Genomic DNA, 57,671 nt, shown 5'->3' on the forward strand with positions numbered 1-57,671 from the left:
GGCGGACTCATGGTTCATGGCCTCGTGCTCCATGGCGCCAGCTTGCTTGGCGTCGTGGCCACCATGGGACATGCCGCCCATGAACTTGTTGATCACATTGACGAACAGCTTGGGATCGGCGCTGGCGAAGTACTCAACCGGGTGGTTTTCGCTCTTCTTGGCCAGAACATCGAACTCACCCATGGTGTTCAGTGCCTTGGAGGAGGCTTTCACCTTGGCGACCCAGGCGTCGAAACCGGCCTGATCTTGCGTCGCGATGGCGTTGAACTTCATGCCGGAGAAACCCGCGCCGCTGTAGCCGCCGGAGATACCCTTGTACTGGCCTGCCTCGTTGGCGATCAGGTGCAGCTTGGTCTGCATGCCCGCCATGGCGTAGATCTGGCCACCCAGCTGGGGAATGAAGAAGGAGTTCATCACGGTGTCTGAGGTCACGCGGAAGTTGACCGGGGTGTTGACCGGGAAGGCCAGCTCGTTGACCGAGGCAATGCCCAGTTCCGGATAGACAAACAACCATTTCCAGTCGAGGGAGATGACATCGACCTGGATCGGTTTCACATCAGACTCCAGCGGCTTGTAGGGGTCGAGCGAGTGGGACGTTTTCCAGGTAATCACCGCCAGGATGGCGACAATGATGACGGGTACGGTCCAGACAACCGCTTCAATCTTGTTGGAGTGGGCCCAGTCCGGCGCGTAGGTGGCTTTGGTGTTGGACGCTCGGTATTTATAAGCGAACGCCACCGCCATGATAATCACGGGCACCACCACAATCAGCATCAAGCCGAGTGCGGTCAATATCAGTGATTTCTGCTCCAGACCGACTTGCCCCTTGGGGCTCATCAGAGCCATGTCGCAACCGCTCAGCAAACCAGCAGTCGCGATCAACAGCAAAGCGCCCAAGCCCCTCTTCACATCAAAAGGTCTCATGCAATGTCCTCATCTTCCCAAGGCTTATTGGTATAATTAAAAAATGCAGCATTTTATTGCATCAGACAGGCATGTGAACAACATGAAAAATTAATCCCAAAATTGTTTTCAAGCTGATACAAACACACAGTGGATGTTAATTACTTGACATCGACCAATTAACTCGGATCCCCGCCCAGCAATTCATCTCCCGTTAATTTTCTACACGGCCAAAAACGCTCACTAATTAAACAAAAACATCATTCATCCTTATATTTCCAATGGATAAACGGAAATCAGGGCCTCATATCGCTCCCTCACATCCGGCATTCTCATTACCAGTTCCTTGATCTGGCGCCATGAAACTATCACAAAAATATAAATTAATTAATCAAACGATCGTATGATTAACTTCTTGCATTCAAAAAAGAACCCATTTCCTCCGCAACCCCCTCCTTTTTTAGCCCCTCAAGGCGAAAAAAACGGGCCCCCTGCGGGGACCCGTCATCAGCACATTCTGCCGCCATTTCTCGTTAACACGACATTAACAAATGACATCTGATGTCAGTCGTGGGCATGCTCCATCCGGGTCGCGACCGCAACCCGATTCCAGGCGTTGATGGTGATGATCTGCATCAGACACTGGGCCAGCAGGGTCTCTCCGAGCAGGATCAGCCCCCGCTGATAGCTCTCCTCGCTGAGACCCTGTTCGGCGATCAGAGTCACCTCGTCGGTCAGGGCCAGCACGGCGCGCTCCCGCTCGTCGAACAGCGGGGATTCCCGCCAGGCAGCCAGCGCCAGCAGCCGCTGAGGGCTCTCCTGCTGCTTCAGTGCCACCGCCCCGTGCATCTCGATGCAGTAGGCGCAGCCGTTGATCATGGAGGCTCGCATCTTGATGAGCTCCTTGAGGGCGGGGGGGATCCCGGTAGTGCCGAGATAGGTTTCCAATCCTCGCATGGCCTGGATGGCGACGGGGATCTGGGTGGCAAGCTGGATACGGTGGGACATGACAAGATTCCTTCGATGAGCACCCCCATGGGCGATGAGGGCATTGTCCACTCTCATTCAGATGAATAGAATATGGCCGTAATCGGCAACAGTTTTGCGTTAAACGCAAAGGATGAGTCATGCTGGATCGCATCCGTATCCTGGCCCAGGTGGTGGAGTCAGGCAGCTTCTCCCGCGCCGCCCGCGCCCTCAATCTGGCCCCCTCCTCGGTCACCCGCACCATCGACGGTCTGGAGCAGCAGCTCGGTGTGCCGCTGTTCAAGCGCAGCACCCGCCAGCTGGTGTTGACCGATCAGGGGGAATACTTTCTCACCCGCTCCCTCCCCCTGCTGGAGGAGGCGGATCAGCTGGTGCAGTCCCTCCAGCCCCTGTCCGGTGCGCCGCAAGGGGGGCTGCGGGTGTCCGTGTTCGAGAGCTTCGGTGCCGCCTGGCTGGCCCCCCGGCTGCCCGCCTTCCTCGCCCGCTATCCCGGCGTGCGCCTCGAGATAGAGCTCGACAACCGGCTGGTGGATCTCGACGCCGAGAACGTGGATCTGGCCGTGCGCATCGGACGTCCTCTCGACAGCGGCCTGCACGCCCGCCGCCTGCTGGCGAATCGTACCCTGCTGGTCGCCTCCCCCGACTACCTGGCAACCCATGGGGAACCGACCCACCCCGGCGACATTGCCAATCACAACTGCCTCATCCGCGGTCAGGGTCGGCAACGACAGCACTGGCACTTTCAGCAGGGGGCCGAGCGTCAGCGGGTCGCGGTGCAGGGCAATCTCACCTCCATCGGCGGTACCCCGCTGCTGTGCGCAGCCAAGGCGGGCTGCGGCCTGCTGCTGCTGTCGAGCTGGATGGTGCAGCAAGGACTGGACGAGGGGTCCCTGCTGCCCGTCCTGCCCGACTGGCAGGCATCTCCCTACGAGGATCGTCACGACGAGATCTATGCGGTGTTTCGCGGCGGACGCTTCTTGAAACCCCAGACCCGCGCCTTCATCGACTTCCTGATAGAGGTGATGAAGCCCCTGCAGGGGCCCCGTTGAGGGTGAAACGCCAACCCGCCAACAAGCAAACGCCGGGCAGCGGCCCGGCGTAGTCAGCATTTGAAAGAGTGAGTGGCGGCAGCCGGGCTCAGTGGGACTTGCGCCCATCCGGACTCGGCACCGGACCGCGATAATCACCATAGGGGAAGATGTTGCGCAGCCGCTGGGCCACGGGCTCAGGAATGGAGCGGGAGAAGACGAGGCGTACCCCGTTGCCATCCCGCTGCCCCAGTATGCGACCGCGCACCGGGTCATGCTGCAGCACCTGTTTGGCCTGCGTCAGGAAACGCGGCGGCACGGAGCCCCGCTTCACCACCACCTTGCCGGGGGCGAGCCGGATCTCGAACAGGGCGCCGCGCCCCAGCTTCATCAACCACCAGATCAGGGCTATCGCCACCACCAAAGACAACCAGGCCATCCGTGCTTCTCCTTGCATCCCATTGATGGCCTCAGTATAGGCCTCGCCGGCGGCCGATTATCGGGGGAGCATCACGCTTTGCCCATCACCGCTGGCCGCCCTGGCGACCCTTGCCCCAGGCCACCAGCGTCTCCCGATAGAGTGACAGCAGCGCCTGATCCCGCACCGCCACCCCGACCCGCTGGGCAGGACAGGCGGCCCACTCGTCGTGGGGATGGGCCTTGCCATCGAATTTTTGCAGGGTGTGGCCGATGGCCGGCCCCTCACTGATGACCCGCACCGGCCCTTCCCGCAGGGTGAACAGGGCAGGATCGATGACATAGGCGATGGCGGAGGGATCGTGCACGTGACAACCATCCAGGCCGATGCGCTCGGAATAGAAGCGCAGGTAGAAGCGGCTCACATCCCACAGGAAGCGGCCCGGCTCCCCGGCTTCGCTGCGCAGGGCGTCCAGATAGGCGCTGCTGAAGAAGCTCTGCTGGGTCACGTCCAGCCCGATGATCACCACGGGCCAATCGGCGGTGAACACCCGATCCGCCGCCTCGGGATCGTCGTGAATATTGGCCTCCGCATAGGGGGTCACATTGCCACGATGGCCGTTGACGCCAAAGGCGCCGCCCATCACGACCACTTCTTTCACCAGCCCGGTGATCTCGGGGGCCGCTTCGAGCGCCAGCGCCAGGTTGGTCAGCGGCCCAATGGTCACCAGGGTGATCTCGCCGGGCGCCGCCTTCAGCGCCTCGACGATGTATTGCCAGGCGGGGCGAGCGTCCGCCTTGATGCTCACCTCTCCGGCCTGCACATCTCCAAAGCCGGTGGGGCCATGCACCACCGTGGTCGGGCCGACCGGCTCGCGTTTGAGCGGCGCCGCGGCGCCCTGGACCACGTCGGCCTTCATGCCATATTGCTGCTTGAGCCAGAGCGCGTTGTGGGTGCCGTTTTCGATGGTGGCATTGCCAAATACCGTGGTGATGGCCATCAGTTCGATGGCGGGGTGAGCCTCGGCAAACAGTATTGCCATGGCATCGTCGATGCCGGGATCCGTATCCAGAATGATCTTGTGAGTCATGGTGCCTCCATACAGCGAAGCTGCCAGTGTAGCGAGTCGAGAGCGCTTTAACAGCGTCGCCATCACAGCCTCGGGGTTTCATGGGAACAAGGCCCGGAGTTGGCGACAGATTGCTCAATCCAGCGCCATCAGGAGGACACCGACCACCGAAACTGCTCCCCTTCTTCCCGCCATTGTCCAGTAAATGGCCAACCGGACGGGCCCGATGGCGGCTCGCCTTGTGGGGCCGCGGCCGGGATGGTATCACTTGGCCTCATCCCTTGATTGCCACAAAGAGGCCCACAGTGATCACCCTGATCAAAGAGTCTGACCAGTTGAAGATGCCCTGGAAGAACAAGCAGGGCACCACGGCCCAGATCCTCATCGCCCCCAAGGGGAGCAGCCTGGAGAAGCTCGACTTTGACTACCGCCTGAGCTCAGCCCCCATCAAGGGGCCGGGCCCGTTCTCTAAGTTCCCCGGTTATCAGCGCATCCTGCTGCCCATCAGCGGCGCCGGTTTCGTGCTCAACGGCCACCCCTATGCCACCCATGAGGCCGCCCATTTCAGCGGTGACGACGAGACCCACTGCGAGTTGCTGAAAAAAGAGGTGATGGATCTGGGGCTTATCTATGACCCCGAGCGCATCAGCGCCAACCTGCGGGTGCTCAACCTCCCCTTCCCCTTGAGCCTGACGCTGGAGGCGGACAAGACCTATCTCTGCCACCTGCTGAGCGGCCAGTTGGCGGTTGATGGCAAAGCCGTGGCGGTCAATGAGACCCTGGTCATCACTGGGGAGGAGATCATCCGCTTCGAGTGCCAGAAGAAGACCACCATCGCCTTCTTCACCCTGCAAGCCAGCGAACAGGTGCAGGCCGCAGGCTGATGGCGGCACTGCCCTGATTGCTAGCACCGAACGCCAGAGACAAAAAAGCCGGGAGAACCCGGCTTTTTATCGGCATCGTTAAACCCTACGCAACTTAACCGACCTTGAAGGCACCCTTCATCATGGCGAAGTGGCCGGGGAAGGAGCAGAAGAAGGTGAGATCCTTGCCCGCCAGCCCCTCGGTCTTGAAGGTGACGCTGGTGCTCTCGCCGCCGCCCACCAGCTTGGTGTGCGCCAGGATACGGGCATCGTCCTTGGGCAGGTAGTCGTGATCGGCGCCGGCACTCATGCCTGCGGTGGCGACCGCCTGATAATCGGCGGTATTCGACAGCACCCAGTTATGCCCCATGGCCGTCACCGGCATCTTGCCCGAATGGTGCAAGGTGATGGTCACTTCCTTGCAGGTAGCCGGAACACTCATCTCCTTCAGGTTGAACTGCATGGCATCATTGCCTTCAATCGCCAGGGCGCATTCGTCTGCCTGGGCCGGTGCAACCATGCCCAGGGCGGTCAGTGAACCAAGAAACAGCAGGGTAATGGCCTTTTTCATCATCTTCTCCTTCGATTGGCTATGGATGGCAACACGCTTGCCTGCAGACTCGCCTCGGCGATGGGCAAAGATGCTGTCGTAATCGATCTTCATTCTACCGGACTGTCATCAATCGACGATGGCTTTTGCTCAAAGCTGCGGACCAGGTCACTCGTCTGAGGCTCATTCTCGGCCACCGTGCGACAGCATTTCCTGATCAGAGTGCCACACCGGTTAATTATTTTCCGCTCCGAGCGGGCAATAAACTCGTCAGCACGGACCGGGTTGGCTAAGCTGCCCGCCCGAATTTCATTGCTTATGAGCGTAGTCGATGTCGTTTTCCGCACCGCTTTCCCCCCTTCGCCACGGCGCCCTGCTGGCCCTGATGCTGCTGCTCAGCGCCTGCCAGCCGAGCCCCACCCAGACGCGGATCCAGGGCAATACCATGGGCACCTACTTCGTGGTGACCATCACGGATACCTACCCGGGTGGAAAGCCTGCGCTGCAAAAAGAGGTCAACGCTCTGCTGGCCCGGATGAACAAGGAGATCTCCACCTATGACCCGGACTCCCTCATCTCCCGCTTCAACCTGGGGCCGGCCAACGCCCCCACCCTCATCCCGGCCACCATGGCCAAGATCGTGCAACAAGGCATCGATGCCGGTCACCTCACCGGCGGCAAGCTGGATGTGACCGTGGGGCCCCTGGTCAACCTCTGGGGCTTCGGGCCGGACAAACGCCCGGTCAAGCGTCCCTCCCCCGAGCAGATAGTCCGTGCCCGCGAGCGGGTCGGCATCGACAAACTGGATCTGCTGCCACAGGGGGACCACTTCCTGCTCACCAAGCGCATTGCGGACCTCTACCTCGATCTCTCCACCCTGGGAGAAGGGGCGGCGTCTGACGAGATTGCCGCGCTACTGGAGCGCAAGGGGGTCGACAACTATCTCATCGAGGTGGCGGGAGCCGTGCGCAGCAAGGGTCACAACAGCCAGGGCAACCCCTGGCGTGTCGCCATCGTCGAACCCTCAGGCAAGCCAGGTACCATTGAAGACGTCGTCACCCCCAACGGCATGGGGCTCAGCACCGCCGGCAGCTATCTCAACTATTACGAGCTGGACGGCAGGCGTTATTCCCACATCATCGATCCCGCCACCGGCGAACCCGTGACCCACAAGCTGGTCTCCGCCAGCGTCATCACCCAGACCACCCTGGAGGCCGATGCCCTGGACACGGCGCTCATGGTGATGGGGCCCGAGCAGGCCATGAGCTTCGCGCGTCGCCATCATCTGGCCGTCTACCTCATCGTCAAGACGGAGCAGGGTTTCGAGGCCAGATACACCCCGGAGTTTGCCCCCTATCTCTCCGCCAAGCCGCAAACCGGCGCCACCAAGCCCGTTTCCTGAGCGAGACGGGGCCAAGCTCTGGCCCAGCAGCGCACTTTCCTGCCGGCAAGGCACGGATTTGTGAGGGACGACACGGGCAATTGCGCCGCCGGATTGCCTGTCTGCGGACTTTGGTGGCACACTTCCCTCATCCCATCCCAGCGCCCTGATCCAGACAGATGCAGACTCCCGAGCCAGAGAAAAAAGCCCAGCCCAAGCCCAGACGCATACTGTTGGTCAATGAGCAGCGCTCCTTCCAGATGATGATGAAGGCCATGCTGCTCAACATCGGCATCAATCGCATCACCTACATCAACTCCGCCGAGGAGGCCAGGCGCCGCTGCCAGAAAGAGACCTTCGACATCTATCTGCTGGACTATGAGCTGGGCAGCGGGGAGAACGGCCGCCAGCTGCTGGAGAGTCTGCGGGATCAGAAGCTCATTCCGCCCCAGAGCGTGGTGATCATGGTCAGCAGCGACGGCTCCCGGGCCATGGTGCTGAGCGCCCTCGAGGCCGAACCCGACGAATACCTGATGAAGCCCTTCTCCCAGGAGCAGTTCTCGTTTCGCTTGAAGCGCGCCCTCGCCCGCCGCCAGGCCCTGGAGAGCGTCTTCACCGCCCTCACCCTGGATGATCTGCCGGCGCTGATTGAGGCGTGCGCCGCCCAGGCCGATCGGGTGCCCCGCTTTGCCAACTTCTGCCGCTGTCTGCAGGCCGACACCCAGCTCAAGCTCGGTCAGGCGAGGGAAGCCCGCAGCCTGATGCGCCAGTTGCTGGCCGGACAGGAGAACAGCTGGGCCCGGCTCACCCTTGGCAAGGCCTGTCATACCCTCGCACTGCATGAGGAAGCGGTGAGCCACCTGCAGGTGACCCTGAAAAATGCCCCGCTGATGGTGGAGGCCTACCTCTGGCTGGCGGAGTCCCAGCTCGCCCTCGGCAACAGCGATCTGGCCCAGCAGGAGCTGCGCCGGGCAGTGGACATCTCCCCCCAGTCAGTCCAGCTCTCCCGCCGGCTGGCCGAGGTCTGCCTGCTGCGCCACGACTACGGTCAGGCCAAGGATGTGTTGCTCTCCCTCATCGATCTCTCCCGCAACTCCATCCACCGCACCCCGCACTATCTGGGGGCCTATATCCAGACTCTGACCCTCTATGCCCTCAACAGCAACGACGGTTACCATATCGCCAACCTGCAAAAGCAGGTGAATTCGGCCCTGTCCCGCATTCGCGACTCCCTGATGATGGCGGAGTTCAACTACCCGGTGTTCGAGCAGATCTGCCAGGCCAGGGTGCAGATCGCCCTCGGTGAGCTGCTCAGGGGCAAGAAGATGCTCTACCGCGCGAACCAGAACTGGCTGGATCAACCCGAGACCATGCCCCCCGCCCTGCTGGGAGAGACCATATTGGCGCTCTATCAGCTCGGCGAGTTCGAGTACGCCGAGAGTCTGCAGGCCCTGCTGGCGGAGGATGAAGACAGGCTGCTCACCACCTGCATCCAGGTCACCCGGGATGACAAGACGGTGCAGGAGCGCCGCCAGCGCTACCAGCAGCTCAACGAGCTTGGGATCAAGGCCTATCAGGGCGGAGAGCTGGAGCAGGCCCTCAGCCACTTTCGCGAGGCCCTGCGCCGCACCCCGGCCAACACCGGGGCGGCCCTCAACAAGATCCAGGTGCTGTTGCAACTGATGCAGAAGAACCGCAAGAGTCCAGAATTTGGCGCCGAGTGCCGGGAGACCCTGGAGGTGCTGGAAGGCATTCCCTTGAATCCCGCCCAGCAGGAGCGTTTTCGCAAGCTGCGCCAGGAATATAACCAGCTCAACTAAGCGCCTCCCGTCCCCCCTCACCTATGCTGATACCAGTTCAGCGAGGGAGAGGACAGCATGGCAATGTGCCGGTATCTGGTGGCCGATGGCCGCCACTGCAGCGAAGAGGCGGGAGATCAGGATCTGTGCCGCTGGCACGACCCCAAGGGGGATCATCAATCCCCCGGCACCCTTCAGGCGCTGGAAAACTATGTGCGCCAGGGGGGTCTGTGCCACGGCTTGCAACTGGCCAGGGCCGAGCTCGCTGACCTCAACCTGGTGAACAAGCAAGGTCCCCAGGGTTTCTTGCTGGAGCAGTGCAACCTCTATCGCGCCAATCTGCGCGGCGCCCACCTCTACGGCCTCAGGATTCACGGCGGCAGCCTGATGAAGGCCGACCTCAGCGAGGCCAACCTGCACTGCGCCGAGCTGCACGACGTGAACCTGCTCGGCATCCGCTGGAAGAACACCCGCCTCGACAACCTGGATACCGGCAAACGGCTGATGCAGGACAGGAAGGGACGCCGCGAGCGGGATCCAGCCCAGGCCCGCGTCTGGTTCAAGGAGGCGGAAGAGACCTACCGGGATCTGCGCAAAGCCTCGGAGGCCCAGGGCATCTTCACCATGTCCGGTCGCTACATCCAGCAGGAGCTCACCATGCGCCGCCTGCAGATGCCGTTTTGCTCCTACCAGCGCTTCGCCTCCTGGATAGTGGATCTCTTCTGCGGCTACGGTGAGGCACCCATGCGGGTGGTGCTCTTCTCCCTGCTGCTCATCTTCATCTGCAGCATCTTCTACTTCTTCTTTGGCCTGAGCTTCAGCGGCAATCATCTCATCTACCAGCCACAGGCGAGCCTCGAGCAGAACGCCTTCTTCCTGCTCGAGTGCCTCTACTACAGCGTGGTGACCTTCACCACCCTCGGCTATGGGGACTTCACCCCCGTCGGCCTGTCGCGAATTGTCGCCGCCTTCGAGGCCTTCACCGGCAGCTTCACGCTGGCGTTGTTCGTGGTGGTGTTTGTCAAGAAGATGACCCGTTGACCCGCCACGGTTCAGGGACTGGCCTCTGGCCCGCCCCGCACTTGCATCCGGGGCGGATCCCGAGTTCAATAGCCACTAATAAAAACGACATGAGCATCCCGACATGAAGATCATCTCTTTCAATATCAATGGCCTGCGTGCCCGTCTTCATCAGTTGCAAGCCATCATCGACAAGCATCAGCCGGATGTGATCGGCCTGCAGGAGATCAAGGTCCACGACGAGGCCTTCCCGGTGGCCGACGTGGAGGCCATGGGTTATCACGTGGCGTTCCACGGCCAGAAGGGCCATTACGGGGTCGCCATCATGAGCAAGCAGGCCCCCATCGAGGTGCAAAAAGGCTTCCCCACCGATGAGGAAGATGCCCAGCGCCGCATGATCATGGCCAGTTTCAAGCGGGAAGACGGCTCCATCATCAAGGTGATGAACGGCTACTTCCCCCAGGGGGAGAGCCAGGATCACGAGACCAAGTTCCCGGCCAAGCAGAAATTCTACGAGGACTTGCAGCACTATCTCGAGACCCACCACAGCCCGAGCGACCAGATAGCGCTGATCGGGGATATGAACATCTCCCCCACGGATCTGGACATCGGCATCGGCGAGGCGAACCGCAAGCGCTGGCTGCGGGACGGCAAGTGCTCCTTCCTGCCCATCGAGCGGGAATGGATGGAGCGCCTGAAAGGCTTCGGCCTGACCGACACCTTCCGCGCCGCCAACCCCACCGAGTGTGAGCGCTTCTCCTGGTTCGACTACCGTTCCCGGGGTTTTGACGAGAACCGGGGCCTGCGCATCGATCTCATCATGGCATCCGATGCCCTCAAGGACACCGTGACCGAAACCGGCATCGACTACGAGCTGCGCGGCATCGAGAAACCCTCGGATCACGCCCCCATCTGGACCTGCTTCGCCTGACGCCAGAGCCTCTCTGGCTGGCAGACGCCACACTCGTCAAACAAGGCACCCCGGGGTGCCTTGTTTGTTGCAACAAAGCCCAGGCAGGGACATCCCGTCCCCCATGGCTCGCCATCACGGTGCGGCGCCACGACTTTCCACCTCTTGAGCACAAGGCGCCCTTGACCTTACCCCTTTAGTAAGGTTTACATTCGCCCCAACGTTTATGGGAGTTGTCCATGCTGTCATCGAGATTGCCCACTGTGCTCATCGCCCGGCTGTTGCTGGCGCTGGTGCTCGTGTGCAATCTGACCCTCTGCATCAGCTGGCACGGCGCCGCCCCCGACGACGGGGCCGCCATGGGGATGTCCGCCTCCATGGGCGGGGAACTCGCGGCCATGCAGAGCCTTGCCTGCCACGACAGCCAGGCCAGCCCCCAGAGTCAGGATGATTGCCAGATGCACGGCGGCCTCAGTGCTGGCGGTGCCGGCCTGCCCCTGCTGGCCGCCCTGCTGATCCTCTTTGCCCTGCCCCTGTTGTTGATGCCGCGCCTCGGGGATCTCCTCGCCCTGGATCAGTGGCTGCGCAACCCCTTGCTGCGCCTGCGCGGTGCCCACCCTCCCTCCTGGCCCAGACGGCATCTGATGCTCTCTGTGCTGCGCCATTAGAAACATCTTCTACCGCTAGCCTGCGTGATGGCATGTCCATCGCCTAAAGCAACCCGTACCAGTCGATTATGTCGCTGGCATCCCGTTTGCCAACCAGGCCTGCCAACCGAGATCCCGCTCTCCATCCCCGTCGGCCCTTGTCAGGCCCGGCTATCAAGCATGGCGGATCCCGGCCCGGCCTGACGGCTCGTCAGAAGAGAAGATGTACCATGTCATCAGCCAAGATTGCCGCGCCACGGCGCCCTGCGGGTCTTCCCGCCACCTGTCCGACTCTTGCGGGGAGGCAGCCATGAACAAGAACCTCATCCTCTGTGCCCTGCTGCTCGCCATCGGCGCCGGCGGCGGCTATCTGGCCGCCACCCGTCTAGGACAGGGCGCCAGCGCCGAGAAGACTCCCCTCTACTGGGTCAACCCCATGGATCCGCGCGACAAACGCGATGGCCCCGCCAAGGACAACATGGGGATGGACTTCATTCCCGTCTATGAAGAGAAACAAGGAGGGTCGCCCGGCACCGTCACCATCAGCCCCCAGATCCAGCAAAACCTGGGAGTGCGGCTCGCGGCGGTGGAAAGGCTGCCCGTCCACCAGCAGATCGAGACCGTGGGTTATGTGGGTTATGACGAGGAGCGGCTGGAAGCCATCAACGCCCGCATGGCGGGCTGGATCCGCAACCTCGCCATCAAGAACGAGGGGCAGAAGGTGGCCAAGGGCAGCTTCATCTACGATCTCTACGCCCCGGATCTGGTGAATGCCCAGCACGAGTATCTGCTGGCGCTCAACACCACCAACCCCCTGCTGCTGCGCGCCGCCGAGGGCAAGCTGAAATCCCTGCAGGTACCGGCGGATCAGATAGCCGCCCTCAAGCGCAGCCGCCAGGTGCAGGAGACCATCCGCATCTACGCCCCGAGCAGCGGCTATGTGTCTGAGCTGAAAGTGCGCGAAGGCCAGTATGTGGAGCCCGCCGCTCCCCTGTTCAACATCAGCACCCTCTCTCAGGTGTGGGTCAGCGCCGAGGTGTTCGAACGCCAGGCCGCCCAGCTGAAGGTCGGCGACCCGGTCACCATGACCCTGGACTATGCCCCCGGCCGCCAGTGGCAAGGCAAGGTGGATTACCTCTATCCCACCCTGGATGCCCAGACCCGAACCCTCAAGGTACGGCTGCGCTTTGACAATCCGGACGAATTCTTGAAACCCAACATGTTCGCCAAGGTGAGTATCCGAAGCGGCAACGGTGCTCCCCAGAATCTGGTTCCTAGCGAAGCGGTGATCCGTACCGGCAGCCAGAACCGGTTGGTGCTGGCCCTGGCGGATGGCGACTTCAAGTCGGTGGCCGTGACCCTGGGCCCCCAGTTTGGCGACAAGGTGGCCATTCTGGAGGGGGTCGAACCCGGCGATCGCATCGTCTCCTCGGCCCAGTTCCTGCTCGATTCCGAATCCAGCATCACCTCCGACTTCCAGCGCATGACCGCGATACGACCCCAGCAGATCTGGACCCAGGGGGAGATCCAGGCGGTGGACCTCTCCGGTCGCACCCTGGGGGTCGCCCACCAGCCCATCCCCGAGTGGCAATGGCCCGCCATGGAGATGGACTTCACCGTCGCCGAGGACGTCGACATGAGCCAGCTGAAACAGGGCCAGAGCCTGCATCTGCAGGTGGAACAAGAAGGGGATGAGTACAAGATCGTCAACGTTCATATCGAGGATGCTGACAAAGCCGCCCCTGCCAACGATGACATGAAGAGCATGGAAGGCATGGATCACAGCCAGCACGACATGGGGGACAAATCATGATCCCTGTCCTGATCTGCTGCGTTACCGGTCAGCCCTCCCAGCCACCCGCGGGCCCTGAGCGAGGAGCCACATCATGATCCCATCGATTATTCGCTGGTCCGTCGGCAACCGCTTCCTGGTGCTGCTGCTGACCCTCATGATCACCGCCTGGGGGCTCTGGTCGGTGAAACAGACCCCGGTAGACGCCCTGCCGGATCTCTCCGACGTCCAGGTGATCATCAAGACCTCCTACCCGGGGCAGGCGCCCCAGGTGGTGGAAGATCAGGTCACCTATCCCCTCACCACCGCCATGCTGGCGGTGCCGGGGGCTACCACGGTGCGCGGCTACTCCTTCTTCGGCGACTCCTTCGTCTATGTGCTGTTTGACGACAGCACGGATCTCTACTGGGCCCGGGCCCGGGTGCTGGAGTACCTGAGCCAGGTGGCCCCGAGCCTGCCCGCCTCCGCCCAGCCCCAGCTTGGCCCCGACGCCACCGGGGTGGGCTGGGTCTACCAGTACGCCCTGGTGGACAAAACCGGCAAGCACGACTTGAGCGAGCTCACCTCCCTGCAGAACTGGTTTCTGAAGTACGAGCTGCAGACGGTCAACGGGGTCTCCGAGGTCGCCACCGTGGGCGGCATGGTGCGCCAGTATCAGGTGCGGGTGGACCCGGACAAGCTGCGCGCCTACGGCATCCCGCTCTCCCTCATCCAGACCGCCATCGAGATGGGCAACCAGGAGACCGGTGCCTCCGTCATCGAGATGGCGGAAGCGGAATACATGGTGCGCTCCAACGGTTACCTCAAGAGCGTGGACGATCTCAAGCAGATCCCCCTCGGCACCAGTGTGCGGGGTGCCCCCCTGCTGCTCGGTGACGTGGCGGAGGTGATCACCGGCCCCCAGAGCCGCCGTGGCATCGCCGAGCTCAACGGCGAGGGGGAAGTAGTGGGCGGCATCATCGTCATGCGTTACGGCGAGAATGCCCAGCACACCATAGACGGGGTCAAGGCCCGCCTCGCCCAGCTCAAGTCCAGCCTGCCGGACGGGGTGGAAGTGGTCACCGTCTATGACCGCTCGGATCTCATCGCCCGCGCCATCGATAACCTCTCCGGCAAGCTCATCGAGGAGTTTGCCGTGGTGGTGCTGGTGTGTCTGGCCTTCCTGTTCCACCTGCGCTCCTCCCTGGTGGTGGTCATCTCCTTGCCCATCGCCATCCTGGTGGCCTTCATCGTCATGCACCTGCAGGGGATCAACGCCAACATCATGTCCCTTGGCGGCATCGCCATCGCCATCGGTGCCATGGTGGACGGGGCCATCGTGATGATAGAGAACGTCCACAAGCACATGGAGCGGGAGCAGCTCACCGACAAGAACCGTTGGCGCATCATCGTGGAGGCGAGCATAGAGGTGGGTCCCGCCATCTTCTTCTCCCTGCTCATCATCACCATGAGCTTCCTGCCGGTGTTCGCCCTGGAGGCCCAGGAGGGACGCATGTTCCACCCGCTGGCCTACACCAAGACCTACGCCATGGCGGCCGCCGCCGGGCTCTCCATTACCCTGGTGCCGGTCATCATGGGTTACTTCATCCGCGGCAGGGTCTTGCCCGAGCAGGCCAACCCGCTGAACCGGGGCCTGAGCAATGGCTATATTCCGCTGCTCAATGCCGTGCTGGCCCGCCCCCGAACCACCCTCGTCACGGCGTTCGTGGTGACGGTGGTGGGCTTCTGGCCGCTGCACTATCTGGGCTCCGAGTTCATACCGCCGTTCGATGAGGGGGACATCATGTACATGCCCACCACGGCGGCCAACATCTCGGTGGGCAAGGCACGGGAGATCCTGCAGCAGACCGACAAGCTCATTCGTACCGTGCCCGAGGTCGCGAATGTGTTCGGCAAGGCGGGCCGCGCCGACTCCGCAACCGATCCCGCCGATCTGGTGATGATGGAGACCAGCATCCAGCTCAAGCCCCGGGATCAGTGGCGCCCCGGCATGACCCCGGAGAAGCTGAAAGAAGAGCTCGACTCCCTCATCCGCTTCCCCGGCCTCACCAACGCCTGGGTTCCCCCCATCAAGACCCGCATCGACATGCTGGCCACCGGCATCAAGACCCCGGTGGGGATCAAGATTGCGGGCCCCGACCTCAAGATCATTCAGGAGATTGGCCAGCAGCTTGAGCAAATCGTCGGCAAGGTAGAGGGCGCCTCGTCCGTCTACGCCGAGCGGGTGGCGGGCGGGCGCTACGTCAAGGTGGATATCGACCGTCTGAAAGCGGCTCGCTATGGCCTCAACATCGCCGAGGTGCAGGCGGTACTCGCCACCGCGGTGGGGGGCATGGACGTGGGCCAGACCATAGAGGGGCGCGAGCGCTATCCCATCAACCTGCGTTATCCCCAGAGCTATCGCGACTCGGTGGCGAGCCTGGAACTGTTGCCCCTGGTCACCCCCAAGGGGGAACGCATCGCCCTGGCGGACGTGGCCCGGGTCTATATCAGCGACGAAGCCCCCATGCTCAGGAGCGAAAACGCCCGCCTGAACGGCTGGGTCTACGTGGATATCCGGGACAGGGACATCGGCTCCTTCGTGGGCGAAGCCAGGGCCGAGGTGGAAAAACAACTGGTGCTGCCGGCGGGTTACGCCCTCACCTGGTCCGGGCAGTATGAGTACATGGAGCGGGCCAAGGCACGTCTGGCCTACGTGGTGCCCCTGACCCTCGCCATCATAGTGCTGCTGCTCTATCTCGCGTTCCGCCGCTTCCAGGAGGTGCTGCTCATCCTCATCACCTTGCCGCTCGCCGTGGTCGGGGGGATCTGGACCGTCTGGCTGCTGGACTTCAACCTCTCGGTGGCGGTGGGGGTCGGCTTTATCGCCCTGGCCGGGGTGGCGGTGGAAACCGGCGTGCTGATGCTGGTCTACCTCAACCACGCCTGGGACGATCTCGTCGCCCGCGGCAAGCCCACCCTGCAGGGCCTGCACGATGCCGTCATCCAGGGGGCCGCCCTGCGCCTGCGACCCAAGATGATGACGGTGGTGACCATCATCGCCGGCCTGTTGCCCATCATGTGGAGCCAGGGTACCGGCTCCGAGGTGATGCAGCGCATCGCCGCCCCCATGATCGGCGGCATGGTGACGGCCCTGGTGCTCACCCTGCTGGTCCTGCCGGCGGCCTTCTATCTGTGGCGACGCCGCGCCGTGGAACGGGCGCAAAGCGATGCCCAATGATCCGAACTCACTATCCAGACCCATTGAATGACAAGGAAAACATCATGAATATCAAAACATTGACCCTGACCCTCCTGCTCGGTTTCGCCTCCCTTCAGGCCCAGGCCGAGATGACCATGAACCACGAGGGGCACGACATGTCCCAGATGGCGGACAAGGAGATGGGGGACATGACCATGACCCGGGGGATCATCACCCGCATCGACAGCGAGAACGGCAAGGTGGGGATCAAGCACGAGGCCATCACCAACCTCAAGATGCCCCCCATGACCATGGTGTTCCGGATGGCGGATCCCGCCCTGCTGGAGGGGTTCAAGGCCGGGGATGCGGTGAACTTCCATGCCGCCAATCCGGCCGGCAAGCTGACGGTGACCATGATGCAGCAGCAGTAACGGCTGCCCAGAGCAATAAAAACGGCGGGATTATCCCGCCGTTTTTCTTTCTGACATCACAAGATGTGGTGATATCAGCCGCGAATATGTTCGATGAAGGCATCGATCTGCTCCCGGCTGCAGGCCGGGTTCATGAAGACCGCTTTTTCCCCCGCGATATAGGAGTACTTGCCCCGCTCGTCATACTCGGAGTGGGCCACCGCCTCCACCCAGTTGGTGTAGAGCCCCACCTTGCCGCGATGCTTGAACAGGTTGCGGTGATAGTCGGTGTTGCGTTGCAGCCGTGCCTTGTAGGCCGCATCCGTGCTGCGGGCCAGCTCGAAGGCGAACTCGGCCTCCGGATCCTGCACCCACTCCGGGTTGTAGATCTTGAAGCCCACGCTCGGCCCCTGGTTTTCCTGGGCCACCAGCTTGACGTTGCCGAGCTGGCTCAGGCGGAAGCGGAAGTAGTTGGCATTCTGCAGGCAGTGGGCCAGCACGGTGCGATAGCCCTCCACCCCCATGTAGTTGAGGGCCGCATAGGCGCCGAACAAGCCGCTCGCGCCGCGGGAACACTCGATGGTGGACTGCAGGTGGGTCTGACCCTGGATGTCCCGCTCGAAATAGGAGAAGTTCTCCGGATCGTTCTCCATCGCCTTGAGGTCATCCTGCTCCTTGATCATCACCAGGCTGGAGGTGTAGGGCACATAGCCCCACTTCTGGAAGTCGACGGTGAAGGAGTCGGCGTATTTGAGCTCCGCAAAGCGCGCCACGTTGCGCTCAATCCCCGCCAGGGTGGCGGCGTTGATGGCGAGCGGGTTGGCGGCAAAGTCGTAATCCAGGAAGAAGATCATCGACCAGCCGATGGCGGCATCCACGTGGATGTGGGGCTTGACCGCCACCTCGAAGCGCTCACACAGGCGATCCCGCAGCGCCACCACGGGTTTGACCTGATCCACCCCGAAGGTATCGGTGGTGCCCATGGTGAGCATGATGGTGGGTACCACGTGCTTGAGGGCAAAGCAGGCGGTCAGGGTGCGCTCGAGATCCACCAGATCGATGTCGTTGTTCTCGCCGACCTGGATGCGGATGGTCTTGTTCTCGATGTCCACCCCGAGCAGGGAGAGGTTGGTGATGTTGGAGTAGTGGCCGCCCTGGGAGTTGATGATGCGGTAGTCCTGATAGTGGCCGAGCCCCTTGTGCTTGGCCTCGGGCAGGCTCTTGCGGATGCCGAGCAGGTAGCCGTAGAGGTTACAGAAGGTCCCCCCCTGGGTGAAGATGCCGGTGGCACGCTCGGGATCGTACCCCGCCAGCAGGGCTATCTGGCGTACCACCTTCTTCTCGAGCTCCTCGGCCACCCCGGCGTACTCGGAGTAGACCAGGTTCGGGTTCGCGAGAATGCCCATCTGGGCGCCATAGATGGCGGGATCCGCCGACATGGTGATGACGTTCTCCACGCTGGCGGGGTTTTCCCAGTCTTTGGAGAGGGCCCCGGCGAACAAGAGCTCGGTCATGGGCTCGCCCGGCGCGCGCATGGCTTGCGGCACCGGCATGGTCTCGCAGAGATCCGCGAGGCGGGCGTGGCCATCCGGCCAGGCGTTCAGCCGCGCATCCGGGGCAAGGCCGCGGGCGCGAAACTCGTTGAGGGTGGCGAAACCGGGCTCGCGAAACACCGGCCAGAGCTCGGGATTGCGGGAGAAGTAGTGAGCCTTGACGGTGGCGAAGCGGGCGGCGAAGGCGGGGGAGACGGCGTTGACGCCGTCATCTTTCAGGTAAACCAGGTCACTCATGTTGATACCATTTGGACTGCAACGATGGGTCCGGTTATACCCGCAGGGCTGCATTTGAAACAGCGACAATAACTAATGGCCTGCCCTACTTTTTATCATGCCCCAGTCAGGGCAAGGGCTGGCTGCAAGGGGCCGTCCCCGGCCCGTGACCGTTTCGTGATCCCGCTCTCACCCGCCGTGATGCCCCGCCGGGGCGGGTCACCCGGCAGGCCTGATGCAGCCCCGGGTTCAGCACCTGGCGCCGGCCCGATTTAGCGCAGCGCCGCCACCAGCCAGCCCTGAAGCTCGGCCAGCTCGGCCGTCTGCCCAGGAAACGCCTGCTGCAGCTCGCTGAGCAAAGCGCCGATGGCCTCGGGCCGATAGGCGATGCCGGGCAACCGCTCGGCCAGGGCATCCAGGGGCGCGGGATCCAGGCTGTCGCTGAAGATCTGCACCCGCCCGATGACCCCCTTCTCCACATCGAAGTGCAGCTCCACCCCGCCCCAGCCGAAGCGCTCGTCCAGCTGATGGCTGAAAGATGGCGCGTGGCCGAAGTTCCACTCCCAGCTGCGCTGGCGGGAGAAGGTCTCGGCAAAGCCCGGCAAGTCCGGCAGCTGCTCGGGGGAGATATGCTCGGGTTGAACCCGCTCGCCGTAATAGGCGAAGAAGGCTTCCAGAAGGGCCTCACTCACCCGCTCATGGTCGACTCCCGGCAGCAGTTCGCTCAGGTTGGCGACCCGGCTGCGCACCGAGGTGATGCCCTTGGCCGCGAGCTTCTTCGGATCCGGGTTGAGGTAGTTGGCGAGGCGGCTGAGATCGGCGTCCAGCAGCAGGGTACCGTGGTGAAAGCCGCGATCATGGGTCTCCCGGTAGGCCGAACCCGATACCTTGCGATCCCCGTCCGGGGTCGCCACCAGCAGATCGTTTCGACCGGAGGCGAAGGCCTCCACCCCCAGCCGCTTCAGGGCATCCAGCACGATGGCGGTGGAGATGCTCTTGTCATAGCCTGGCTTGCCCGCCATGAAGGTGAAGCAGCTGTTGCCGAGATCATGGAACACGGCGCCACCACCGCTGCTGCGCCGGGCCAAGGTCACCCCATCCTCCTCCATACGGCGGGTGTTGCACTCCTTCCAGGGATTCTGGGCACGGCCTATGACCACTGTATTGGCGTTACGCCACAGGAAGAGCACCCGCTGGCGCGGATCCATCTGGCGGAAGATGCACTCCTCCACCGCCAGGTTGAACAGGGGATCGTGGGAGTCGGAGATGAGCAGGCGCAGAGGGAGCATGGGCAAGCCTTGTTCGGAGTATGGGAGCCCGATACTACCACCTCGGGCCGGAAGATGGGCCCTGCCCACGCGGGAATACCGGGATCAAGGAGCCCGTTGCCAGCCCCTGTCCACCAGCAGCACCCCCACCACCATGGCGATGACGAAGAGCCCGATCAGGGGCTGGCCAGCGGTGACCAGCGCGAGGGCCGGCCCCGGGCAGATGCCTGCCATGCCCCAGCCGATACCAAAGAGGGCGGCTCCACCGAGCAGGCGGCCATCCAGGGTCGGTGCGGGCACATCGGCGATGGGAGCCCCCGACAGGCTCTGGCGGCGAGGCCGTATCAATAGGAAGTACCCCGGCATGAACACCAGCAGGGCGCCCCCCATCACGAAGGCCAGACTGGGATCCCAGGCTCCGGCGAGATCGAGAAAACCCAGCACTCTCGCGGGATCCACCATGCCGGAGAGGGCAAGACCCAGCCCGAACAGCAGGCCACAGAGCAGGCTCGTCAAACGTTCCATGGTGACTTCCTCACAGCAGGTGGCGGCTGACAAACACGGTGAGCACCGCGGTCGCCATGAAGACGAGGGTGGCGACCAGGGAGCGGCGCGACAGTCGCCCCACCCCGCAGATGCCGTGGCCGCTGGTGCAGCCGTTGCCAAGACGGGTGCCTACCCCCACCAGCAGACCCGCCAAGGCGACCCTGGGCCAGGGGGGCAGCACCGCCAGGGTCGGCAGGCTGGCCCAGCCGAGGGCGAAGGCCGGCAGGGCACCACCGGCCAGTCCCAGCAGGAACAGCCAGCGCCAGCCTCCCCGCTCCTGCAGTGCCCCCGCCAGTATGCCGCTGATCCCGGCCACCCGGCCGTTGACCAGCATCAGCAGCAGGGCGGACACACCGATCAACATGCCGCCCCCGAGGGCAAACAACCACTGGCTTTCAAACATGGGACTCTCCTGCCTGAGGAAATGGGGGCACGCTCTGCTCGCAACCTTGCGGAACGGGCCCTGCCGTTTAATTAGATATCGCTAATGAAAGCCATTCTATCGCCGCACCCAACATTAGCAATATCTAATTTACTGCCACCATCGAGGCCAGGCTCTCTACCCGGCCGGGAGTTGGCACCAAAAACGCCAGGCACCGGAAAGGTGTTTCCAGATGTTGCTGCGCCGCCCCCATCCTTTACCTTGGCGGCCCGGATCTGTACCATCTTGCCGTTCATTCACAGCGGAGACCATCAGTGGGCAACTCATCAAGTGACAGTAGCAAGCCGGCCATGGGCGTCGGCAGCCAGGTCGCGAGCTAGCCGCAGCAATCGTTCTGCCGCGCCTCGCACCCCGCGAGAGGCGAGCATCTCCTCCCTTTCTCTTTTTACACTTGACGTCAAGTGACCGGCTGCAATCACCGGACACCTTGCCTGCATAGTTTCTGCTTCCCACAAGGAGGCTGCTATGCGTTTTGTTTCAACCCGTTTTGCTTCAATGCCCGCCCGCACTGCCGTGCGCCGCGCTCACTCTCTGCTCGACAAGCTGGGGCTGGCTGCCCTGTCACGCAGGCTGGCAAAACCCAAATCCCAGCACTACCGGCTGCGGATCCGCTGCCAGGGCCGGGCCGACATGCTCCCGGTACTGGAACTGGTGGCCCACACCCTGCAACCGGCGGGGCTACATCCGGTGCCATCGCTGCGGCCGGGGCCCGGGGAAAGACGGGAGCTGGTGCTCAACCTCGACTGCACCCTGCCCCAGCGCCGCTACCTGGTGCAATTCGTCCATCAGGTCGGGCTCAGCCACCCGGTACGCTGGGAACTGCGCCCCGTCCCCTGATCCCGGCTCGGGAACCAGGGGGGCACAGTCGCCCCGCAAGCCCCGGAATGCCGGGGCTTGCTCATTACCCGGGGCCAGCCATCCGGGATGCTGGCCATTGCCCCCCGTGCAACACATTCATCTGCCATGATGGCCTTTCACGCACGGGTTCATCTTTCATTTTGCGTATGGCAGCGATTCAAGCTGCCCTCTCGCAGGCCGTCGTCATCAAGAGGAGTACGCCATGAGAATGTGGCAACAATTTGATCTGCTGGCCCTGACCGACACCTTGGCCAGCCTGCTGCTGGCCTTCGTGCTGGGCAGTCTGGTGGGGCTGGAGCGCCAGTATCGCCAGCGCACCGCCGGCCTTCGCACCAACGTGCTGGTGGCCGTGGGGGCGGCCCTGTTCGTCAATCTGGCCCAGCGCATCTATGACCTGCACGGGGGCAGCTACGGCGTGGTCCACGTGGTGGCCTATATCGTCTCCGGCATCGGCTTCCTCGGCGCCGGCGTCATCATGCGGGAATCGGGCAACATCCGCGGCATCAACACCGCCGCCACCCTCTGGGGGGTGGCCGCCGTGGGGGCCGCCTGCGGTGCCGGCTTCGCCATGGAGGCCATACTCGGCGCCCTCTTCGTGCTGGCCGCCAACACCCTGCTGCGCCCCCTGGTCAACCAGATCAACCGCCACCCGGTGGACAACGAGGATACCGAGCTGACCTATCGCGTCACCGCCCTCATCCGTCGCACTCACCAGAAAGAGGTGCTGCCCTGGCTGGAGCAACAGCTGGAGCAGGCCAACTATCCCCTGAGCGAGCTCGATATCGAGCCGTTCGGGGAGCAGGATCTGGAGATCTCCGCCGTGCTGCTCGCCACCTCCATCGATGGCGACGAGCTGGATGCCCTGATGAAGACCCTGGGTCAGCATCCCCGCATCAAGCAGGTGTTCTGGCGCACCAGCACCACGGATTGAAGCTCCCAAGGGGGGCTATCACCCGAAACAGGCAAAAAGAAAGCCGGCACTGGGCCGGCTTTCTTGCATCACAAGACCATCACTTGGTCAGGTCGTCGAAGAAGCGTTTCACTCCTTCGAAGAAGCCTTCCGATTTGGGCTTGTGGGTCTTGGCGGCGGCACCGCTGAACGACTCGTCCAGCTGGCGCAGCAGATCTTTCTGGGTGTCGGTCAGCTTGACCGGGGTCTCGATGACCACCTTGCACATCAGATCGCCAACCTGGCCGGAGCGCACGGACTTGACGCCCTTGCCCCGCAGGCGGAACAGCTTGCCGGTCTGGGTCTCGGCGGTCACCTTGAGCTTCACCCGGCCATCCAGGGTCGGCACTTCGATCTCGCCGCCAAGGGCCGCGGTGGTGAAGCTGATGGGCACTTCGCAGTAGAGATCGTTGCCATCGCGCACGAAGATCTCGTGCTCCTTGACGTGGACCTGTACGTAGAGATCCCCGGCCGATGCACCGGCTTCCCCCGCTTCCCCTTCGCCGGAGAGACGGATGCGATCGCCAGTGTCGACACCCGCCGGGATCTTGACCGACAGGGTCTTGGTCTTCTGGTAGCGACCTTCCCCATGACACTTGCGGCAGGGATCCTTGATGATCTTGCCACGGCCGTGACAGTGCGGGCAGGCCTGCTGCACCGCGAAGAAGCCCTGACGCATCTGCACCTGACCGGCACCGTGGCAGGTCGGGCAGGTCTGGGCCGTGCTGCCGGTGTGGGCACCGGAGCCGTTGCAGACCTCGCAGTGGACCTGGGTCGGGATCTTGATCTCCTTGGAGACCCCGCGCACCGCCTCTTCCAGTGTCAGCTCCATGTTGTAGCGAAGGTCGGAGCCACGGGCCGGGCCACGACGGCCACCGCCACGACCACCGAAGATGTCGCCAAACACATCGCCGAAGATGTCACCGAAATCGGCACCGCCGCCGAAGCCGCCGTGACCGCCACCCTGGCTCTGATCCACACCGGCATGACCGTACTGGTCATAGCGGGCACGCAGGTTCTCGTCGGTCAGGACCTCGTAGGCTTCCTTGACCTCTTTGAACTTCTCTTCGGCGGCCGCATCACCCTGGTTGCGATCGGGGTGATACTTCATCGCCAGACGCTTGTACGCCTTCTTGATCTCGCGCTCGTCGGCACCTTTTGCCACCCCGAGCACTTCATAGAAATCGCGCTTCGACATACTCATCCTGTTGCTATATCAGCAGTTACGCAGACGGGCGTTGGTCACCCAACGCCCGTAAATTCATCGACCAAGCCGCCGGGCGAAGTGGCTTCGCCCGACTGGGTGTGGCTTATTTCTTGTCGTCTTTCACTTCTTCGAACTCGGCGTCGACCACGTCGTCGTCAGCCTTGGCAGAAGAAGCCTGACCGGCGTCAGCACCGGCAGCGCCTTGCGCCTGAGCCTGCTGCTGGGCAATCTCCATCAGCTTCTGGGACGCTTCCATCAGAGCCTGTTGCTTGGCTTCGATGGCGGCCTTGTCGTCACCCTTGATGGCGCTTTCCAGCTCGGACAGGGCGGTCTCGATCTTGGTCTTGTCGTCGGCCGGCAGAGCTTCACCGGCTTCGGTGACCTGCTTGCGTACGGAGTGGACCAGACCGTCAGCCTGGTTGCGAGTCTGCACCAGCTCTTCGAACTTCTTGTCCTCGGCCGCGTTGGCTTCGGCTTCGCGCACCATGCGTTCGATCTCGTCATCAGACAGACCGGAGGAGGCCTGGATGGTGATCTTCTGCTCCTTGTTGGTCTCCTTGTCTTTGGCGGAGACGTGCAGGATGCCGTTGGCGTCGATGTCGAAGGTCACTTCAATCTGCGGCAGACCGCGCGGTGCCGGGCGGATGCCTTCCAGGTTGAACTGGCCCAGGGACTTGTTGTCGCTGGCGCGCTTGCGCTCACCCTGCAGCACGTGAATGGTCACGGCAGACTGGTTGTCTTCGGCAGTGGAGAACACCTGGGACTTCTTGGTCGGGATGGTGGTGTTCTTCTCAATCAGCGCGGTCATCACGCTGCCCATGGTTTCGATACCCAGGGAGAGCGGGGTGACGTCCAGCAGCAGTACGTCGGTCTTGTCACCGGACAGTACGGCACCCTGGATGGCGGCGCCCATGGCCACGGCTTCGTCCGGGTTGACGTCTTTACGCGGCTCTTTGCCGAAGAAGTCGGCAACGGTCTTCTGCACCAGCGGCATACGGGTCTGACCGCCCACCAGGATGACGTCGTCCACTTCAGACACGGACAGGCCGGAGTCTTTCAGGGCGACACGGACCGGCTCCAGGGAGTCCTTGACCATGTCTTCCACCAGGGATTCCAGCTTGGCGCGGGTCACCTTGATGTTCATGTGCTTCGGACCGGTGGCATCTGCGGTGATGTACGGCAGGTTCACGTCGGTCTGCTGAGCGGAAGAGAGCTCGATCTTCGCCTTCTCGGCGGCGTCTTTCAGACGTTGCAGGGCCAGCTGGTCCTTGCGCAGGTCGATGCCCTGTTCACGCTTGAACTCGTCAACCAGGTAGTTGATGACGCGGTTGTCGAAGTCTTCACCACCCAGGTGGGTGTTACCGTTGGTTGCCAGTACTTCGAAGGTGGTTTCACCTTCCACTTCGTCGATCTCGATGATGGAGATATCGAAGGTACCACCACCCAGGTCGTATACGGCGACCTTGCGCTCACCCTTGACCTTGTTCACGCCGTAGGCGAAGGCCGCGGCGGTCGGTTCGTTGATGATGCGCTTGACGTCCAGACCCGCGATGCGACCGGCATCCTTGGTAGCCTGACGCTGGGCGTCGTTGAAGTAGGCCGGTACTGTGATGACCGCTTCGGTCACCGGCTCGCCCAGGTAATCCTCGGCGGTCTTCTTCATCTTTTTCAGCACTTCGGCAGAGATCTGCGGCGGTGCCATCTTCTTGCCTTTCACTTCAACCCAGGCGTCACCGTTGTCAGCCTTGGCGATGGCGTACGGCATGATCTCCAGATCGCGCTGCACTTCGTCATCTTCGAAACGACGGCCGATCAGACGCTTGATGGCGAACAGCGTGTTCTTCGGGTTGGTGATGGCCTGACGCTTAGCCGGCTGACCAACCAGGATTTCGCCGTCATCGGCATAGGCAATGATGGACGGAGTAGTACGGTCGCCTTCCGCGTTCTCGATCACGCGAGCATTATCGCCATCCAGAATAGCGACACAGGAGTTGGTAGTACCCAGGTCAATACCGATGATTTTACCCATTTGACGAATCTCCAAATACTTTGAATAAACTGGCGAGGGGCTCGCCTTAATACGTTAACGGCTAGGTGGGGCCTGCCACTGTGGCTTTCAAGCTCCCGGCATCACATTTTGTCACCCCTTGAATGGGGTCCATCGAGGATGCCGCCGTGGCCTTGTCACCTATATGGGGTCGCAACTTCGCGCTTCAAGCCCCGGCTTGAAAAAACTGTATCAACTGTGCCGATTTAACCCGAACCCGGACACAGGTGTGGCATCGGGCAACAAAAAGCCCGCCGAGCGGCGGGCTCAATGGGGGGACGCGTCTCAGGCCGGAGCCTTGGAGACCATCACCATGGCCGGACGGATCACGCGACCGTTCAGCTCGTAACCCTTCTGCATCACGGCGATGACGGTGTTTGGCGCCAGTTCTGCGTTTTCGATCATGCTCATCGCCTGATGGGCATTGGGGTCGAACGGCTGGTTCTGGGGATCCAGCGCCACCAGGCCGAACTTGGCGACCCCGCCCTGCATGGATTTCAGGGTCAGCTCGACCCCTTCGATCATCGGCTTGAGGGCTTCGTTTTCCTTGTCGGCAAGTTCGATGGCACGCTCCAGGTTGTCCAGCACGGGCAACAGTTCGCCGGCGAATTTCTCCAGCGCGAACTTGTGCGCCTTCTCTACGTCCTGGGCCGCGCGGCGACGCAGGTTTTCCATCTCGGCGACGGCACGCACGGCGCGCTCACGCTCATCGGCAGCCGCCTGCTGGGCCGCTTCCAGTTGCGCCTCAAGCTCGGCGATGCGGGCCTGCTCGGCTGTCACTTCACTGTCTACATCGGTCGGCTCGACTGGCTGGGCATCCACTTGCTCCATCGCTTCAACCTTTTGCTCTTCGTGGTTCATGACATCTCCAATATTCAGGGTGACTTCAAACAAATCAGGGCAGCCTGGCTGCGATCAATGGCGCTATTATGGGGACGCAGCCCCCGCTTTCAAGGGGAAAAGGCCAGAACATGGAGGATGAGGCCGCTTTGCCCACTCTTTCACCGCCGTTCAGGGTGGGATCAACCCAGTCCGCATGGAGGCAGACAAATCCCCACCAAAGCGCGGTATACTCCCCTCAATACTTGGCCCAGACCCGATAACCTATGGATTCTCCGTTCAAAACCATCGCCCTCATCGGCAAGCCCCATCATGAAGGCGCCAACCAGACCCTCAAGGGCCTCTATCAATACCTGAGCACCCGCGGCTTTCGGGTGCTGCTCGAGAGCCGGGTCGCCCAGACGCTGGGGATCCAGGGCGAGAGCGTGCTGGATCTGGTGCAGCTCGGCGAGCAGGCGGATCTCGCCATCGTCGTCGGCGGGGATGGCAACATGCTGGGGGCGGCCCGGGTGTTGTCCCGCTTCGATGTGGCGGTGATCGGGGTCAACCGGGGCAACCTTGGCTTCCTCACCGATCTCTCCCCCCAGGATTATCTGCTGCCCCTGGAACAGGTGCTCTCCGGCCACTTCAAGAGCGAGCACCGCTTCCTGCTGGAAGCCGCCGTCTATCGCCACGGGGAGCGCAAGTCCAGCAATCTGGCGGTCAATGAGGCGGTACTCCACCCCGGCAAGATTGCCCACATGATCGAGTTCGAGGTCTATATCGATGGCAGCTTCATGTACAGCCAGCGCTCGGACGGAATCATAGTCGCCACCCCCACCGGCTCCACCGCCTACTCCCTCTCGGCGGGGGGAGCCATCCTCACCCCCAAGTTGAACGCCATCACGCTGGTGCCCATGTTCCCCCACACCCTGAGCAGCCGCCCCATCGTGCTGGACGCGGACAGCGAGGTGCGATTGCTGGTCTCCCCCGACAATCAGGATGACGCCATGCAGGTGAGCTGCGACGGCCAGGTGACCCTGGCGGTACACCCGGGGGACGAGATCCTCATCAAGAAGAGCAACCACAAGCTGCACCTGGTGCATCCACTGGATTACAGCTACTTCCACGTGCTGCGCAACAAGCTCGGCTGGGGCAGCAAGCTGTTCTGACATCCCTGACACGCCCCTTTTGCATCCTGCTGCGGGCTGACACTTTACTGTATGTAAAACCAGTATATACTGGATACATACACAGTAATGTTGGCCCACACAGGATGAGACCATGCTGACCCAACTGACCATCACCAACTTCGCCATCGTCAAGTTTCTCGAACTCGACCTGCAAGCCGGCATGACCTGCATCACCGGGGAAACCGGCACGGGCAAGTCCATCGCCATCGATGCACTCGGGCTTTGCCTTGGGGAGCGGGCCGAAGCCAGCATGGTGCGACCTGGCAGTGACAAGACCGAGGTCAGTGCGCGCTTCCTGCTGGACGGCAATCCTGCCGCCCGGGCCTGGCTCGTCGCCAACGAGCTGGAAAACGAGGGAGAGTGCATTGTGCGGCGAGTGCTCTCCGCCGAGGGGCGATCCCGCAGTTACATCAACGGGGTTCCGGTGCCCCTGGTGCAGCTCAAGAGCCTGGGTCAGCTCCTGGTCAACGTCCACGGTCAACATGCCCATCAGTTGCTGCTCAAACCCGACTATCAACTCGCCCTGCTGGACGGTTACGCCGGCCACCACCTGCTGCTGGACGACGTGCGCCACCATTACCAACAGTGGCGTCAACTGCAAAATGAACTGAACCGCCTCAAGGCCGAGCAGCAGCAGCGAGAGGCCCGCCGCCAGCTCATCGAATACCAGGTGCAGGAGCTGGACGAATTCGCCTTGCAACCGGGGGAATTCGAAGCCATCGAGGAGGAGCACCAGCGTCTGGCCAACGGCACCGAGCTGATGCAGGAGTGCGGTGCCTGCCTGGATCTGCTCTATGACAACGAGGAGACCACCATCGCCGGCCTGCTTCAGCTCGCGGTGGACAGAACCGAAACCCTGGTGGCCATGGACAGTCGTCTCGGCAACGTGCTCGGCATGCTCAATGAGGCACTGATCGGCGTGCAGGAGAGCCACAGCGAGCTGCGCAGCTACCTGGATCGACTGGAACTCGATCCCGAGCGCTTCAACGAGCTGGAGGCCCGCCTCTCTCGTGCCATCAACCTGGCCCGCAAGCACCATGTCAAACCGGCCGAGCTCGCCCAGCACCACCAGGAGCTGGCGGGGGATCTCGCCCGCCTCAACTCCGATGAGGAGCGCCTGGAAGGCATGGAGGACGAATTGCTGCGAACTCGTCAGGCCTTCGTACAGGCGGCAGAGGTACTGAGCCAGAGCCGCCAGCGTTATGCCAAGGAGCTGGGCACCAAGGTGAGCGCCAGCATGCACGAGCTGGCCATGCCCGATGGCCGCTTCACCATAGAGGTGCGCCCCGATGCCCAGAGCAGCCTGTCGCCACTTGGCATCGATCGGGTGGAATTCATGGTCACCACCAACCCGGGGCAACCCATTCAGCCCCTTGGCAAAGTCGCCTCCGGTGGCGAATTGTCGCGCATCAGCCTGGCCATCGTGGTGATCAGCGCCCGCAAGATCTCGACCCCGACCCTCATCTTCGATGAAGTGGATGTGGGGATCAGCGGCCCGACCGCTGCCGTGGTCGGGCGCCTCTTGCGTCAGCTCGGCGAGTCCACCCAGGTGATGGTGGTCACCCACCTGCCCCAGGTGGCGGGCAAGGGACACCAGCACATGGTGGTGAGCAAGCATACCGACGGCAAGACCACGGAGACCCAGATGCAGGCACTCAACCCCGGGGCAAGGCTCAACGAGCTGGCCCGGCTGCTCGGGGGGGATCAGATCACCGACAACACCCTGGCCAACGCCCGCGAACTGCTCGCCTCATAGCGCAAGGGCGGGAAGGGGCAACCCCCCCTTCCCGCCCTTGGAATAACTGAGATAAAACAACCACCGCAGCTCAAAAAACTAAATAAACCACAACTTAAAGCATTTTAATCCAAGGCATTGATGAAATTCCTCTATCTATAGTCCCTCCCCGTAGCGACAAATCCCCCTAAGTGATGACGCCCTGACGGCAACCCAGTGTAAACTCCCTCTATCCTTCCCTCTGGTCGGTCTCGGCAACATGATCTCTGCCAACCCCCCCTCTCAATCAGGAAACCGCCCCATGATCCAGGTCTTTGGTCACAAGAATCCCGACAGCGACAGCATCTGCACCGCCCTGGTCACCGCCGACTGGCTCAACAGCCAGGGTCGCCCCGCCCGAGCCTTTGCCCTGGGAGCCCCCATCGCCGAAACCCGCTTCATTCTGGAAACCGCCGGAGTGGAGGCGCCCCCCGTGTTGACAGGCAGCGTGGCTGACAAACCGGTATTTCTGGTGGATTTCAGCGAGCTGGAGCAGGGGCCGGAAGGGCTGGCCGATGCGGATGTGCAGGGGCTCATCGACCACCACCGCCTCGGCACCCTGATCACCCGAGGCCCCCTCGATGCCTGGGTGAGAGCCGTCGGTTGCAGCGCCACCGTGCTGCTCGAACTGATGGGCCATGAGAACCTCTCCCGCCCTCAGGCCAGGTTGCTGCTAGGGGCTATCGTCAGCGATACCTTCAACTTCACCTCCCCCACGACCACGGCGCAGGACAGGCTGGCGGTCGAGCGACTGCTGCCCATCGCCCAGCTGGAACTGGCTCCCTTTGCCCAGACCCTGCTCGAGCGCCGTACCCAGTTGGGGGATACCCCCCTGTCCGAGGCCCTGGTCGCCGACGAGAAAGCCTATCAGATAGGGGGACATGCCCTCATGGTGAGCCAGATCTGTGTGATGAACCCGGCCGAGATCATAAACCGCTCCGATGAACTGCAGCAGGCCATGACAGCGCGACTGATGAAAGACAAGCTGGATGGGTATGTGCTGATGCTGACGGATCTCGCCAAGGGAGAGAGCCAGCTCTTCTTCGCAAGCCAGGGGATCTTGCCCGGCGAGCCTGTGCATCTGGCTGGCGCCGTCAGCCGCAAGAAGGAAGGGCTGCCCTGGTTGACCCGTTACTTCACCCAGCAACCCGCTTGATATGACCCCTCAGGCCCTCGCCAGGTGCGAGGGCCTCAACTTGGTTAACAGGTCCTTGTCAATTCTTGCAACATTTCCTTCATTTTCCATTCAACTCAATCTGTTATGATGATGTAAATGGAGCCGGAGCCCACTGCCATCATCGACAATTCGTGACTCAGTCGCCGCGCACCGGGTTCGTTTGTTCTGACATTTTGTGGACAGCCAAGGCTGGCGCCACCTGTCCGCACCTGCCGAGGAGAACTGCTTATGAGCCCGACCAATATAGTGCTGTTGCTGGAAGGCAAGGATTACGAGCAGGAGACGCTGACCAAGGCGAGCCACCTGGCACAGGCCATGGGCTGCAAACTGACCCTGCTGCACCTGACTCACAGCAGCAAGATTCGCCAGCAGAGCCTGTCACTGTCCCAGGAGGAGCGCAGCGCCCAGGGCACTCTGGATGCCAAGGCCGTCATTAGCCAGCTCATCACCCAGTTGCACCACCCGGTGGATTACCAGTGTCTGGTGGTCGATGATGTGGTCTCTGCACTCAAGCACTGGCTTTCGTCAGAACCCAACAGCCTGTTGCTGGTCGGCAGTCGCCACCACTGGATGGAAGGCTCGCTGGCACGGTTGCTGCTCTACAAGCTGCCCGTCGATATCCAGATCTGCCACGAGCCCTATGCAGAACCCCTCAAGGCCGTCGGCTGACAGACCCGGACCCGCTATCATGCGGGTCCTTCCTCCAGGCAGGAGCCTCCTGCTCCACTCTTGCCTGCTCGCCCATCGTACCTGCGCCCCATGGGCGGGATCCCTCGTCGAGAGGGCGCCCGACCACCCAGTAATGATGATGTTATCTACATAATTACTTACACATTGTCCGCTGTTTTTTAAGCCCCATTTGCTGCAGCATAGGGCCCCTGCGCGCCTTGGCAGATTTCCGTTCAGGTAGACAAATGAAAAAACTCCCCAGACAGGGCAAGTTTGCCCTGGTCGTGCTCGTCCCGCTGGCCCTCATCGTCTGGCTCGCCTGGCCCGGCAATAAATCGGATCCCGTCCTGACCGCCACCGTCACCCGCCAGGACGTGGAGCAGACCGTGCTCGCCAGCGGCGTGCTGCAAGCCATCGAGCAGGTGGATGTGGGGGCCCAGGTCTCGGGCCAGGTCACTTATCTCGCGGTCGAAGCCGGGCAACAGGTCAAGCAGGGAGATCTGCTGGCCGAGATCGACCCCCTCATCGCCCAGAACAACCTCAAGACCGCCGAGGCGGATCTCGCCAGCCGCCGTGCACAGCTCAAGATCAAGCAGGCTCAGCTCAAGCAAAATGAGCTGGCTTGGCGTCGTCAGCAGCAGATGTTCCGCCAGGAGGCAAGCTCCCGGGCCGATCTCGAGAGTGCCGAGGCCCAGCTCGCCGTCACCCGTGCCGAGTTGCAAAGCGCCCAGGCCGACATCGACAACGCCGTCATCAAGGTGGATCGCACCAAGACAGAACTCGGCTACAACCGCATTCAGGCCCCCATGGATGGCACCGTCATCTCCATCGTGACCCGGCAGGGCCAGACCCTGGCCGCCAGCCAGACAGTGCCGACCCTGCTCAAGCTCGCCAATCTCGACACCATGACCGTCAAGGCCCAGATCTCCGAGGCCGACGTCACCAAGGTCAGGGCCGGCATGCCGGTCTATTTCACCCTGATAGGCGACCCGGATACCCGCTATCCCGCCACCCTGCGCACCGTCGAGCTGGCCCCCACCAACATCAACGATCAGACCACGACCACCAGCACCACCAGCAATGCCGCCATCTACTACTATGCCCTGTTCGACGTGCCCAACCCCAATCACCAGCTGCGGGTCGCCATGACCACCCAGGTCACCATAGTGCTCGGGGAGCGCAAGCAGGTGCTGGCCATCCCCCAGACCGCCCTTGGCAAGAAACTCGGCGACAACGAATACGAAGTGACCCTGCTCAAAAGTGATGAGCAACGGGAAACCCGCCGCATCAAGACCGGCATGAAGGATGACATCAAGATCGAGGTCATCAGCGGCCTCGATGAGCAGGACAAGGTGACCCTGGAGCAAGGTCAGCCCATCCAGCACCATGAACCGGAGGGCATGCTGTGAGCGAGCCGCTGATCCAGCTCAGGGGCATCGAGAAGCGCTACCAGAGCGGGGAGCAGGAGGTGACCGTGCTGCACCCGCTGGATCTCTGCATCCAGGCAGGGGAGATGGTCGCCATCGTCGGCGCCTCCGGCTCCGGCAAGTCCACCCTGATGAACCTGCTGGGTTGCCTCGATCATCCGAGTGACGGCCAGTATCTGTTTCACGGGCAGGACACGGCCCGCATGGATGCCCTGGCCCTGGCCCGCTTGCGTTGCCACCACTTCGGTTTCATCTTCCAGCGCTATCACCTGCTGCCCCATCTGGATGCAGCTGCCAACGTGGAGATCCCGGCGGTCTACGCCGGCACGCCCCGTCCCGAGCGCCAGGCCCGTGCCCACGCCCTGCTGACGCGCCTTGGCCTCAAGGATCGCAGCCACCACAGGCCGGGGCAGCTCTCCGGCGGCCAGCAGCAGCGGGTCAGTATCGCCCGGGCCCTGGCCAACGGCGGCGAGGTGATCCTGGCCGATGAACCCACCGGTGCCCTCGACAGCCACAGTGGCAAGGAGGTGATGGCCATCCTGAAGGAGCTGCACGCCCAGGGTCACACCATCATACTGGTGACCCACGACATGGCGGTGGCCAACCACGCCGATCGCATCATCACCCTGCGCGATGGCCGGGTGGTGGAGGACAGCGTCAATCAGAGCGGCATCGACGGGGCCACCCCTTCTCCTGCGAGCGAGCCCAAGGCACAGCCATCCCAGACTCCCGCTCATCCTGCCCGCAACGGCCTGCTCCCCCGGGGCTGGGATCGGTATCGGGAGGCGGGACGCATGGCCCTGCATGCCATGCTAGCCCACCGCATGCGCACCTTCCTCACCATGCTCGGCATCATCATCGGCATCGCCGCCGTGGTCAGCGTGGTCGCCCTCGGCCAGGGAGCCCGCGCCAAGGTGATCAATGACATCAATGCCATGGGCACCAACACCATCGACATCTTCCCCGGCAAGGATTGGGGAGACGAGAAGGCGGCCAGTATCCAGACCCTGAACGAGGGGGATCTCAGGAGCCTGCTCGGCCAGCCCTATCTGGAGGGGGCCAGCCCCCAGATCGCCACCTCGGGCCAGCTCAGATATCGCAACAAGACCAGCAGCGGCAGCGTGGTGGGGGTCGGCAGCGACTTCTTCCGGGTCAAGGGGATGACCCTGACCCAAGGGCGTCTGCTCAGCGAGCAGGATATCCAGCGCCGGACGGCGGTCGCCGTGGTGGATGGCAAGACCATAGAGAGCCTGCTCGGCAAGGAAGATCCCGTCGGCCAGGTGGTACTGGTCGGCACCCTGCCGGTGCGGATCATCGGCGTGGTGGCGCAGGAGACCGGCTTTGGTCCCAGCAGCCAGTCGGTCAACATCTGGCTACCCTACAGCGCCGTGATGAGCCGCCTCATCTCCCAGAACCACTTCAGCCAGCTCACCATCCGGGTCAAGGACGGGATCCAGCCCGCCCTGGCGGAACAGGCGGCCGTGGCCCTGCTGACCCAGCGCCACGGGGTGAAGGACTTCTTCACCTTCAGCAGCGACAGCATCATCAAGTCGGTGGAGAAGACCACGGCCACCATGACCCTGCTGGTCTCCGCCATCGCGGTGATTTCGCTCATCGTCGGTGGGGTCGGAGTCATGAACATCATGCTGGTCTCGGTGGTGGAACGCACCCGGGAGATAGGGATCCGCATCGCGGTGGGGGCCCGTCAGTCCGACATCCTGCAGCAGTTCCTGATTGAAGCCGTGATGGTCAGCCTGCTGGGAGGCCTGCTCGGGATCGGACTGGCGCTGCTCATCGGCTTCCTCTTCTCGCTGCTGGTGGCGAGCTTCCAGATGTCCTTCTCCCTCTTCTCCATCCTGATGGCCTTTGGCTGCTCCTCACTCATCGGGATCCTGTTTGGTTACCTGCCTGCCCGCAACGCGGCCCGGCTCGATCCGGTCGAGGCACTGGCAAGAGAATGATGATGCACCACTTATCCCGCCTCTTGGCAAAACAGGGCGACAACCGTTTCCCGAGACCCCTGCTCGCACTCGCCGTCACGCTGGCCCTGAGTGCCTGCAGCCAGAGTACCTATCACAGACCGGAATTGGCCGTGGCGCCAAGCTGGCAGCAAACCAACCAGGGGCTCAACCAGCAGCAGGCCGGTCCCTGGTGGCAAGGCTTTGATGATCCCGCCCTCGACCAGCTGGTGGCGGCGGTGCTCGCCGCCAACCCTGACATGCAGGTGGCCGGGCTGCGCCTCAAGAGTGCCCTGCTCAGCGCCGATCTGGCCGATACCAATCTTACCCCTTCGGTCAACGCCAGCATCGGGGTCAACGGCAACAAGAACCTGGGGACGGGCAAGTCCGACGGCAATCTGGGTCCCACCCTCAACCTGAGCTACGAGGTGGATCTCTGGGGCCGGCTCGCCGCGGTACGGGATCAGGCGCAGTGGGAGGCCGAGGCGAGCGAACAGGATCTGGCTGCCACTCGTCTGCTGCTCATCGGCAAGACCCTGGAGCAGTATTGGCAACTGGCCTACCTCGGCTCGGCCATCACGCTGGGGGAGCGCCAGTTGCTCAACGTTGAGCGGGCCGAGCGGCTGACCCGGGCCAAGTATGAGGCGGGGGCCATTACCCGTCTCGACATGGTACAGGCCAGCCAGCAAAAGGCGGGCAAGCAGGCCGAGCTCGCGGCCCTCGTCCAGCAGCGGGAGCAGGCCGGCAACGCCCTGCGTCTGCTGCTCGGACGCAGTTATGGCCCGCTGGAGTTTGCCCCCGGCGAGCTTGCCGTGCATCCCATCCCGACCCTGGCGGTCGGGATCCCGGCGGATGTGCTGGCCAGGCGCCCCGATGTGCGGGCCGCCGAGCTCAGGCTGCGCAAAACCCTGGCCAAGGGGGATGAGATCCGCACCGGCTTCTATCCCACCCTGAGCCTCACCGGCGGAGCCAGCAGCACCTCGGACACCCTGACCCAGGTGCTGAGCAACCCGGTCGGCTCCCTGGGAGCGACCCTGGCCCTGCCCTTCCTCGAATACAACAAGACCCGGCTCAGCATTGCGAGCTCCGACATCGATTACCAGATAGCCGAGACCGAGTTTCGCAAGCAGCTCTACACCGCCCTGCTGGAGGTGGAGGACGGCCTGGCGGCACGCCGCCAGGGGGAGCAACGATTGCGCTATCTGGAGCAACAGCTGGGATATGCGAAAGAGGCCGAGCGACTGGCGCAGGCTCGCTTCCAGGCTGGCGCCACCGGAGTGCAACCCTGGTTGGATGAGCAGAATCGCCTGTGGGATGCGCAACTTAGCCTGCTCGCCCAACAGCAGACCCAGCTCAATACCATGGCCGGGATCTACCGCGCCCTGGGGGGGAGTGACCGGGGATAACGCGCTCATTGCATCTCATGACAGCCACGAAGAGAGGGGGATCCATGCCCCCTTTTTCTCGCCTCTCTCTTGCTCACAAAGCAATTGATAATAGTTTTCATTTGCCTGAGAATGGGCGCCATTGCCTGTCAGGAGTACTCATATGTCACAGCCCGCCCCGGTCAATCGCCCCCGCCAGCTCACCGTCAAGCATGTCCAAGATGTGGGGCCGAACCTGCGTCGACTCTGCCTGACCAGCCCGGAGTTGGCAGATTATCCCTTCACCTGTGGTGGCGCCCACATCAAGATCATGCTGCCCCAGGCCAACCAGCAACATATTGTGCTGCCCACCCCGACGCCCAAGGGGCCGCGCTGGGAAGACCCCAGCCAGAAACCCATCATCCGCACCTTCACCATACGGGCGTTTCGCCGCGAGGCACTGGAGCTGGATATCGACTTCGCCCTGCACGGGGATCTCGGCCCCGCCAGCCGCTTTGCCCTGCAGGCCAAGCCTGGCGATCAATTGGCCGTCTCCGGCCCTGGCGGCCCGGATCCCATGCTGCAAGCGGCGCAGCACTACTACATGGTGGGGGATCTGAGCTCCCTCCCCGCCATCAGTGCCATGGCCGAGGCGATGCCCGCCGATGCCTGCGGCCACATCGCCCTGCTGGTGCCTCAGCAGGAAGATGTGCAGGATCTGTCGCTGCCAAGCGGCGTCAGCCAGCGCTGGTTTGTCGGTTCTCCCGAGCAAACCGAACCCCTGGTGAGCTATTTCACTGCCCTGCCCATGGTATCGGCGCAGAGCTACTTCTGGTTTGGTGGTGAGGAGGGGCTGGTCGTCCCCCTGCGTCGTCACGTCAGACGCACCCTGGATGTGGACCGCCAGCGGGTCTACGCCGTGCCCTACTGGCGCAGCGGCAAGGATGAAGACGCCTATCATCAGGACAGACATGCCGTGATGGATAGCTGATAATAAAAATTCCCTATATAAATCAGGCCTATCTCTACACGAGACAGGCCTGAACTTCGAGTCGATTGCCACTCTTTTTTCCCCATCCCCCCCATCTTGGTGATCCCCTCACCAGGACTTGCATTCGACAGAGACAGCAAGATAATGATAATCACTCTCAACAAGGTGATCTGTCATTGTCTCACTCTCTGACCCGGAGCCGATGAGTCCAGGCAGGCCACCCACCCCAGGTACAGCAAGGTAATCCAGATGGCAGTTTTGAATTCGGTAATGCGCGCCTTTGCGGTTGAAGCCCTCCCCACCCCTGCCGAGCTGTTGGCACAACATCCCTGCCCCAGCGACATGGCGCAGCAAATTGACCACCACCGGCACCAGGTGCGCCAGATCCTGAACGGCGACGACGACCGTCTGCTGGTCGTGATAGGGCCCTGCTCCATCCACGATCCCCTCGCCGCCCTCGATTACGCCCGGCGCCTGGCAGGACTCGCCACCCAGTATCAGGACAGCTTGCTCATCGTCATGCGCACCTACTTCGAGAAGCCCCGCACCACGGTCGGCTGGAAGGGATTGGTGTTCGACCCTCACCTGGATGGCAGCAATGACATCAGGCACGGGCTTCACCTGGCTCGCCAGTTGCTGCTGGACATCAATCAGCTCGGACTTGCCACCGCCACCGAGTTCCTCGACACCACCAGCTTCCTCTATCTGGCCGATCTCATCAGCTGGGGCGCCATAGGGGCACGTACCACAGAATCCCAGGTGCATAGGCAGCTCGCCTCGGCCCTGCCCTGCCCCGTCGGCTTCAAGAACGGGACGGATGGCAACATACGGGTGGCCATCGATGCCATTCAGGCCAGCACGGCTTCCCACCTCTTTACCGCGCCGGGCAGTCAGGGGGGCATCGTCGTCATCAAGAGCGAGGGCAACCCGGATGGTCACATCATCTTGCGAGGAGGCACCCTCCCCAACTACCACCAGAGCGATGTGGAGGACGCCGCCGAGCGACTGGCGCGTCAGGGGCTCAGTCATCGGCTGATGGTGGATTGCAGCCACGGCAACAGCCAGAAGCAGCACCAGAACCAGGTCCGGGTGGCCGGGGAGCTGTGCCGTCAGTTGAGTGAAGGGAGTGAGGCCGTGGCCGCCGTCATGGTGGAGAGCTTCCTGCAGGGGGGAAGCCAGAAACCGGCGCCTCTGGATGAACTGCAGTACGGCCAGTCGATCACCGATGCCTGCCTCTGCTGGGAAGAGAGCCAGACCCTGCTGGCCATGCTGGCCGATGGAGTCAAGGCGCGCAGGCACGCGGCACAATCCTCCGCAACCACGCCGCATCCCGAACATATCCAATCCATCCGCCATGCCGTGGTATAAATAACGGAGACGGGGTTGATCTTGGCCCCGTCTTTATCCCTGAGGTTTCATCTCGTCAATTTCGTTAATATCCGTCAAACAAGGGTTTCAAATAGACCATTCACAGTCTCTGAAATAACAAAGGCGAGAGAGTGTCGATTTAATCGGGGCGAAATATGCGTACTGCCTCTGCTACTCAGCCTGACAGTGATTGAAGCATGAAGTGATACAGTACCGGTCAACATGATAGGGTTAACAGACGGGCTGTATGAGTCCTGAATAAGTGCGTAACGAAAAATCGATGGCGCACGATTTCCATGCCACTTGTCTGGAGCCTTTTGCTATTGCAAGGCCCGAAAACATGGGAGTCGAGATCCGGCAGCACAAATAGTAGGCTAAACGCCACATTCATGGGCCGATATGACCCTACAAATAATAATGCCGCCCATTGGGCGGCATTATTGATGAACTGATAAGGGCTATCAGATCAGGAAATCATTCAGGTCCTTGCCCAGCGCAACTTGCTCGGCAATGGCCTTGGGCATGCGGCCCTGGCCGGTCCAGGTCTTCTCCTGGCCATCTTCCTGATACTTGTACTTGGGCGGACGCGGGGCACGCTTGCTCTTGGTGGAGCCAGTGGCAGCAGGCGCCGCGGCAGTACCGATCAGTTCGCGGGGATCGATGCCAGCCTGTTGCAGCATCTCGGTAAATTCGCTCAGCTTGCGCTGACGCTCTTCTTGCTCGGCACGCTCTTGTTCAACAGATTCAGCGCGCTCGTTATATATCAGATCAAACTTCTCTTTCGCTTCTTGCAGCTGTTCAAAGGGCAGTTCACGAATGGCAGCACGCAGGCTGCGAATGTTCAGCAGAACCTTCAGAAACTCGTTCATTACTTCCTCACAGAATTATTTTTGTTCGTCACAGGGATAGCACAATTTGAGAATAGCATGCCAATTCGACAACAACATAATGATTTTATCGCCACTCGGCGAGACTTGACAAGTCATCGCCATTATTCGGCCATGTTTATTCATCTCTATCATTTATAGACAGATATCATTATGCGGTATTATTTATCTTGCCACTCACAACCGAGTTGTCGCTCTCCCATTAAGGGCCAACAGAAAAATGAAAACGCTGTCAGCCCTGCACGGATACTAAGCATTCACATCCGTCTGCTCGGTAAAACCCGCGAGATGCGCTTCTCTGCCGGCCAAACCTTATACCCTGAGGAAAGGTTTTGCTATTTTCCCAATTTAACGCCATGCAATATGTGTCATATCGGGCAGAGCTGAAACTCGTGGCCGCTGCGGGATGGGTCCATTCTCGCTGGGACCGGCACCGATCTGAATCCTGTCGCTTCCCCATATCATTCACCCGTCCCCACTTTGCCCATCCGGCAATGACATTATCGACCGAGGCCTGCACGGCGGCATGCCAGCACCATTCATCATCAGCGCACCCCTACCTTCCCCCGGTCGAATAGCACACCTGTCCGGACACAAGCAGATCCCATAGTGTCTTTCACTGCCCGATGCCGTTCTCATCAGACTTTTCTCTTCAAATAACAGCAAGATGACACGGATTATGGCGTCACCATCACGGTGGCCAAATCATCCGTTTGATGTTAATCCCCCCAAGTTGGTTATTTTGTGATACGATAGTGGCCGTTTTTTGATAATTGCGCGTCGTTATCACCCAGATCCAGCAGGATCAGGGGCAAAAACACTGCCGATGACGAGTCGATGTGCGATGCAAAAAGTGACCTGGATGAGCCTGTCTGGCGGGATTGATCCGCTGTACGGCTATCACCAAGCGCACCTTAGATAAGGAGATCGGACGATGAAACAATATCAAAGCTGGCTAGGACAATATCTGATGAGCCGCCGCGATGGCGATCACGCCATGGCATCCGAGCTCGCCAGCTCCATCTGCGAATTCTGGCAGTCTCAAGGAGATGAGGCTGAACTCAGCAAGTGGCAGCAGATCTACCAGCAACACGTCGACAAAACCACCTGACGGCTGAGGTGGCGACCTGTCACCCATAAAAAACCGGCGCTCATGGCGCCGGTTTTTGCTTTTCAGAACCTGGACATTACATCTGGTCGATCATGTCCTGGGCGAACTGGGAGCAGGAGCGCAGGGTGGCACCTTCCATCAGACGCTCGAAGTCATAGGTCACGGTCTTGTTGCGGATCGCCGCTTCCATCCCCTTGATGATGAGATCGGCTGCCTCGGTCCAGCCCAGGTGGCGCAGCATCATCTCGGCGGAGAGGATCAGCGAACCGGGGTTGACCTTGTCCTGACCGGCGTACTTAGGCGCAGTGCCGTGGGTCGCTTCGAACAGGGCCACACCGTCACCGATGTTGGCGCCAGGAGCGATGCCGATACCGCCGACCTGAGCGGCCAGGGCGTCGGAGATGTAGTCACCGTTCAAGTTCATGCAGGCGATGACGTCATACTCGGCCGGACGCAGCAGGATCTGTTGCAGGAAGGCGTCGGCGATGACGTCTTTCACGACAATGGTCTTGCCGGTTTTCGGATTCTTGAAGGAGCACCAGGGGCCGCCGTCGATGAGCTGGGCATCGTACTCTTTCTGGGCCAGGGCATAGCCCCAATCCTTGAAGGCCCCCTCGGTGAACTTCATGATGTTGCCCTTGTGCACCAGGGTCACGGAGTCACGGTCGTTGTCGATGGCGTACTCGATGGCGGCACGGACCAGACGCTCGGTACCGGCCTTGGACATGGGCTTGATGCCGATACCGCAGGACTCGGGGAAGCGGATCTTCTTCACGCCCATCTCGTTTTGCAGGAAGGCGATCACCTTCTTGGCTTCATCGCTGTCGGCCTTCCACTCGATACCGGCGTAGATGTCTTCGGCGTTTTCGCGGAAGATCACCATGTCGGTCAAATCAGGACGCTTGACCGGGCTCGGGGTCCCTTCGTAGTAACGGACCGGGCGCAGGCAGACGTAGAGGTCCAGCTCCTGGCGCAGAGCCACGTTCAGGGAGCGAATACCGCCACCGACCGGGGTAGTCAGCGGGCCCTTGATGGCGACGCAGTATTCACGAATGAAGCCCAGGGTTTCGGCTGGCAGCCAGGCACCTTCGCCATAGACATGGGTAGACTTCTCGCCGGTATAAATTTCCATCCAGGCGATGTTGCGCTCGCCTTTGTAGGCCTTCTCGACCGCGGCATTCACCACATTCAGCATGGCAGGGGTCACGTCCACACCGATGCCATCCCCTTCGATGAACGGAATGATCGGGTTGTGGGGGACATTCAGCTTGCCGTTGGCATCGACTGTGATTTTCTGGCCCTGGGTCGGGATAACTACTTTGCTTTCCATCGGCATCTCCTAACTTCCGTTTGTTATCAATCTGATCGTTGCGCGCGGCCATCTTAGCCCATCCATTTGCATAATCAAATGGCGAGCGTGCATGTCCGACCATAGTAGGGCACTGGATCACAATGCGCCCCATCCACTCGCGCCGGGCTTGTCGCCATACCAGCCGGCACATGACTTCCAAAGGCACGGCTCTCGCTGTGCCTCATCCTGTCAATCCCTCCTCCTGCCCCTGTGGCTGACTCAGGGAGCGGTACTGGGAGGGGGTCAACCCCGTCTTTAACTTGAACACCCGGCAGAAATAATTTACATCGCCGTAACCGCAGCGGGTCGCCACTTCTTCGAGCCGGAATCGATATTTTTTGAGCATGAATTTGGCCCGATCGATCCGCACCCAGCTGATGTAATCGGCAAGGCGCATATGGCCCTGCTCGCGAAACAGGTGGGAGAGATGGCTGGCCGAGACGTTGAAGCGATGGGCGATGGAGTCCCGGCTGATGGGGCGGTGAAAATTCTCCTGGATATAGATGCAGACCCCGTGGAACAGATCCGCCCCCCGTGGCCGCTCGGCGGCGGACCCTGCCAGCAGTTGACGGGCGCTGGTGAGCAGCGCCTGCAACAGGTGGTTGTCGGTGGGGGAGCGACCGGGATCCTCGGCCAGCGCATTGAGCGCCGCCAGTATGTGTTCGAGCACGTGGCCGGCCCTGGCCATGATGCTGTGTTTTTGTACGTCGAAAAAATCGGGCTCGTGCTGGCGCTTGCTCACCAGGCTGAACCCCAGCTGGCGCTTGCCAAACAGCAGGCTCAGCACCGAGCAGTCCGTGGTCCATTCAGGCTTGTTCCAGGCGTTTGGCGGTATGTAAAGCGCCTGCCCAGGCAGCACGCAGACTTCCATGCACCCCTGCTCCCTGTCCCAGATCTGGTTGCGATACTCGCCGCTGAACACCAGCTCCAGACGGGGGAAGTTGACCTGATAGCTGAACCCCGGCGGCACCCCCTGATCCTGGGCAAACCAGATCTGTTCGAAGGGAGCTTGCTCCTGAAGGGCGCCGTCCAGCAGCTGGTTGAAGATGAGTGACATGTAGATCCCAGTCAAGAGAGAGGCAAGCGATTGCGGCGGGTACGGCCGCCCATGTTATAGTCCGCCCCTGATGGTCAATGCCACCTTTTTCTTTATCCCGGTTTTCTCAACATCCAACGAGGCGTCCCATATGAGCTGTCGCGATCTGCCCTCCTTTCTGCTGATGCACAACCCCGTTCAGGGTTACGAGTGGGGCAGCCATGACGCCCTGACCCGCCTGTTTGACATCCCGAATCCGGATGGCAAGCCCCAGGCCGAGCTCTGGATGGGCGCCCATCCCAACGGCTGCTCCGAGGTGACCCTGGGTCGCGACGTGCAAAAACTCTCCACCCTGATCGACGGCGCTCCCGCCGCCATGCTGGGGGAGGCCACCGTCGCCCGCTTCGCCAGCCTCCCCTTCCTGTTCAAGGTGCTGTGCGCCGAGAAGGCCCTCTCCATCCAGGTGCATCCGAGCAAGGCCCAGGCCGAAGCGGGCTTCGCCAGGGAAGAGGCCGCAGGCATTCCCCTCAAGGCGGGCAATCGCAACTACAAGGATCCGAACCACAAGCCGGAGCTGGTGTTTGCCCTCACCCCCTATCAGGCGATGAACGGTTTTTGCGCCATTCCCGCCATCCTGGCGCTGTTCGAGCGCCTCAGCCTCCCCTCCCTCGGCGATCTGGTCGCAGGCCTTGGCGCCAGCCAAAACGAAGCCGGCCTGCAGCACTTCTTCCACCAGTTGCTGATCCTGGAAGGAACCCGCAAGGAGGAAGCCCTGGCGGGCCTGCTGGCCTACGCCGCCTCCCATCAGGATGAAGAGACCTTTGCCCTCGTCACCGCCCTCGCCGCCCAATACCCCGGCGATGTGGGACTCTTCTCGCCGCTGCTGCTCAACGTGGTAACCCTGCAGCCCGGTCAGGCCATGTTCCTGGATGCCTGTACCCCCCACGCCTATGTGCGCGGCACCGGTCTTGAAATCATGGCGAACTCCGACAACGTGCTGCGCGCCGGGCTCACCCCCAAATACATCGACGTGGCGGAGCTGCTGGACTGTACCCGCTGCTTGCCCAAGCCGGATGACCAGATCCTGCTCAGTCCCCGTCTTGACGGCGCGGTGCAGCACTTCGACGTACCGGTGCCGGACTTCACCTTCAGCGTCTATCCGGCGGGGGAACACGCGCTCACCACCGCCAGCGCCGAGATCCTGTTTGCCATCGACGGCGACGTCCTGCTCAAGCGGGGCGACGAAACCCTGCAGATCAGCAAGGGCCAGTCCGCCTTCGTGCCCGTCGCCACCGGCCACTATCAGTTGCTTGCAAGCGGCCGGGTCGCCCGTGCCGGCAACCGCAGCTGATCGCGCACGGAGCCTCTCATGATGATGGATGGCCACTGGCTGACCCCGCTCTGGACCCTGTTCGAGCAGCAACCCCTGGCGCAAGGCATCGGCCTCGCCGCCATGCTGGTCGGGATCAGCGCCTTCCGGCAGCGGGACGACGCACGTTTTCGGCTGAGGCTCTGCCTCTATCAGGGGGCCATCGTCCTCCATTTCCTGCTGATGGGGGCAAATACCGCGGCCCTCAGCGCCGGGCTCAGTTGTGCGCGCACCCTGGTCTCCGGACGCACTCGCAGCGTCTGGGTCATGGTGTTCTTCCTGGTGCTGGTGTGGGCTCTCGGCATTCCGGGGATACACAGCCCGGTGCAGTGGCTGCCCATCATAGGCACTACCATCGGCACCTGGGGGCTGTTCCGGGCGAAGGGCATAGGGCTGCGGCTCTCCATGCTGGCAGGCGGCCTGTGCTGGACCAGCCACAACATACTGATAGGCTCCATCGGCGGCAGCCTGATCGAACTGAGCTTCCTGTTCGTCAACTGCCACACCATGTACCGCATGTGGCGCCAGCCGGTCCCAAGCGCCGGCTGATCCCGACTCATGGCGCCCGGGTAAGGCTCGAGACGCACGCAGCATAGGCCCCATAGAAAACCCCCACCGTCCTCGCGGGCGGTGGGGGTTTGATTATCAGCCTGATGGGTGACCCCTACGGGCCATCACCGGACTAGTGTTCTGCCGTCTCCGGCTGGGACGCTTCGGCGCGCTCCCGCTGCAGCTCATCGACCCTGGCCTGCCACTTGTCATTGGCCTGCTTGCGCTCCTGTTGTTTGAACTCTTCGCGCATGATGTCGACTTCTTGGTCAAGTTTTTCCATCAGGATGTCTCCTTACATCTCGGGTTACACACTGGCTGACGGCACTGTTTGGCCAACCTGCTCCCTCGTTTCGACTCTGTCGTCGCTCCAAAGGTTCAAGGAAATTACCGATTGATAGTGGATAATTCAATCTAAAAATTGGTTATAAATGCATTTTCCTGCCGACATGGGCCACACGGAACCTCCTCACGGAAAGACCCTTCGTTTTGAAAGCCAGCTCACATTTCCTCCAATCGGTGAGCCGCACAAATCTCCAGACTTCGCCGTCGTCACCCCTTCATCTACACCGCAAGCGCCTTCCCTGTCGTCTAGCAAAACAAAAATAACTCATTGTTTTTAAACTGCATTCACACTCACTTATCGCCATTTCGATAAACGCTCAAAATGCGACCCCGGTCACAGCCGGCAGGGAATGACACAAAACTCCAGTAAACGGCACATTTATCCGATTCCCGCCACAGGGCAATGGCGAAATAATAGCCAGGCCAAACACTTGCCCTCAAGACGGCCTCATGACGAAGCCAGGAGACTCTTATGCTCACCACCTTGATAGATGAAGGACTGATCTGCCTCGACCTTGCCGCCACCGACAAGCAGGGACTGTTCAGCGAACTGGCGGCCCAGCTGAAAAAAGCCGGAAAAATCAGTGATCAGGAGAATTTCGTGCGCGATCTCTGGGCACGGGAGAATCTCGGCAACACCGGCTTCGAACAAGGTGTCGCCCTGCCCCACGCCAAGAGCGAGGCCGTGCTGCAACCGGCCATCGTCGTCGGCATCAGCCGCCAGGGGATCGATTTTGGCGCAGAGGACGGGCTGCCCTCCCGCCTGTTCTTCATGATTGCCTCCCCGACCGGGGCCGCCAACCACCATATCGAGGTGCTGGCCGAGCTCTCCACCAGGCTGCTCGAACCCGGCTTCATCCCGCAGATGCAAGGAGCCACCAGCAAGGCTGAGGTGTTGGCCCTGCTCTCGGCCAAGACCCCCGCCGCCCGGCCCGCTCAAACCCAGGCCAGCCCCAAGCCGGCCCAGCACACCCCGGCGCCGGCCGATCGCGGCATCAAGGCCCAGCTCAATACCTTGAAGCAACACCTGCTGTTTGGTACCTCCCACATGATCCCCTTCATCGTCGCGGGGGGCGTGCTGCTGTCGCTCTCGGTCATGATGAGTGGCAAAGGGGCCGTACCCGAGGCTGGGGTGCTCAAGGACATGGCCGACATGGGCATCGCGGGGCTGACCCTGTTCACCGCCGTGCTCGGTGGCTACATCGCCTACTCCATGGCGGACAAGCCGGGTCTGGCCCCCGGCATGATCGGCTCCTGGATTGCGGTACAGCAGTTTCACACCGGTTTTCTCGGCGCCATCCTGGTGGGCTTCATCGCCGGGCTCATCGTCAATCAGCTCAAGCGCATCAAACTGCCGGACTCCATGAGTTCGCTCGGCTCCATCTTCATCTATCCGCTCATCGGCACCTTCCTGGTGTGCGGCATCGTCATGTGGGTCATCGGTGCCCCCATCGCCGCCATGATGGAGGGGATGAACCACTGGCTCTCCAGCATGGCGGGCTCCGGCAAGGTGATGCTCGGTGCCATCCTGGGCGGCATGACGGCGTTCGACATGGGCGGCCCGGTCAACAAGGTCGCCACCCTGTTCGCCCAGACCCAGGTCAACACCCAGCCCTGGCTGATGGGGGGCGTCGGCATCGCCATCTGCGTGCCACCGCTCGGCATGGCGCTGGCCACCCTGCTCTCCCCCAAACGCTACAAGAAGGAAGAGCGTGAAGCGGGCAAGGCAGCCGCCATCATGGGCATGATCGGCATCAGCGAAGGGGCCATCCCGTTCGCCGCCGCCGATCCGGTGCGGGTCATCCCGGCCATCGTCGCGGGCGGCATCGTCGGCAACATCACGGGGTTCATGATGCACAGCATCAACCACGCCCCCTGGGGCGGCTGGATCGTGCTGCCGGTAGTGGAAGGCAAGATGGGTTATATCCTCGGCACCCTGCTCGGCGCCCTCACCACCGCCCTTGTCGTCAACCTGCTGAAAAAGCCGGTGACCGAACAGGATGACGTGACCGTGGCCGATACCGACTACCAGGCCATCGAAGCGGAAGGGGAAGCCGAGGTGCTCGCCATCACGGCCTGCCCCTCCGGCGTGGCCCACACCTTCCTCGCCGCCAAGAGCCTGCAAAAGGCGGCGGCCAAGGCGGGAGTCAAACTCAAAGTGGAGACCCAGGGCGCCAACGGCATCATCAACCGCATCACGGCAAAGGACGTGGCGAACGCCCGTTGCGTCATCCTGGCCCACGACGTGGCCATCAAGAACCGGGAGCGCTTCACTAATATCGAGATAATCGATGTCAAGACCAAGGATGCTATCCATAATCCAGATGGATTGCTGGCCCAGACCCTGGCTGGCAGCAGCAAGGTGGCCTGATAAACCCCAGGTGATTGTGATAACCCGTTGAGACTAATAAGGGGCCCCTGGGCCCCTTTCTAGTCGATGTTGCGCTGTATTCCCCATCGATAGCTCAACCACAGACCCCTCGGTAGCAGGCCTCGGAGACCATCAGGATACGGTGCCCCCTGCCTCGTTTTCCCTTGCCGCTTGGGTAGCGCCACAAGCGCCCCCAAGGCAATGGGATTGACCCAAGTGGGGATGGCTGCCCATGGTGCCGACTCGTTAAGATAGGCCCACAGACACCACGCCTTTCCCACTTCGGAGTCATCGATGGATCTCATGCTGTTGCTGGGTCTGCTCGCCATGGGGGGCACCCTCTATGCCGTGCATTTTTGGAACACGCGCCACGCCCACCCCGACTGGCAACGCCTGCCCACTCGCGCCGATTATCTGGAGGCCCACCCCGACTGTGCCACCGACGATACGCTGAATGCCCGCTGCTGCGCCTGCGGCTCGGACAAGGTTGTCGGCCACCCCCAGGCTGGCTGGCCGGATCCTCGCTATCGCCACACCTGTCTTTCCTGCGGCAAGGTGCTGTTTCGCACCGAAGAGCCCAGGTAAAACCTGACAGCCTACTGATACACACGAGTGACTGAACTCAAAAGGATTTCTATGAGTGAGCCCATATTCACGACCCGTTGGTGCTGGTTACGTCAGCATGTGAAGAAACTGCGGACAGACACGCCAGAAGCAGAAGATGAGGGAAGCATCTGGCGTTTCGTCGGCGTAGTAATAGCGGCGATCCCTGCCCTGACTGCGGCAACTTATCTGCTGGGGATGGCCTATCACTATGGCTATACCATGGCCTTTCGTCTTGATTATGCGGAATTTTCTCCACCGGCGGACTATCTGCTGGCCTTTGGGCTTATGACGACGCTCAATATACTCAAACCCTGGATGTGGCCCGTGCTAGGCTTCATCATTTCGATCTTCGCCATTTGTGCCGCCCTGATTTTTTGTCCGCGCTGGAGGATCCGTCTCACCTGGTGGTGGCAAACATCGTGGCTTTATCGGGCGGCCTGCCAGCAAACCCAGAAGAAAAAGCGCTACCCTGCCCCCTTCCTTCGCCGAACATTTATCTGGCTTGGTGATAACTACTACAAGTTTGCCTTCCTGGTTATCGCTATTCTCTTACCTGTTGGAGGAGCCTTGGGCTTTTTCATCCAAGGTATTAAGGCTGCACAAACCCAGATCACTCGCCTCGAACAGGGTACCTGGCCAGAGAGCGAGGCCCATAGCCAGTCGCCACTGCTGGGAGATGAGCCCCATATCCGCATCGCCTGCAACGGCTCTCACTGCGCCTATCGCCTCAAGGGAGGCGATACCCTGATCCTGCGCTTCGATCAGATAGAGCAGACCCGCTACCACTCGAAGCCATCAACCCCAAACGAAACGGGCCACCCTTAGGTGACCCGTTTCGTTACTCACGCCATCCCGCTCATGACAACTCGGTGAGGGCGCCGATCAGGGCGTCCAGCCCCTTGTCGAGCTTCTTGCGCGAGCAGCCGACGTTGAGGCGGATAAAACCGCGCCCCTCGGGGCCATAGGTGTCGCCGCGCATGATGGCGACCCGGTACTTTTCCACCAGCAGGCTCTGCAGCACATCCATCTGCTCTGCCGAGTCGATGCCAAGGCCGCTCAGGTCAATCCAGGCGAGGTAGGTCCCCTCGGGCACCTTGTAGTCGATGGCGGGGAAGGCGGCGTTGAGTCGCGTGGCCACCCGGCTCAAGTTGCCATGCAGGTGGATTTTCAGGGCGTCGAGCCACTCATCACCGTCTCGATAGGCGCTGATATGAGCCAGCACCCCGAGAATCGGGGGGGATGAGAGACCGTGGGCGGCCTTGAGGCGGCGCAAGTAATAATCCCGCACCTCTCGATTGGGTACAAACGCATAGGCGCCGCCAAGGGCCGGGATATTGAAGGATTTGGAGCCCGAACTCACCAGAGCCCAATCATCCCCCTGGGCCACCTCGCTCCAGGGCACATAGGGGACGAAGCTCATGTCCATGTGGATATCATCCGAGATGACCCGCACCCCGTGGCGCTGGCAGACTGTCGCCATCCGCCCCAGCTCTTCTCGCGTCCAGACCCGGCCCGTGGGGTTGTGAGGGTTGCACAGCAGCAGGATGCGGCAATCCGGGCGGGCCGCCAGACGCTCGAAGCATGCCCAGTCTATTTCATGGTTTCCCTCCCGCTGTTGCAGCGGGCACGGGAGCAGCACCCGGTCGTTGGCGCCGAGCATGTTGCCGAAGGCGTCGTAGGCCGGGGTGTGTACCAGCACGCCATCCCCCGGCCTGGACCAGAGGAGGATCAGCTGGGCGATGATATAGATGACGGAGGGTCCGTAGACCAGGGGGTCGGCACTTAGTTCGGCGCCATGGCGGCGGGCGAACCAGTCGCAGACAGCGCCCTTGAAGTCGTCGTGATTCCAGCGGCTGTAACCAAAGACCCCGTGTTCCAGCCGGTTGGCCAATGTGGTGCGAATGCAGGGGGCCGTCTCCAGATCCATGTCGGAGATGGTAAAGGGGAGCAGATCGGCATGACCGAATCGGTCTGCCACATAGTCCCACTGGGTGCAGTAGGTGCCGTGGCGGTCGACCTCCCGCTCGAAGTCATAAATCTGGTGCATGGATTTTCATTCTCCATCGATGGGATGAATAATTAGGCGTCATGGACAAGGGGGCCTCGGCCCCCGATGTCATGGATGATGACGATGGCTCAGGTCTCCATCAGGTTCTGCAGCTGGTTTTTCACCAGGTGAACCTGAGGGCCGATGACCACCTGCAGGTTGTGCTCATCGAGCTTGATCACCCCGATGGCGCCGTTGGCTTTGAGCAGCTTGTCGTCGACGCGGCTCATGTCCTGCACCGACATCCGCAGCCGGGTGATGCAGTTGTCCAGCGCGAGTATGTTGTCCGCGCCCCCCAGGGCATTGAGGATGACCTCCCCGTTGTAACCGCTGCTGCCCGCCTTCTTGCCGGCCGGTTGCGGCGCGTCGTTGCTCTCGATCTCGCGGCCCGGGGTTTTCAGGTTGAAGCGCACGATGGCGAAGCGGAATACCCCGTAATAGACCGCGAACCAGATGGCCGCCACCACGGGCACCAGATACCACTTGGTGGCGGTGCCCTGCAGCACGCCGAACACCAGGAAGTCGATGAGGTTGCCGTCGGTGTTGCCGATGGTGACCCCGAGCAGCCCAATGGTCATGAAGCCCAGACCCGTCAGGATGGCGTGCACGACGTAGAGCACGGGGGCGACGAACAGGAACAGGAACTCGAGCGGTTCGGTGATCCCGCCGATGACGCAGGCCACCACGCCGGAGACCAGCAGCGCCTTGATCTTGCCGCGATTCTCCGGACGGGCGCAGTGATACATGGCAAGCGCCGCCCCCGGCAGGCCGCCGAGGAAGGCCGGCATCTTGCCCTGGGAGAGGAAGGAGGTGGCCGACACCGAGAACTGGGTGGTATCGGCGCAGGAGAGCTCGGAGTAGAAGATGTTGAGCGCCCCGCTCACCTCGTGGCCGCACACCAACTGGGTGCCGCCGGCCTCGGTGAAGCGAATGAGTGCCACCAGGATATGGTGCAGGCCAAGGGGCAGCAGCAGTCGCTCACCGGTACCGAACAGGAAGGGGCCGAAGGGACCGGCGTGGGAGATGACGGCGCCGATGCCGTTGATCCCGGCCGCAAACCAGGGCCAGACCAGGGGCACCACCAGGCCGACCACCCCCAGCACGATGGCGGTGATGATGGGTACGAAACGGGCGCCGCCGAAGAAGGCCAGGGCATCGGGCATCTTGTAGGTGTAGAAGCGGGCGTGGAGCTTGGCGACGATGATCCCGACGATGATGGCCCCGAGGATCCCGGTGTCGATGGAGCTGATGCCGAGGATGGATTTCACCCCGTAGGCCTTCTCCGCCGCCCCGTCGCCGATGACCTTCGCCACCGTCAGGTAGAAGTTGATGGAGAGGTTCAGGGCCGCATAGCCGACGAAACCGGCAAAGGCCGCCACCCCCTTCTCTTCACGGGCCAGCCCGAGCGGGATCGCGACCGCGAACATCACCGGCAGGTAGATGAAGGCCACCAGCCCCACCTTGGTCATCCAGAGGAACAGCAGCTGCAGCACCATATTGTCGAGGAAGGGCATGCTCTGCTTCACCGCATCGCTGGTGAGCGAGCTGCCGACGCCGAGCAGAATACCGGAGAAGGCGAGCAGGGCGACCGGCAGCATAAAGGTCTTGCCGAGGCTCTGCAGGAACTCCCAGATTGTGGATTTGGCGGGGGACTTGGCCATCTGTCTAATCCTTGTGAAGTGAAGGTCAGATCCTGTGTCGATCCTCTGCCGCGTCATCGGGGTGCTGCAAGCGGGAATCGCATCAGGTTTTGTGAATGATAAAACGTTTTATCAACTCAAAATCCCCCGCAAGATCACAAAACAACCGCTCAATAATGCGGCGGATACCAAATCTGTGAGACAGATCCCTCCCTGTATGCTGTAACGTTTTACTCCCTCCCGGCAGGGGGTATGCTGTGCCTCTCGGCTCTCTTTATTCTCCACACAAGCACCTATGCCGCCCACATCACAACCTTCCAAGCATGCCAAGATCACCGATGTGGCCCAGTTGGCGGGGGTCTCGGTCACCACCGTCTCCCTGGTGCTGCGGGGCAAGGGGCGCATCTCTCCCGCCACCGCAGAGCGGGTGCAGCAAGCCATCGACACCCTCGCCTACGTGCCCAACAGCGCCGCCGCCAACCTGCGCAGCCAGCACTCCAATCTGGTGGGCCTGATCCTGCGGGACATCACGGATCCCTTCTATACCGAGGTGACCGCCGGGGTGAGCGAGGTGCTGGAGCAGCAGGGCTATCTGCTGTTTCTGACCCAGTGCGGCCACAGCCCGGAGCGGCTGCAGCAGAGCATCCAGTCCCTCTCCCGCCAGGGGGTGGCCGGCATCATCTTCAACCCGGTGCGCGGCGCCGCCGCCAAGACCTTGCAGGCACTCATCGATTCCCAGCTGCCCGTGGTGTGCGCCGCCCGCTCCTACTATCGCGACGACGTGGATTTCATCGGCCCGGACAACACCCATGCCGCCCAGCAGGCCGCCACCTACCTCATCGAGCAGGGCCATCGCCATATCGCCTACGTGGGGGGGCGCGCGGACTCCCTGACCCGGGCCGAGCGGATCGGCGGCTACTGCGCCAGCCTGTTGCAATACGGATTGCCGTTCAAACCCGAGTGGGTATTGGAGTGCGATCGCACCCAGCGCAGCGCCGCCGACACCATAGCCCAGCTGCTACACCAGCATCCCAAGGTAACCGCCATCCTCTGCCACTACCCCGAGGTTGCCCTCGGCGGCATCTACGGGGTGGAGGCGAGCGGGCGCACTGTGGGCAAGGACAACTACATCGGCCAGCAGGTAGCTCTGCTCGGCTTTGACGACATTGCCGAGGCCGAGCTCAGCTCCCCCGCCCTCACCTTCGTCGACTCCCCGGCCCGGGAGATTGGCCGCCAGGCTGCCCGCCGTCTGCTGGCCCGCATGCAGCAACCCGAGCTCGTCCCCAATCGCCATATCATCACCCCCAGCCTGCAGAAGCGGGAATCGGCCTGAGCTTGAACGGCTGAGGCCATCATCGGCACGTCCGCCCCCCTGATACCTTCCCTGCCCCTTGAGCCAGCACCGATAGCGGATATTGCCAAGCAAGGCCACCATGGGAAGGTCAGCATCAGGAAGGGCACCCGGAGACGGGGCGGCTGACCCTGGCCAAGACGGTGCCGCTGATATGTCTCCTCGCCATCCGACCCACCGACGCCAGTCCCTTGTCACAGCAAAGAACAGCGGCATTGGGAGGATTCATTGATCTTGAGCAGGGTGCGGCACCGGGTTTTGGGAAATCATGCCATTGATTGGCATGTTTTGTTCGCTCACCTGCGGGACAAGGATATTGCCTCAGACACCCTCGGCATCACACTGAGGTCCAGTCAGAGCCTGATATGAAGGGCGCGGCGCATTGACGTTGCACCACCGGAGGAAGGAATGTACGGATTGGCACTGTTGTTACATATACTCGCGGCCACAGTCTGGACTGGCGGCCACATAGTGCTGTCGGTGGTCGTACTGCCAAGGGTATTGAGGGAGCGCTCACCCGCCAGACTATTGGAGTTCGAATCCGTTTACGAAAAAATCGGCATGCCGGCCCTGATCATCCAGGTGATAACGGGTCTGTTTCTGGCCCATAGAATGCTGCCGGATGTCAGCCAGTGGCTGGATTTTTCCAATCCCGTCGCCCACCCGATCCTGTTGAAGCTGTCGCTGCTCGCCTTGACGCTCTGCTTCGCACTGAGTGCGAGGTTTCGCGTCATTCCAAACCTGTCCGAGAAAACCCTCACCACCATGGCCTGGCATATCATCCCGGTGACCATTATCTCCATCCTGTTTGTCATCACGGGTGTATCGTTCAGGACCGGTTGGTTCTATTGATGAGGGCATCAAACCGGTGACGGCGACCTCGATGGGATAGCCAGGAGGAGAGACCTGATGGCGCGCCATTCACTAACTATCCGCGAGGCTAATCTGGACGCCATTGTCTGGCTGTCGGGTGGGTTTAATCAAAAACGGCCACAAGATGAGAGCGACCTTGTCACTAAAGTGCTGGTCCAAGAGCCATCCTGGGTAGGCGAAGGGGTATTTGGTACCCTGGCCGAGCCGTTGCTTAATACCGCCGATCTCCTGCTCTTTCTCGATCTCGACTGGTCAGTCTGTCGGGATTCACTGCTATCACGCGGCTCGCAAAGCGCTAGGCAACGCGATACCATCGCCGTTGAGGAGAATTTTCAACAACTGCTGGTCTGGGCATCGGAGTATGAGCCGCAAGCCAGTAAAAGCTTCCGCCAATCCCATCGCGAGCTGTTTGAACGATGCCCAAGCGACAAGCACCATTTCACCACCCGCCAAGAGGTAGATAGCTATCTCACACAACTGGCTATTCATAGCCCACAGGGGACTGGATGACACAACAGGAGCTGGCAGAGATGGGGAGCGCTTCGGTAAATATCCAGCTGCTGGATGGCAAGCCCTGTATCAGAAAAAGCGGCGCATCAGCGGTCGAACGCCATTTCTACCAATACGCAGCCTCCCATTTGAGCGGGCTCAACACACCTGCTCTGCTCAAGGTCGAGGAGGAGACCCTGTTCCTTGAGCAGATCCCTCATCCAGTTACACTCACGCAGTTGAACCACAACGAGCAGACCTTTGTTCAGCTGGCCAGCCTACACAACACCAACTATCAGCCCGACTTTGCGGTGAAAAAGCACGGCTGGCCGCTCGCCGACACCGACGAGGCGCTCTCTGTACTCTGCCTGCCGGAAGCGACCAACGAGCAGATCCACCATATCCAGCAAGTTGGCAACGAACTATTCGAGGAATCATGCCTGATTTCGGGAGATAGCAATCAGGGCAACTGGGGCACCCGTGACAATGGCCAGCTGGTGTTGTTTGACTGGGAGCGGTTTGGTTATGGCAGTCCGGCCATCGATCTGGCCCCTCTGGTGCCACGGATGGGTTCACTGGCGGAGTATGAAGCCATCATTGAGCATTATCTTCGCCACAGTTCGCTTCTCTCAGGTGACCGGTTGCTACGTCATCTCGTCATAGCCAAGTGCTGGCTGATTATTGAGGTCACTAATCTGCTGACCAGAAGGGCGAAGCCGCAGGCACAGCAATATCTGGAGTGGTATCGGCAACAAGTTCCCCACTGGCTGGAGTCGGTTGCACATATCGTGTAATCCATAGACTCGAATAGCGCAGCGTATTCGTACATTCGCGTTATCACCTCTATCTTTTCAGCCATCCCCTCTCCACCACACATTCAGCTCAAACAAGCGGTGCAATTCACTCCGTTCATTGCACCCTACGGGGCCAATTCCTGTGGTTTCACTCGCGCGCTGTGGCGGACTATCTGGCACCAATGGCTCAACCCATTTTTCCACCTATCCCCTCGCCTGCCTCCCCTTATCACGTGCCCCACCACCGCCATTTATGTGCGACAGCTCACACCAAGTTCCTTCTTTTCACCTCACAAATTTACAGGTTAGCACCTGTTACGGGCTGGATAACAGCATACGCCACCACACAATCACGTTGGAGTGAAAAATCGCAAAACTATGATTTTTAAAAATAAAAAAACATCATCATGTTGAATGCCGGCCCATCTTATCGACTGGTCTGCTGTGAGATCGGGGTCACACTCAAGATGACATCGCACAAAAATCCAGTATTTCGCAGCTTTGTCCGATAGGGAGAAGGTCACGCCCCCACCATAATAGGAGGGTCAAATTTGTCTGCATGTCCCGGGGTAGCACCTGTCGTGGTCACCCGGGAAACGATGCCAACAGGCTCCAGCGAGGAGCGGGGAGAACGCCATGATCACCACCCTTATCAACGAGCAGCTGATCGCGCTCGATTTAAAGGCCAGCCGCAAGGAGGAGGTCTTCAGCGAGATGGCCCGCCTGCTGGCGGCGCAAGGCAAGGTCAGCGACGAGCAGCAGTTCATCAAGGACTTGTGGGCCCGGGAAGCGCTGGACAACACCGGCTTTGAAGAGGGCGTCGCCCTGCCCCACGCCAAGAGCGCGGCGGTGAGCACCCCGGCGGTGGCCATCGGCATCAGCCGCGCCGGCATCGATTACGGCGCCGAGGATGGCAAGCCATCCCGCCTGTTCTTCATGATTGCCTCCCCGGCGGGCGGCGCCAACCACCACATCGAGGTGCTGGCCGAACTCTCCGCCAAGCTGATTGAAGAGGGCTTTATCGACGCCCTGCTGGCCGCCAAGACCCCGGCCGAGGCGCTGGCGCTCTTGCTCGAGAAGAAAGAAGAGACTGCTGCAGCACCGGCCGCCGACAAGGGCCTCATCATCGGCGTCACCGGCTGCCCGGCCGGTATCGCCCACACCTATCTCGCGGCCGAATCCCTGGAGCGCGCTGCCAAGGAGCTGGGCTTTGAGGTGAAGGTGGAGACCAACGGCTCCATCGGCGTCAAGAACAGCCCGACTGCGGCCGACATCGCCCGCGCCAGCGCCATCGTCGTGGCCTGCGACAAGCAGGTGGACATGGCCCGCTTCAACGGCAAGCCGCTGATCAAGACCGGGGTCAAGGCCCCCATCAAGGATGGCAAGGGGCTGATCGAGCAGGCCCTCAAGGCCCCCGCCTACGTGGCGGACAAGGATGAGCGCAAGAGCGAGGAGAAGAGCGCCGGTGGCACCTCCGATCTTTACCGCTATCTGATGAACGGCGTCTCCCACATGATCCCCTTCGTGGTGACCGGGGGCTTGCTGATCGCCCTGGCGCTCGTCATCGGCGGCGATCCGACCCCGAGCGGCATGCAGATCCCGGCAGGCAGCATGTGGAACCAGATCCTCAACGTAGGCGTCGCCGCCTTCACCCTGATGATCCCCATCCTCGCCGGTTACATCGCCTACGCCATCGGTGACAGACCGGCCCTGGCCCCTGGCTTCATCGGCGGCTGGATTGCCAACAACGGCAGCTTCTACGGTGCCGACGCCGGGACCGGCTTCATCGGTGCCATCATCGCGGGCCTGCTGGTCGGTTATCTGGTGCGCTGGATCGCGACCCGCCAGTACCACAAGATGGTGCAGCCGCTGGTGCCGATCCTCATCGCCCCCATCGTCGGGTCGCTCTTTATCGCTGCCGTCTTCATCTTCATCATCGGTGCCCCCATCGCCGACATGATGACGGGCCTCAACGCCATGCTGCTCTCCATGAGCGGTGGCAGCCTGGTGTTGCTCGGTATCGTGCTGGGGGGCATGGCGGGCTTTGACATGGGTGGCCCGGTCAACA

General features: G+C 61.6%; 50 protein-coding genes (2 of these 50 only partly in view). 32 read left to right on the forward strand and 18 right to left on the reverse strand.

Translation table 11 applies throughout. The features are described from left to right. Together cyoA and VZC39_RS13635 are read right to left on the reverse strand one after the other, a co-directional pair. Positions 1–924, reverse strand: the 5' portion of a protein-coding gene (gene cyoA / locus VZC39_RS13630; RefSeq protein WP_349918682.1) for a cytochrome o ubiquinol oxidase subunit II. Its footprint begins 105 nt before the window's first position; only the first 924 of its 1,029 coding nucleotides appear in the window; it begins with the start codon at positions 922–924; its stop codon lies off the left edge, out of view. Positions 925–1,467: 543 nt separating this feature from the next. Then, positions 1,468–1,911, reverse strand: a complete 444-nt coding sequence (locus VZC39_RS13635; protein ID WP_434663238.1) for a carboxymuconolactone decarboxylase family protein — start codon at positions 1,909–1,911, stop codon at positions 1,468–1,470. Positions 1,912–2,030: 119 nt separating this feature from the next. Between VZC39_RS13635 and VZC39_RS13640 the strand changes: the two genes are divergently transcribed. Beyond that, positions 2,031–2,939: a LysR family transcriptional regulator gene (locus tag VZC39_RS13640; protein ID WP_434663240.1), complete on the forward strand. Its 909-nt coding sequence runs from the start codon at positions 2,031–2,033 to the stop codon at positions 2,937–2,939. An 88-nt stretch (positions 2,940–3,027) separates the two neighbouring features. Here the strand turns inward: VZC39_RS13640 and VZC39_RS13645 are convergent, their stop codons facing one another. Together VZC39_RS13645 and VZC39_RS13650 are read right to left on the reverse strand one after the other, a co-directional pair. Next, entirely contained in the window at positions 3,028–3,357 is a 330-nt protein-coding gene (locus tag VZC39_RS13645) for a DUF3634 family protein (RefSeq protein ID WP_434663242.1), read from the reverse strand. 85 nt (positions 3,358–3,442) lie between these two features. Then, positions 3,443–4,426, reverse strand: a complete 984-nt coding sequence (locus VZC39_RS13650) for a nucleoside hydrolase (RefSeq protein WP_434663245.1) — start codon at positions 4,424–4,426, stop codon at positions 3,443–3,445. A 284-nt stretch (positions 4,427–4,710) separates the two neighbouring features. Between VZC39_RS13650 and VZC39_RS13655 the strand changes: the two genes are divergently transcribed. Continuing rightward, the gene (locus VZC39_RS13655) at positions 4,711–5,289 is read left to right on the forward strand and encodes a HutD family protein (RefSeq protein ID WP_434663247.1); all 579 of its coding nucleotides are present in this window, start codon (positions 4,711–4,713) and stop codon (positions 5,287–5,289) included. A 94-nt stretch (positions 5,290–5,383) separates the two neighbouring features. Here the strand turns inward: VZC39_RS13655 and azu are convergent, their stop codons facing one another. Further along, positions 5,384–5,839: an azurin gene (gene azu, locus VZC39_RS13660; RefSeq protein ID WP_434663250.1), complete on the reverse strand. Its 456-nt coding sequence runs from the start codon at positions 5,837–5,839 to the stop codon at positions 5,384–5,386. A gap of 310 nt (positions 5,840–6,149) precedes the next feature. Here azu and VZC39_RS13665 point away from each other — a divergent pair, with 310 nt between their 5' ends. From VZC39_RS13665 to VZC39_RS13700, 8 genes are all read left to right on the forward strand, one after another. Then, positions 6,150–7,220 carry an FAD:protein FMN transferase gene (locus VZC39_RS13665; RefSeq protein WP_434663253.1) on the forward strand — a complete coding sequence of 357 codons (1,071 nt, stop codon included), beginning with the start codon at positions 6,150–6,152 and terminating at the stop codon, positions 7,218–7,220. A 158-nt stretch (positions 7,221–7,378) separates the two neighbouring features. Next, a complete protein-coding gene (locus VZC39_RS13670; protein ID WP_434663255.1) occupies positions 7,379–9,019 on the forward strand; it encodes a response regulator in 1,641 nt (546 codons plus the stop codon). Positions 9,020–9,076: 57 nt separating this feature from the next. Beyond that, entirely contained in the window at positions 9,077–10,039 is a 963-nt protein-coding gene (locus tag VZC39_RS13675) for an ion channel (RefSeq protein ID WP_349918692.1), read from the forward strand. Between the two features lie 103 nt (positions 10,040–10,142). Beyond that, entirely contained in the window at positions 10,143–10,949 is an 807-nt protein-coding gene (xthA, locus tag VZC39_RS13680; protein ID WP_434663258.1) for an exodeoxyribonuclease III, read from the forward strand. A 218-nt stretch (positions 10,950–11,167) separates the two neighbouring features. Next, on the forward strand, positions 11,168–11,596 hold the full coding sequence (locus VZC39_RS13685) for a hypothetical protein (protein ID WP_349918694.1): 429 nt from the start codon (positions 11,168–11,170) through the stop codon (positions 11,594–11,596). Between the two features lie 289 nt (positions 11,597–11,885). Beyond that, positions 11,886–13,388: an efflux RND transporter periplasmic adaptor subunit gene (locus tag VZC39_RS13690; RefSeq protein ID WP_434663261.1), complete on the forward strand. Its 1,503-nt coding sequence runs from the start codon at positions 11,886–11,888 to the stop codon at positions 13,386–13,388. Positions 13,389–13,461: 73 nt separating this feature from the next. Beyond that, complete coding sequence (locus VZC39_RS13695) at positions 13,462–16,587, forward strand: efflux RND transporter permease subunit (RefSeq protein ID WP_434663264.1); 3,126 nt, start codon at positions 13,462–13,464, stop codon at positions 16,585–16,587. A 44-nt stretch (positions 16,588–16,631) separates the two neighbouring features. Further along, positions 16,632–16,979 (forward strand): copper-binding protein, encoded by a 348-nt coding sequence (locus VZC39_RS13700; RefSeq protein WP_349918699.1) that lies wholly within the window; start codon positions 16,632–16,634, stop codon positions 16,977–16,979. Between the two features lie 74 nt (positions 16,980–17,053). On the opposite strand, the gene VZC39_RS13705 is transcribed toward VZC39_RS13700, so the two are convergent. From VZC39_RS13705 to VZC39_RS13720, 4 genes are all read right to left on the reverse strand, one after another. Beyond that, positions 17,054–18,748: a pyridoxal phosphate-dependent decarboxylase family protein gene (locus tag VZC39_RS13705; protein ID WP_349918700.1), complete on the reverse strand. Its 1,695-nt coding sequence runs from the start codon at positions 18,746–18,748 to the stop codon at positions 17,054–17,056. Positions 18,749–18,999: 251 nt separating this feature from the next. Continuing rightward, the gene (locus tag VZC39_RS13710; protein ID WP_434663267.1) at positions 19,000–20,016 is read right to left on the reverse strand and encodes a lipoate--protein ligase A; all 1,017 of its coding nucleotides are present in this window, start codon (positions 20,014–20,016) and stop codon (positions 19,000–19,002) included. Positions 20,017–20,100: 84 nt separating this feature from the next. Then, on the reverse strand, positions 20,101–20,520 hold the full coding sequence (locus VZC39_RS13715) for a YeeE/YedE family protein (protein WP_349918702.1): 420 nt from the start codon (positions 20,518–20,520) through the stop codon (positions 20,101–20,103). 10 nt (positions 20,521–20,530) lie between these two features. Next, entirely contained in the window at positions 20,531–20,944 is a 414-nt protein-coding gene (locus tag VZC39_RS13720; RefSeq protein WP_434663269.1) for a YeeE/YedE family protein, read from the reverse strand. 504 nt (positions 20,945–21,448) lie between these two features. On the opposite strand from VZC39_RS13720, the gene VZC39_RS13725 reads away from it, so the two are divergent. Both VZC39_RS13725 and VZC39_RS13730 read left to right on the forward strand, forming a co-directional pair. Then, positions 21,449–21,820, forward strand: coding sequence for a hypothetical protein (locus VZC39_RS13725; protein WP_434663271.1), 372 nt, complete (start codon positions 21,449–21,451; stop codon positions 21,818–21,820). A 223-nt stretch (positions 21,821–22,043) separates the two neighbouring features. Next, positions 22,044–22,772, forward strand: a complete 729-nt coding sequence (locus tag VZC39_RS13730) for an MgtC/SapB family protein (protein WP_349918705.1) — start codon at positions 22,044–22,046, stop codon at positions 22,770–22,772. Positions 22,773–22,851: 79 nt separating this feature from the next. On the opposite strand, the gene dnaJ is transcribed toward VZC39_RS13730, so the two are convergent. From dnaJ to grpE, 3 genes are all read right to left on the reverse strand, one after another. Then, entirely contained in the window at positions 22,852–23,988 is a 1,137-nt protein-coding gene (gene dnaJ, locus VZC39_RS13735) for a molecular chaperone DnaJ (protein ID WP_349918706.1), read from the reverse strand. A 112-nt stretch (positions 23,989–24,100) separates the two neighbouring features. Continuing rightward, complete coding sequence (gene dnaK, locus VZC39_RS13740; RefSeq protein ID WP_349918707.1) at positions 24,101–26,026, reverse strand: molecular chaperone DnaK; 1,926 nt, start codon at positions 26,024–26,026, stop codon at positions 24,101–24,103. 303 nt (positions 26,027–26,329) lie between these two features. After that, a complete protein-coding gene (grpE, locus tag VZC39_RS13745) occupies positions 26,330–26,905 on the reverse strand; it encodes a nucleotide exchange factor GrpE (protein ID WP_349918709.1) in 576 nt (191 codons plus the stop codon). Between the two features lie 245 nt (positions 26,906–27,150). Between grpE and nadK the strand changes: the two genes are divergently transcribed. The 9 genes from nadK (at position 27,151) to VZC39_RS13790 (ending at position 38,784) form a co-directional block, all read left to right on the forward strand. Next, positions 27,151–28,035, forward strand: coding sequence for an NAD(+) kinase (gene nadK, locus VZC39_RS13750; RefSeq protein WP_349918711.1), 885 nt, complete (start codon positions 27,151–27,153; stop codon positions 28,033–28,035). Positions 28,036–28,147: 112 nt separating this feature from the next. Further along, positions 28,148–29,812: a DNA repair protein RecN gene (recN, locus tag VZC39_RS13755; protein WP_434663277.1), complete on the forward strand. Its 1,665-nt coding sequence runs from the start codon at positions 28,148–28,150 to the stop codon at positions 29,810–29,812. A 280-nt stretch (positions 29,813–30,092) separates the two neighbouring features. Further along, positions 30,093–30,986: a DHHA2 domain-containing protein gene (locus VZC39_RS13760; RefSeq protein ID WP_349918713.1), complete on the forward strand. Its 894-nt coding sequence runs from the start codon at positions 30,093–30,095 to the stop codon at positions 30,984–30,986. A gap of 249 nt (positions 30,987–31,235) precedes the next feature. Next, complete coding sequence (locus VZC39_RS13765; RefSeq protein WP_349918715.1) at positions 31,236–31,676, forward strand: universal stress protein; 441 nt, start codon at positions 31,236–31,238, stop codon at positions 31,674–31,676. A gap of 245 nt (positions 31,677–31,921) precedes the next feature. Further along, on the forward strand, positions 31,922–33,085 hold the full coding sequence (locus VZC39_RS13770) for an efflux RND transporter periplasmic adaptor subunit (RefSeq protein ID WP_434663281.1): 1,164 nt from the start codon (positions 31,922–31,924) through the stop codon (positions 33,083–33,085). Then, positions 33,082–35,064, forward strand: coding sequence for a MacB family efflux pump subunit (locus tag VZC39_RS13775; protein WP_434663284.1), 1,983 nt, complete (start codon positions 33,082–33,084; stop codon positions 35,062–35,064). The genes VZC39_RS13770 and VZC39_RS13775 overlap by 4 nt, the downstream gene beginning before the upstream one ends. Continuing rightward, a complete protein-coding gene (locus VZC39_RS13780) occupies positions 35,061–36,467 on the forward strand; it encodes an efflux transporter outer membrane subunit (RefSeq protein ID WP_434476151.1) in 1,407 nt (468 codons plus the stop codon). The genes VZC39_RS13775 and VZC39_RS13780 overlap by 4 nt, the downstream gene beginning before the upstream one ends. Before the next feature lie 142 nt (positions 36,468–36,609). Continuing rightward, on the forward strand, positions 36,610–37,416 hold the full coding sequence (locus VZC39_RS13785; RefSeq protein WP_434663286.1) for a siderophore-interacting protein: 807 nt from the start codon (positions 36,610–36,612) through the stop codon (positions 37,414–37,416). 249 nt (positions 37,417–37,665) lie between these two features. Continuing rightward, a complete protein-coding gene (locus tag VZC39_RS13790) occupies positions 37,666–38,784 on the forward strand; it encodes a 3-deoxy-7-phosphoheptulonate synthase (protein WP_434663288.1) in 1,119 nt (372 codons plus the stop codon). A 461-nt stretch (positions 38,785–39,245) separates the two neighbouring features. Here VZC39_RS13790 and VZC39_RS13795 read toward each other — a convergent pair whose 3' ends face one another. Beyond that, the gene (locus tag VZC39_RS13795) at positions 39,246–39,653 is read right to left on the reverse strand and encodes an H-NS family histone-like protein (RefSeq protein WP_349918721.1); all 408 of its coding nucleotides are present in this window, start codon (positions 39,651–39,653) and stop codon (positions 39,246–39,248) included. Positions 39,654–40,605: 952 nt separating this feature from the next. On the opposite strand from VZC39_RS13795, the gene VZC39_RS13800 reads away from it, so the two are divergent. Beyond that, complete coding sequence (locus tag VZC39_RS13800) at positions 40,606–40,782, forward strand: hypothetical protein (protein ID WP_349918723.1); 177 nt, start codon at positions 40,606–40,608, stop codon at positions 40,780–40,782. Between the two features lie 76 nt (positions 40,783–40,858). Here the strand turns inward: VZC39_RS13800 and icd are convergent, their stop codons facing one another. Both icd and VZC39_RS13810 read right to left on the reverse strand, forming a co-directional pair. Further along, positions 40,859–42,112 carry an NADP-dependent isocitrate dehydrogenase gene (gene icd, locus VZC39_RS13805; protein WP_349918725.1) on the reverse strand — a complete coding sequence of 418 codons (1,254 nt, stop codon included), beginning with the start codon at positions 42,110–42,112 and terminating at the stop codon, positions 40,859–40,861. Between the two features lie 202 nt (positions 42,113–42,314). After that, complete coding sequence (locus VZC39_RS13810) at positions 42,315–43,190, reverse strand: helix-turn-helix transcriptional regulator (RefSeq protein ID WP_434663292.1); 876 nt, start codon at positions 43,188–43,190, stop codon at positions 42,315–42,317. Between the two features lie 130 nt (positions 43,191–43,320). Here VZC39_RS13810 and manA point away from each other — a divergent pair, with 130 nt between their 5' ends. Together manA and VZC39_RS13820 are read left to right on the forward strand one after the other, a co-directional pair. Further along, positions 43,321–44,520: a mannose-6-phosphate isomerase, class I gene (gene manA / locus VZC39_RS13815; RefSeq protein ID WP_434663295.1), complete on the forward strand. Its 1,200-nt coding sequence runs from the start codon at positions 43,321–43,323 to the stop codon at positions 44,518–44,520. Between the two features lie 18 nt (positions 44,521–44,538). Further along, positions 44,539–45,087 carry a YgjV family protein gene (locus VZC39_RS13820; protein ID WP_434663296.1) on the forward strand — a complete coding sequence of 183 codons (549 nt, stop codon included), beginning with the start codon at positions 44,539–44,541 and terminating at the stop codon, positions 45,085–45,087. A gap of 133 nt (positions 45,088–45,220) precedes the next feature. Here the strand turns inward: VZC39_RS13820 and VZC39_RS13825 are convergent, their stop codons facing one another. After that, positions 45,221–45,370: a hypothetical protein gene (locus VZC39_RS13825; RefSeq protein WP_349918730.1), complete on the reverse strand. Its 150-nt coding sequence runs from the start codon at positions 45,368–45,370 to the stop codon at positions 45,221–45,223. A 534-nt stretch (positions 45,371–45,904) separates the two neighbouring features. On the opposite strand from VZC39_RS13825, the gene VZC39_RS13830 reads away from it, so the two are divergent. The 3 genes from VZC39_RS13830 (at position 45,905) to VZC39_RS13840 (ending at position 49,234) form a co-directional block, all read left to right on the forward strand. Further along, complete coding sequence (locus VZC39_RS13830; protein ID WP_434663298.1) at positions 45,905–47,803, forward strand: PTS fructose transporter subunit EIIC; 1,899 nt, start codon at positions 45,905–45,907, stop codon at positions 47,801–47,803. Between the two features lie 294 nt (positions 47,804–48,097). Next, positions 48,098–48,388 (forward strand): hypothetical protein, encoded by a 291-nt coding sequence (locus VZC39_RS13835; RefSeq protein ID WP_434663300.1) that lies wholly within the window; start codon positions 48,098–48,100, stop codon positions 48,386–48,388. 51 nt (positions 48,389–48,439) lie between these two features. Continuing rightward, positions 48,440–49,234 (forward strand): hypothetical protein, encoded by a 795-nt coding sequence (locus VZC39_RS13840; RefSeq protein ID WP_434663303.1) that lies wholly within the window; start codon positions 48,440–48,442, stop codon positions 49,232–49,234. A gap of 31 nt (positions 49,235–49,265) precedes the next feature. Here the strand turns inward: VZC39_RS13840 and VZC39_RS13845 are convergent, their stop codons facing one another. Beyond that, positions 49,266–50,456, reverse strand: a complete 1,191-nt coding sequence (locus VZC39_RS13845; protein ID WP_434663306.1) for a MalY/PatB family protein — start codon at positions 50,454–50,456, stop codon at positions 49,266–49,268. Between the two features lie 89 nt (positions 50,457–50,545). Continuing rightward, complete coding sequence (gene malX, locus VZC39_RS13850; protein ID WP_434663308.1) at positions 50,546–52,117, reverse strand: maltose/glucose-specific PTS transporter subunit IIBC; 1,572 nt, start codon at positions 52,115–52,117, stop codon at positions 50,546–50,548. A gap of 274 nt (positions 52,118–52,391) precedes the next feature. On the opposite strand from malX, the gene malI reads away from it, so the two are divergent. The 5 genes from malI to VZC39_RS13875 form a co-directional block, all read left to right on the forward strand. After that, a complete protein-coding gene (gene malI / locus VZC39_RS13855) occupies positions 52,392–53,429 on the forward strand; it encodes a Mal regulon transcriptional regulator MalI (RefSeq protein WP_434663311.1) in 1,038 nt (345 codons plus the stop codon). 444 nt (positions 53,430–53,873) lie between these two features. Next, positions 53,874–54,299, forward strand: a complete 426-nt coding sequence (locus VZC39_RS13860) for a CopD family protein (RefSeq protein WP_434663313.1) — start codon at positions 53,874–53,876, stop codon at positions 54,297–54,299. A 57-nt stretch (positions 54,300–54,356) separates the two neighbouring features. Further along, a complete protein-coding gene (locus tag VZC39_RS13865; RefSeq protein ID WP_349918741.1) occupies positions 54,357–54,830 on the forward strand; it encodes an AAA family ATPase in 474 nt (157 codons plus the stop codon). Then, a complete protein-coding gene (locus VZC39_RS13870; protein WP_349918742.1) occupies positions 54,827–55,603 on the forward strand; it encodes a phosphotransferase family protein in 777 nt (258 codons plus the stop codon). Before VZC39_RS13865 ends, VZC39_RS13870 begins: the two co-directional genes overlap by 4 nt. Before the next feature lie 636 nt (positions 55,604–56,239). After that, positions 56,240–57,671 carry the 5' portion of a PTS fructose transporter subunit IIABC gene (locus tag VZC39_RS13875; RefSeq protein WP_434663316.1) on the forward strand. 476 nt of this gene lie beyond the right edge of the window, so the window shows 1,432 of its 1,908 coding nt (coding positions 1–1,432); the start codon lies at positions 56,240–56,242; the stop codon falls past the right edge of the window.

It is taken from the genome of Aeromonas sp. NJAU223 (assembly GCF_051125555.1).
In the GTDB taxonomy this organism is placed as follows: Bacteria; Pseudomonadota; Gammaproteobacteria; order Enterobacterales; family Aeromonadaceae; genus Aeromonas; species Aeromonas veronii_G.

What these genes read in the sequence shown, in the direction of transcription:
- nadK (WP_349918711.1), top strand. Translation starts at nt 27,151, where the DNA reads ATGGATTCTCCGTTCAAAACCATCGCCCTCATCGGCAAGCCCCATCAT.
- xthA (WP_434663258.1), top strand. Translation starts at nt 10,143, where the DNA reads ATGAAGATCATCTCTTTCAATATCAATGGCCTGCGTGCCCGTCTTCAT.
- VZC39_RS13870 (WP_349918742.1), top strand. Translation starts at nt 54,827, where the DNA reads ATGACACAACAGGAGCTGGCAGAGATGGGGAGCGCTTCGGTAAATATC.
- VZC39_RS13635 (WP_434663238.1), bottom strand. Translation starts at nt 1,911, where the DNA reads ATGTCCCACCGTATCCAGCTTGCCACCCAGATCCCCGTCGCCATCCAG.
- VZC39_RS13645 (WP_434663242.1), bottom strand. Translation starts at nt 3,357, where the DNA reads ATGGCCTGGTTGTCTTTGGTGGTGGCGATAGCCCTGATCTGGTGGTTG.
- VZC39_RS13670 (WP_434663255.1), top strand. Translation starts at nt 7,379, where the DNA reads ATGCAGACTCCCGAGCCAGAGAAAAAAGCCCAGCCCAAGCCCAGACGC.
- VZC39_RS13840 (WP_434663303.1), top strand. Translation starts at nt 48,440, where the DNA reads ATGAGTGAGCCCATATTCACGACCCGTTGGTGCTGGTTACGTCAGCAT.
- VZC39_RS13835 (WP_434663300.1), top strand. Translation starts at nt 48,098, where the DNA reads ATGGATCTCATGCTGTTGCTGGGTCTGCTCGCCATGGGGGGCACCCTC.
- icd (WP_349918725.1), bottom strand. Translation starts at nt 42,112, where the DNA reads ATGGAAAGCAAAGTAGTTATCCCGACCCAGGGCCAGAAAATCACAGTC.
- VZC39_RS13695 (WP_434663264.1), top strand. Translation starts at nt 13,462, where the DNA reads ATGATCCCATCGATTATTCGCTGGTCCGTCGGCAACCGCTTCCTGGTG.
- VZC39_RS13845 (WP_434663306.1), bottom strand. Translation starts at nt 50,456, where the DNA reads ATGCACCAGATTTATGACTTCGAGCGGGAGGTCGACCGCCACGGCACC.
- azu (WP_434663250.1), bottom strand. Translation starts at nt 5,839, where the DNA reads ATGAAAAAGGCCATTACCCTGCTGTTTCTTGGTTCACTGACCGCCCTG.
- malI (WP_434663311.1), top strand. Translation starts at nt 52,392, where the DNA reads ATGCCGCCCACATCACAACCTTCCAAGCATGCCAAGATCACCGATGTG.
- VZC39_RS13675 (WP_349918692.1), top strand. Translation starts at nt 9,077, where the DNA reads ATGGCAATGTGCCGGTATCTGGTGGCCGATGGCCGCCACTGCAGCGAA.
- VZC39_RS13705 (WP_349918700.1), bottom strand. Translation starts at nt 18,748, where the DNA reads ATGAGTGACCTGGTTTACCTGAAAGATGACGGCGTCAACGCCGTCTCC.
- VZC39_RS13665 (WP_434663253.1), top strand. Translation starts at nt 6,150, where the DNA reads ATGTCGTTTTCCGCACCGCTTTCCCCCCTTCGCCACGGCGCCCTGCTG.
- VZC39_RS13830 (WP_434663298.1), top strand. Translation starts at nt 45,905, where the DNA reads ATGCTCACCACCTTGATAGATGAAGGACTGATCTGCCTCGACCTTGCC.
- VZC39_RS13720 (WP_434663269.1), bottom strand. Translation starts at nt 20,944, where the DNA reads ATGTTTGAAAGCCAGTGGTTGTTTGCCCTCGGGGGCGGCATGTTGATC.
- VZC39_RS13685 (WP_349918694.1), top strand. Translation starts at nt 11,168, where the DNA reads ATGCTGTCATCGAGATTGCCCACTGTGCTCATCGCCCGGCTGTTGCTG.
- recN (WP_434663277.1), top strand. Translation starts at nt 28,148, where the DNA reads ATGCTGACCCAACTGACCATCACCAACTTCGCCATCGTCAAGTTTCTC.
- VZC39_RS13785 (WP_434663286.1), top strand. Translation starts at nt 36,610, where the DNA reads ATGTCACAGCCCGCCCCGGTCAATCGCCCCCGCCAGCTCACCGTCAAG.
- VZC39_RS13825 (WP_349918730.1), bottom strand. Translation starts at nt 45,370, where the DNA reads ATGGAAAAACTTGACCAAGAAGTCGACATCATGCGCGAAGAGTTCAAA.
- VZC39_RS13650 (WP_434663245.1), bottom strand. Translation starts at nt 4,426, where the DNA reads ATGACTCACAAGATCATTCTGGATACGGATCCCGGCATCGACGATGCC.
- VZC39_RS13795 (WP_349918721.1), bottom strand. Translation starts at nt 39,653, where the DNA reads ATGAACGAGTTTCTGAAGGTTCTGCTGAACATTCGCAGCCTGCGTGCT.
- VZC39_RS13765 (WP_349918715.1), top strand. Translation starts at nt 31,236, where the DNA reads ATGAGCCCGACCAATATAGTGCTGTTGCTGGAAGGCAAGGATTACGAG.
- VZC39_RS13640 (WP_434663240.1), top strand. Translation starts at nt 2,031, where the DNA reads ATGCTGGATCGCATCCGTATCCTGGCCCAGGTGGTGGAGTCAGGCAGC.
- VZC39_RS13710 (WP_434663267.1), bottom strand. Translation starts at nt 20,016, where the DNA reads ATGCTCCCTCTGCGCCTGCTCATCTCCGACTCCCACGATCCCCTGTTC.
- VZC39_RS13810 (WP_434663292.1), bottom strand. Translation starts at nt 43,190, where the DNA reads ATGTCACTCATCTTCAACCAGCTGCTGGACGGCGCCCTTCAGGAGCAA.
- dnaJ (WP_349918706.1), bottom strand. Translation starts at nt 23,988, where the DNA reads ATGTCGAAGCGCGATTTCTATGAAGTGCTCGGGGTGGCAAAAGGTGCC.
- VZC39_RS13790 (WP_434663288.1), top strand. Translation starts at nt 37,666, where the DNA reads ATGGCAGTTTTGAATTCGGTAATGCGCGCCTTTGCGGTTGAAGCCCTC.
- VZC39_RS13865 (WP_349918741.1), top strand. Translation starts at nt 54,357, where the DNA reads ATGGCGCGCCATTCACTAACTATCCGCGAGGCTAATCTGGACGCCATT.
- VZC39_RS13820 (WP_434663296.1), top strand. Translation starts at nt 44,539, where the DNA reads ATGATGATGGATGGCCACTGGCTGACCCCGCTCTGGACCCTGTTCGAG.
- VZC39_RS13700 (WP_349918699.1), top strand. Translation starts at nt 16,632, where the DNA reads ATGAATATCAAAACATTGACCCTGACCCTCCTGCTCGGTTTCGCCTCC.
- dnaK (WP_349918707.1), bottom strand. Translation starts at nt 26,026, where the DNA reads ATGGGTAAAATCATCGGTATTGACCTGGGTACTACCAACTCCTGTGTC.
- malX (WP_434663308.1), bottom strand. Translation starts at nt 52,117, where the DNA reads ATGGCCAAGTCCCCCGCCAAATCCACAATCTGGGAGTTCCTGCAGAGC.
- VZC39_RS13770 (WP_434663281.1), top strand. Translation starts at nt 31,922, where the DNA reads ATGAAAAAACTCCCCAGACAGGGCAAGTTTGCCCTGGTCGTGCTCGTC.
- VZC39_RS13715 (WP_349918702.1), bottom strand. Translation starts at nt 20,520, where the DNA reads ATGGAACGTTTGACGAGCCTGCTCTGTGGCCTGCTGTTCGGGCTGGGT.
- manA (WP_434663295.1), top strand. Translation starts at nt 43,321, where the DNA reads ATGAGCTGTCGCGATCTGCCCTCCTTTCTGCTGATGCACAACCCCGTT.
- VZC39_RS13760 (WP_349918713.1), top strand. Translation starts at nt 30,093, where the DNA reads ATGATCCAGGTCTTTGGTCACAAGAATCCCGACAGCGACAGCATCTGC.
- VZC39_RS13780 (WP_434476151.1), top strand. Translation starts at nt 35,061, where the DNA reads ATGATGATGCACCACTTATCCCGCCTCTTGGCAAAACAGGGCGACAAC.
- grpE (WP_349918709.1), bottom strand. Translation starts at nt 26,905, where the DNA reads ATGAACCACGAAGAGCAAAAGGTTGAAGCGATGGAGCAAGTGGATGCC.
- VZC39_RS13730 (WP_349918705.1), top strand. Translation starts at nt 22,044, where the DNA reads ATGAGAATGTGGCAACAATTTGATCTGCTGGCCCTGACCGACACCTTG.
- VZC39_RS13800 (WP_349918723.1), top strand. Translation starts at nt 40,606, where the DNA reads ATGAAACAATATCAAAGCTGGCTAGGACAATATCTGATGAGCCGCCGC.
- VZC39_RS13725 (WP_434663271.1), top strand. Translation starts at nt 21,449, where the DNA reads ATGCGTTTTGTTTCAACCCGTTTTGCTTCAATGCCCGCCCGCACTGCC.
- VZC39_RS13690 (WP_434663261.1), top strand. Translation starts at nt 11,886, where the DNA reads ATGAACAAGAACCTCATCCTCTGTGCCCTGCTGCTCGCCATCGGCGCC.